General features: G+C 36.8%; 52 protein-coding genes (2 of these 52 only partly in view). 14 read left to right on the forward strand and 38 right to left on the reverse strand.

Annotation, left to right across the window (positions count from 1 at the left end; genetic code table 11):
* The 34 genes from IM793_RS03310 to IM793_RS03475 all read right to left on the reverse strand — a co-directional run.
* On the reverse strand, window positions 1–367 hold the 5' portion of the coding sequence (locus IM793_RS03310) for a hypothetical protein (protein ID WP_193419730.1). Its footprint begins 5 nt before the window's first position; 367 of the gene's 372 nt are visible here — the first part of the coding sequence; the start codon lies at window positions 365–367; the stop codon falls past the left edge of the window.
* 216 nt (window positions 368–583) lie between these two features.
* Window positions 584–1,135 (reverse strand): WcaF family extracellular polysaccharide biosynthesis acetyltransferase, encoded by a 552-nt coding sequence (locus IM793_RS03315; protein ID WP_193419731.1) that lies wholly within the window; start codon window positions 1,133–1,135, stop codon window positions 584–586.
* Between the two features lie 12 nt (window positions 1,136–1,147).
* The gene (gene xrtY / locus IM793_RS03320) at window positions 1,148–1,726 is read right to left on the reverse strand and encodes an exosortase Y (protein WP_193419732.1); all 579 of its coding nucleotides are present in this window, start codon (window positions 1,724–1,726) and stop codon (window positions 1,148–1,150) included.
* Between the two features lie 7 nt (window positions 1,727–1,733).
* Window positions 1,734–2,597, reverse strand: coding sequence for a glycosyltransferase family 2 protein (locus IM793_RS03325; RefSeq protein WP_193419733.1), 864 nt, complete (start codon window positions 2,595–2,597; stop codon window positions 1,734–1,736).
* 7 nt (window positions 2,598–2,604) lie between these two features.
* Window positions 2,605–3,825 carry an XrtY-associated glycosyltransferase XYAG1 gene (locus IM793_RS03330; protein WP_193419734.1) on the reverse strand — a complete coding sequence of 407 codons (1,221 nt, stop codon included), beginning with the start codon at window positions 3,823–3,825 and terminating at the stop codon, window positions 2,605–2,607.
* A 9-nt stretch (window positions 3,826–3,834) separates the two neighbouring features.
* A complete protein-coding gene (locus tag IM793_RS03335) occupies window positions 3,835–5,247 on the reverse strand; it encodes an exosortase Y-associated Wzy-like protein (protein WP_193419735.1) in 1,413 nt (470 codons plus the stop codon).
* 682 nt (window positions 5,248–5,929) lie between these two features.
* On the reverse strand, window positions 5,930–7,222 hold the full coding sequence (locus IM793_RS03340; protein WP_227256124.1) for a glycosyltransferase: 1,293 nt from the start codon (window positions 7,220–7,222) through the stop codon (window positions 5,930–5,932).
* Window positions 7,212–8,378: a hypothetical protein gene (locus tag IM793_RS03345; RefSeq protein ID WP_193419736.1), complete on the reverse strand. Its 1,167-nt coding sequence runs from the start codon at window positions 8,376–8,378 to the stop codon at window positions 7,212–7,214. Before IM793_RS03345 ends, IM793_RS03340 begins: the two co-directional genes overlap by 11 nt.
* Before the next feature lie 260 nt (window positions 8,379–8,638).
* The gene (locus tag IM793_RS03350) at window positions 8,639–9,154 is read right to left on the reverse strand and encodes an FkbM family methyltransferase (protein ID WP_193419737.1); all 516 of its coding nucleotides are present in this window, start codon (window positions 9,152–9,154) and stop codon (window positions 8,639–8,641) included.
* A 1-nt stretch (window position 9,155) separates the two neighbouring features.
* A complete protein-coding gene (locus IM793_RS03355) occupies window positions 9,156–10,169 on the reverse strand; it encodes a glycosyltransferase family 4 protein (protein WP_193419738.1) in 1,014 nt (337 codons plus the stop codon).
* On the reverse strand, window positions 10,166–11,146 hold the full coding sequence (locus tag IM793_RS03360; RefSeq protein ID WP_193419739.1) for a glycosyltransferase: 981 nt from the start codon (window positions 11,144–11,146) through the stop codon (window positions 10,166–10,168). The genes IM793_RS03355 and IM793_RS03360 overlap by 4 nt, the downstream gene beginning before the upstream one ends.
* Window positions 11,147–11,205: 59 nt before the next feature.
* Window positions 11,206–12,369, reverse strand: coding sequence for a glycosyltransferase (locus IM793_RS03365; protein WP_193419740.1), 1,164 nt, complete (start codon window positions 12,367–12,369; stop codon window positions 11,206–11,208).
* The gene (locus tag IM793_RS03370; protein ID WP_193419741.1) at window positions 12,366–13,313 is read right to left on the reverse strand and encodes a hypothetical protein; all 948 of its coding nucleotides are present in this window, start codon (window positions 13,311–13,313) and stop codon (window positions 12,366–12,368) included. Before IM793_RS03370 ends, IM793_RS03365 begins: the two co-directional genes overlap by 4 nt.
* Complete coding sequence (locus IM793_RS03375; RefSeq protein WP_193419742.1) at window positions 13,310–14,302, reverse strand: glycosyltransferase family 2 protein; 993 nt, start codon at window positions 14,300–14,302, stop codon at window positions 13,310–13,312. Before IM793_RS03375 ends, IM793_RS03370 begins: the two co-directional genes overlap by 4 nt.
* The gene (locus IM793_RS03380; protein WP_193419743.1) at window positions 14,299–15,234 is read right to left on the reverse strand and encodes a glycosyltransferase family 2 protein; all 936 of its coding nucleotides are present in this window, start codon (window positions 15,232–15,234) and stop codon (window positions 14,299–14,301) included. The genes IM793_RS03375 and IM793_RS03380 overlap by 4 nt, the downstream gene beginning before the upstream one ends.
* Window positions 15,235–15,270: 36 nt before the next feature.
* On the reverse strand, window positions 15,271–16,506 hold the full coding sequence (locus IM793_RS03385) for a glycosyltransferase family 4 protein (RefSeq protein ID WP_193419744.1): 1,236 nt from the start codon (window positions 16,504–16,506) through the stop codon (window positions 15,271–15,273).
* Window positions 16,507–16,595: 89 nt separating this feature from the next.
* Window positions 16,596–17,591, reverse strand: coding sequence for a class I SAM-dependent methyltransferase (locus IM793_RS03390; protein ID WP_193419745.1), 996 nt, complete (start codon window positions 17,589–17,591; stop codon window positions 16,596–16,598).
* A gap of 39 nt (window positions 17,592–17,630) precedes the next feature.
* Window positions 17,631–18,701, reverse strand: coding sequence for a hypothetical protein (locus IM793_RS03395; protein ID WP_370629759.1), 1,071 nt, complete (start codon window positions 18,699–18,701; stop codon window positions 17,631–17,633).
* A gap of 72 nt (window positions 18,702–18,773) precedes the next feature.
* Entirely contained in the window at window positions 18,774–19,976 is a 1,203-nt protein-coding gene (locus IM793_RS03400; protein WP_193419747.1) for a glycosyltransferase, read from the reverse strand.
* Window positions 19,960–21,078: a DegT/DnrJ/EryC1/StrS aminotransferase family protein gene (locus IM793_RS03405; RefSeq protein WP_193419748.1), complete on the reverse strand. Its 1,119-nt coding sequence runs from the start codon at window positions 21,076–21,078 to the stop codon at window positions 19,960–19,962. The genes IM793_RS03400 and IM793_RS03405 overlap by 17 nt, the downstream gene beginning before the upstream one ends.
* 3 nt (window positions 21,079–21,081) lie before the next feature.
* Window positions 21,082–21,834 carry a class I SAM-dependent methyltransferase gene (locus tag IM793_RS03410; RefSeq protein WP_193419749.1) on the reverse strand — a complete coding sequence of 251 codons (753 nt, stop codon included), beginning with the start codon at window positions 21,832–21,834 and terminating at the stop codon, window positions 21,082–21,084.
* Window positions 21,834–22,253: a hypothetical protein gene (locus tag IM793_RS03415; RefSeq protein ID WP_193419750.1), complete on the reverse strand. Its 420-nt coding sequence runs from the start codon at window positions 22,251–22,253 to the stop codon at window positions 21,834–21,836. The genes IM793_RS03410 and IM793_RS03415 overlap by 1 nt, the downstream gene beginning before the upstream one ends.
* Window positions 22,254–22,255: 2 nt before the next feature.
* Complete coding sequence (locus IM793_RS03420; protein WP_193419751.1) at window positions 22,256–23,212, reverse strand: hypothetical protein; 957 nt, start codon at window positions 23,210–23,212, stop codon at window positions 22,256–22,258.
* Window positions 23,213–24,184 carry a glycosyltransferase family 2 protein gene (locus tag IM793_RS03425; RefSeq protein ID WP_193419752.1) on the reverse strand — a complete coding sequence of 324 codons (972 nt, stop codon included), beginning with the start codon at window positions 24,182–24,184 and terminating at the stop codon, window positions 23,213–23,215.
* 28 nt (window positions 24,185–24,212) lie between these two features.
* Window positions 24,213–25,061, reverse strand: a complete 849-nt coding sequence (locus tag IM793_RS03430) for an alpha-1,2-fucosyltransferase (RefSeq protein ID WP_193419753.1) — start codon at window positions 25,059–25,061, stop codon at window positions 24,213–24,215.
* Window positions 25,054–25,845 (reverse strand): DUF268 domain-containing protein, encoded by a 792-nt coding sequence (locus IM793_RS03435; RefSeq protein ID WP_227256126.1) that lies wholly within the window; start codon window positions 25,843–25,845, stop codon window positions 25,054–25,056. Before IM793_RS03435 ends, IM793_RS03430 begins: the two co-directional genes overlap by 8 nt.
* A 31-nt stretch (window positions 25,846–25,876) precedes the next feature.
* Entirely contained in the window at window positions 25,877–26,563 is a 687-nt protein-coding gene (locus IM793_RS03440; protein WP_193419754.1) for a hypothetical protein, read from the reverse strand.
* A gap of 1 nt (window position 26,564) precedes the next feature.
* Window positions 26,565–27,836 (reverse strand): ABC transporter ATP-binding protein, encoded by a 1,272-nt coding sequence (locus IM793_RS03445; protein ID WP_193419755.1) that lies wholly within the window; start codon window positions 27,834–27,836, stop codon window positions 26,565–26,567.
* Window positions 27,837–27,887: 51 nt separating this feature from the next.
* Window positions 27,888–28,760 carry an ABC transporter permease gene (locus IM793_RS03450; protein WP_193419756.1) on the reverse strand — a complete coding sequence of 291 codons (873 nt, stop codon included), beginning with the start codon at window positions 28,758–28,760 and terminating at the stop codon, window positions 27,888–27,890.
* Between the two features lie 5 nt (window positions 28,761–28,765).
* Window positions 28,766–29,923: a glycosyltransferase family 4 protein gene (locus tag IM793_RS03455; RefSeq protein WP_193419757.1), complete on the reverse strand. Its 1,158-nt coding sequence runs from the start codon at window positions 29,921–29,923 to the stop codon at window positions 28,766–28,768.
* Complete coding sequence (gene asnB, locus IM793_RS03460) at window positions 29,913–31,700, reverse strand: asparagine synthase (glutamine-hydrolyzing) (RefSeq protein WP_193419758.1); 1,788 nt, start codon at window positions 31,698–31,700, stop codon at window positions 29,913–29,915. Before asnB ends, IM793_RS03455 begins: the two co-directional genes overlap by 11 nt.
* 190 nt (window positions 31,701–31,890) lie before the next feature.
* On the reverse strand, window positions 31,891–32,394 hold the full coding sequence (locus IM793_RS03465) for a UpxY family transcription antiterminator (RefSeq protein ID WP_193419759.1): 504 nt from the start codon (window positions 32,392–32,394) through the stop codon (window positions 31,891–31,893).
* Window positions 32,395–32,502: 108 nt separating this feature from the next.
* Window positions 32,503–34,917 carry a tyrosine-protein kinase family protein gene (locus IM793_RS03470; RefSeq protein WP_193419760.1) on the reverse strand — a complete coding sequence of 805 codons (2,415 nt, stop codon included), beginning with the start codon at window positions 34,915–34,917 and terminating at the stop codon, window positions 32,503–32,505.
* Window positions 34,917–35,738, reverse strand: coding sequence for a polysaccharide biosynthesis/export family protein (locus IM793_RS03475; RefSeq protein ID WP_193419761.1), 822 nt, complete (start codon window positions 35,736–35,738; stop codon window positions 34,917–34,919). Before IM793_RS03475 ends, IM793_RS03470 begins: the two co-directional genes overlap by 1 nt.
* Before the next feature lie 805 nt (window positions 35,739–36,543).
* On the opposite strand from IM793_RS03475, the gene IM793_RS03480 reads away from it, so the two are divergent.
* The 5 genes from IM793_RS03480 to gap all read left to right on the forward strand — a co-directional run bounded on the left by IM793_RS03480 (window position 36,544) and on the right by gap (window position 40,913).
* Window positions 36,544–37,050 carry a hypothetical protein gene (locus IM793_RS03480; RefSeq protein WP_193419762.1) on the forward strand — a complete coding sequence of 169 codons (507 nt, stop codon included), beginning with the start codon at window positions 36,544–36,546 and terminating at the stop codon, window positions 37,048–37,050.
* 188 nt (window positions 37,051–37,238) lie between these two features.
* Window positions 37,239–37,646 (forward strand): hypothetical protein, encoded by a 408-nt coding sequence (locus IM793_RS03485; protein ID WP_193419763.1) that lies wholly within the window; start codon window positions 37,239–37,241, stop codon window positions 37,644–37,646.
* A gap of 110 nt (window positions 37,647–37,756) precedes the next feature.
* A complete protein-coding gene (locus IM793_RS03490) occupies window positions 37,757–38,497 on the forward strand; it encodes a glycosyltransferase family 2 protein (RefSeq protein ID WP_193419764.1) in 741 nt (246 codons plus the stop codon).
* 126 nt (window positions 38,498–38,623) lie between these two features.
* On the forward strand, window positions 38,624–39,775 hold the full coding sequence (locus tag IM793_RS03495) for an MraY family glycosyltransferase (RefSeq protein WP_193419765.1): 1,152 nt from the start codon (window positions 38,624–38,626) through the stop codon (window positions 39,773–39,775).
* Window positions 39,776–39,917: 142 nt separating this feature from the next.
* Complete coding sequence (gene gap, locus IM793_RS03500; protein WP_193419766.1) at window positions 39,918–40,913, forward strand: type I glyceraldehyde-3-phosphate dehydrogenase; 996 nt, start codon at window positions 39,918–39,920, stop codon at window positions 40,911–40,913.
* Here the strand turns inward: gap and IM793_RS03505 are convergent.
* Window positions 40,903–41,304, reverse strand: coding sequence for a hypothetical protein (locus IM793_RS03505; RefSeq protein WP_132395155.1), 402 nt, complete (start codon window positions 41,302–41,304; stop codon window positions 40,903–40,905). The genes gap and IM793_RS03505 overlap by 11 nt on opposite strands.
* Before the next feature lie 240 nt (window positions 41,305–41,544).
* Between IM793_RS03505 and IM793_RS03510 the strand changes: the two genes are divergently transcribed.
* Window positions 41,545–41,982, forward strand: coding sequence for a GNAT family N-acetyltransferase (locus IM793_RS03510; RefSeq protein WP_132395154.1), 438 nt, complete (start codon window positions 41,545–41,547; stop codon window positions 41,980–41,982).
* A gap of 5 nt (window positions 41,983–41,987) precedes the next feature.
* Window positions 41,988–43,181 carry a phosphoglycerate kinase gene (gene pgk, locus IM793_RS03515; protein ID WP_193419767.1) on the forward strand — a complete coding sequence of 398 codons (1,194 nt, stop codon included), beginning with the start codon at window positions 41,988–41,990 and terminating at the stop codon, window positions 43,179–43,181.
* A gap of 73 nt (window positions 43,182–43,254) precedes the next feature.
* Here the strand turns inward: pgk and IM793_RS03520 are convergent, their stop codons facing one another.
* The 3 genes from IM793_RS03520 to IM793_RS03530 all read right to left on the reverse strand — a co-directional run bounded on the left by IM793_RS03520 (window position 43,255) and on the right by IM793_RS03530 (window position 50,337).
* Entirely contained in the window at window positions 43,255–44,832 is a 1,578-nt protein-coding gene (locus IM793_RS03520; RefSeq protein WP_193419768.1) for a SusD/RagB family nutrient-binding outer membrane lipoprotein, read from the reverse strand.
* An 11-nt stretch (window positions 44,833–44,843) separates the two neighbouring features.
* Window positions 44,844–47,990 carry a SusC/RagA family TonB-linked outer membrane protein gene (locus IM793_RS03525; RefSeq protein WP_227256127.1) on the reverse strand — a complete coding sequence of 1,049 codons (3,147 nt, stop codon included), beginning with the start codon at window positions 47,988–47,990 and terminating at the stop codon, window positions 44,844–44,846.
* Window positions 47,991–48,765: 775 nt separating this feature from the next.
* Window positions 48,766–50,337 (reverse strand): PepSY domain-containing protein, encoded by a 1,572-nt coding sequence (locus tag IM793_RS03530; protein WP_193419769.1) that lies wholly within the window; start codon window positions 50,335–50,337, stop codon window positions 48,766–48,768.
* Window positions 50,338–50,846: 509 nt separating this feature from the next.
* On the opposite strand from IM793_RS03530, the gene mraZ reads away from it, so the two are divergent.
* The 7 genes from mraZ to murD form a co-directional block, all read left to right on the forward strand.
* A complete protein-coding gene (mraZ, locus tag IM793_RS03535; RefSeq protein WP_193419770.1) occupies window positions 50,847–51,314 on the forward strand; it encodes a division/cell wall cluster transcriptional repressor MraZ in 468 nt (155 codons plus the stop codon).
* Window positions 51,304–52,209: a 16S rRNA (cytosine(1402)-N(4))-methyltransferase RsmH gene (gene rsmH / locus IM793_RS03540; protein WP_193419771.1), complete on the forward strand. Its 906-nt coding sequence runs from the start codon at window positions 51,304–51,306 to the stop codon at window positions 52,207–52,209. Before mraZ ends, rsmH begins: the two co-directional genes overlap by 11 nt.
* Window positions 52,206–52,628, forward strand: a complete 423-nt coding sequence (locus tag IM793_RS03545; RefSeq protein ID WP_121282303.1) for an FtsL-like putative cell division protein — start codon at window positions 52,206–52,208, stop codon at window positions 52,626–52,628. The genes rsmH and IM793_RS03545 overlap by 4 nt, the downstream gene beginning before the upstream one ends.
* A complete protein-coding gene (locus tag IM793_RS03550) occupies window positions 52,618–54,720 on the forward strand; it encodes a penicillin-binding protein (protein WP_193419772.1) in 2,103 nt (700 codons plus the stop codon). The genes IM793_RS03545 and IM793_RS03550 overlap by 11 nt, the downstream gene beginning before the upstream one ends.
* A gap of 78 nt (window positions 54,721–54,798) precedes the next feature.
* Entirely contained in the window at window positions 54,799–56,256 is a 1,458-nt protein-coding gene (locus tag IM793_RS03555) for a UDP-N-acetylmuramoyl-L-alanyl-D-glutamate--2,6-diaminopimelate ligase (protein WP_193419773.1), read from the forward strand.
* Window positions 56,256–57,503, forward strand: coding sequence for a phospho-N-acetylmuramoyl-pentapeptide-transferase (gene mraY / locus IM793_RS03560; RefSeq protein ID WP_193419774.1), 1,248 nt, complete (start codon window positions 56,256–56,258; stop codon window positions 57,501–57,503). The genes IM793_RS03555 and mraY overlap by 1 nt, the downstream gene beginning before the upstream one ends.
* A gap of 126 nt (window positions 57,504–57,629) precedes the next feature.
* Window positions 57,630–57,671, forward strand: the start of a protein-coding gene (murD, locus tag IM793_RS03565; protein ID WP_193419775.1) for a UDP-N-acetylmuramoyl-L-alanine--D-glutamate ligase. Its footprint extends 1,347 nt past the window's final position; only the first 42 of its 1,389 coding nucleotides appear in the window; it begins with the start codon at window positions 57,630–57,632; the stop codon falls past the right edge of the window.

Below are 57,671 nucleotides of genomic sequence, written 5' to 3' on the forward strand. Positions count from 1 at the left end.
GATTTGATACCGGGGTAGCAGAAACATATTTTCTTCTCTCATTAATCCACTCCTTTAGCTTTGGGATAATATACAGGATTGCAAAAGCCAGGATAGAAATAACAGCCTGTAATAAAAGATTTATTTTGGCCACTGGATTAACTTCTGCCTCACCCATTACCACATAAAGGCGGTGGATACTTCTTAGAATAATGATTATCAATAGATATTTGCTAAATTCAAACCTGCGTTTAATCAGGATGAAAAGAAGATAGCGCATGGACAGGATAGATAGAAATATAATAGTTTCCTGTGTACTCATGTAATCGTAAAAGAACAGGTTTACGATCCCGATCAGAAAAGTAAGTAAAATAAGCTTGGAAGACAAGGAATACTTGTTCTTGATTAGTTTAAAATTGGGCAACTGAAATAGTTTATGACGACGAATATTGCAAAGTTCAATAAAAAAATGACACATAACTAATTTACAATGTAAAGAACTTTAAAGAATTGATATTTGTCATTATATTTTTTTTGTCTTGGGAAAGTAAAGACAAAGGCAGCTCACAGCTGCCTTTGATAGGTAATCATAGAAATTTAAATCTTATTCTATTATACGTTCTTTGATCTTAACCGCCGGGTTACCCTGGTAAATGGTGTAGGGCATCAAGTTTTTAGTAGCCATACTTCCCATTGTCAATACCGAGTGGCTATACAGGATTACCCCGGGGCAAACCTTGGCCGATGCACCGATCCATACGCCGTCTTCAAGTATTATGGGGGCCGTTATCAGATCAAAACTGGTCGCTTTGTAATTATGATTACCCGTAATCAAAATTGCTTGTTGAGATATACAGCAGTTTTTGCCTATTTTAACCTGATCAAGGTTATCGATATAACAATCGGCAAGCCAACTATAATCGCCCAGCTCCAGCTTCCAGGGATATTTAATATGGATACCTGGTTTTATACGTACTTCTTTACCAATTTTGGCACCAAATAACCTTAAAAAAGAGACAAGTACTGAGCTGAATGGCACCATGCGGCTCTTAAAAAAGATAATATCGGTAAAATACCACAGAAACTGTTTGATTACGGAGGCACCAATTTTAAAGTTTCCGGTATCGAAATCTTTATGTAACTGCGTTTTTAACAAAATTTACTAATATTATTGAGCATTGATTGGTTTATTGCATTTTTTAATCCAGAGATATAATATGGTAAAAATGCATATATATATAAGGATATTGAATGCTTCATGATGATAATTAAAATTATGGCGCTGTGATTTAAAAAAACCAAGTAATACGCCCAGGCCTGCAATGCGAAGCACATTTAATACGTATATAGTGATTAATCCGATTATCAGCATTTTAAAAGTCGATTTCCATGGTGCAGGAAATGCCAGTACAAAAGCAGCTAAAAAGCTCATTACGCCTAAACCCAGGCACGAATAGTTAACCCGCAAATATGGTCCCGATATAACCATTACATCCATTTCGTTATAGATGACATAAAAGCCAAAAGCTTTAATAAGCCATACTGCAGGTATGATCAAGGCCGACTTTAAACCCTGTATATAATTTAAATGATCGGAGATAAAAGGGTTGTAAAACCTGGAACCTGGCATCATCACACTGTTCATAAACAGGTTGCCCTGACTAAAAATGATGTATAACATAAACAGGGCAACCACAAATTTGATGGCCTTTTTACTTGCTTCTTTTTTTGCTTCTTCTGGAGTCATATCGGTATTATAAATTTAATGGCCTACCTTTTAGAATTACTTTAATTTTTTTATCTACCAGTCTTCTAAACCAGAAGCCTTGAAGATAATGAAATTTAATTCCAGTAGAGCCTTCCAATATACCAAGTTTGAAAAATATCCGGTAGCCAAAGTAAAGATAGGGACGCAATCCGAGTGGAAGTTTCCACCATAATTGTTTTAACCATGCCCGTTTTTCATCAGGACTACCCAGTAAGTTGGGCTTTAAACTTTGCATCCGTAGCTTTAACATTCTTTCAACCTCTTCCTGCGCCACCAGATCACTATAGCGTTCATGTTTGGCTTTCCAAAAAGCAATATCATTCTCTTTTAGATTTTCTTCCAATATCCAGCCTTTTTTCCAGATTTTGGTTTTACCCGGCACAATAAACCGGTGATCCATGTTCTCGTTCAGATCAGAAAAACCAATCCCTGTCCTGAACATTTTTAAAAGGTAAAACGGATAGAAAGTACCAAATCTGATCCAGCTTCCCTGAAAGAAGTTTTTGCGGTTAAAGTAAATACCATTGATATCAGAATGGTCTTCATCTTTAAAGTTGATTAGCATTTCAAATAGCTCCGGTGTAACGGTTTGATCAGCATCGAGGCCAATTGTCCAGGGTGTTTCCACCTTAAAATTTTTTAAGGCGAAATCCCATTGCCTGGGATGGTTTATAAAAGGATTTTGTTTTACCTCAGCACCATAGTCTTTAGCAATTTTCCGGGTTTCATCCGTACTGCCGCTATCCAGAATAAATACCCTGGCGTTGAGTTTTTTGATGGATTCCAATAGCCTGGGTAGATGAATCTGCTCATTAAAGGTTAGAATAATGAAACTAAAATTTCGGTTCATGTAAGCGTTAAAGTGCTGATGGCAGGGCTAAAATTTTCTGGTAATACTCCATGTATTGTTCAACCAAAGTATTATCGTTAAAATCTTCATTAATTAGTAAGCGTGCAATTTCTCTGATTTTTTTTCTTTTTTCAACATCCTGATAGGCCTGAATTATCCCGGTTTTAATCTCTTCGATATCTAGCCCCGTAATCCATCCCAGGTTTTTATCTGCAACATAATCAGCCAGGCCAACAAATTTACTGATCAATACAGGGGTGCCTACACCTAAACTTTCAACAATTACGTTAGCGAAATTTTCGTTGTAAGAGGTGAGCGCAGTTAAATCATGCTCTGCCATTAAATTAAACTTGTTCTCATTACTCACCAGTCCAAGCCAAATAATCCGATCGCTAAGTTTCAGTTTTTCAGCTTTTTCTTTTAAACTTCGCGTATAATCATCATTCCCAGTACCACCAATGGTTAACTGCCATGGGAAATTAATTAGGGATAAAGCCTCAAACAATAATTCGAGGCCTTTCTTTTCTTCGATGCGTGAAAGAAAAATGATTTTAAAAAAGTTTTTTTGATTTTTATTGTCTGATATTTCGTTTTCAATAGTTAATTCTTTTGACGGTAACTTAACCAGGTTAGAGACTATCCTGATGCTTTTTGGCGTTACAATTGCTGATACGTCTCTTTTTTCCTGATTGCTCGTAGCATGGATATGGCAATATTTTAATAACTGATTGCCCATTACTTTATGAATGCATCTCTTAAAAAATGAATTCCGGTTACCAAACGTATAGGTGGTAAGCATTCCCCTGGGAGACAAAACTACAGGTATTTTATACCATTTGGCAACTAAACAGCTCAAAACCGAAACTAAATTCCACCAGGAATGGATGTGGATAATGAGTTTGGAGTTTTGACTTTGAAGGATTTCTTTCCTCAATTTAAGTAACAGTTGAGGAGAAAAGTGACTGTGATCTTTTGTCCAGCGTTTAAAATAGCTTACTGCTACGTTATCAATTAAAATAGGTGTATCAGTATTTACCTGTAATTCTTCAGTTCCATTGGCAGTTGTAGTTAATACCTTTAGGTCATGTAGGGTTGTCTTATCTTCCCCAACCGCTAACCGCCTGTCGCTAAAGACTGTTAACGCCTCACATAACTTCGCTACACTTTGTATGGGGCCACCGTATACATAAGCGGGTTTATAGGAGGCGGTAATATGGATAATTTTCATTTGTTAAAATTAGTCAAATTTAGGGTTTAACACCTTTATCGTTCTGAGTAGATAAAATAGTAACCACATTATTACATAACCCCAGAAAATATTATTGAACATGAATTCGAAGTTATTTCCCCGCCAAAGTCCCTGAAAAATACTGTTAAACATAATTACGCAACCTAGTTCGTAACCACCAAATATCTCCTCAGCTTTATCTGATAGGTGTTGTACCAGCATTCCGTATAACAACATAAAAAAGAAAACTCCAGAGATACCAAAGCTTAAATAAGCATCAACAACAGGCCGGGTTTTAGCGGAAACTGTCGACGTTTGATGTGCCACCCCCGCATCGTAAACCCGTTGCATCGAAACGGTTTCCATATTGGGTTTCTCTGACCAAAAAATTCTGGGGATGAGTCCTTCCAAAGAATGTTCTACTATTTCCCAATCATAATAAGGATGATGGCTGGGAACATAATCGACAAATTGTGTGAACATTTCTATTTCGCTTAACCTTCTGGTAAGAAAGCCCCAGTTCGTTTCTTCAATTTTTTCTTTATTTCTGGTACTCAGATTTTCGAAAGCCTCGCTCTGTGCTTCTTCTGCGCTAACCTCACCACTCCAGCTTTGCCGAACGGTATTATTATAGGTAGGCAAGAAGTAAAGCAATACATAAGCCACAGGAATAGCCAGATAAAGGATTAACTTCTTGTAATAGGGAAAGAATACACAAGCAATTACAATAATATTGATAATAATTGGTTCCTTATAGCCAGATAATGAGGCGTGTAAAAAGTTAAGAAAGAAAATTGTGGCGCCTATACCCAGGTATTTAATGTTTTTGATGTTGAAACCTTTAACAAATAAAACTGCTGCACAAGAGATTCCGACCAAAGTAAGTGGTAAAGCGATCTGGCTAAGGCCTGAAAAACTTTGTGCTAATGAACCAATTCCAAAAACAATAATGCTGAGCCAGATTAAAAAATCATCATCTTCAAAGGTTTTTATACTTTTAATCATGATATGCTGCTTTTGGACTAAAAGCATGCCCGTAACCAATGCCGCATGAGCCAATAAACTAATTCGCTGGCAACTGGCGATGATTGCTGTTTGTTCATTTTCTTTAAATTGTGCGCCATAACTAATCTCCGTTAAATACCTGTAACCCAAATGATCCATAAAATAAAATATAGATGTAGTACACATAAAACCTGCAAATACGAGCTGCGTGAGGAATAAGGGGCGCATAATTTGCTTGTGGATGGGCAAATCCTGGTTAATAATGGCTACCGGAGATAATATGGTGGTATAGAAGATAAAAAGTGAGCCAAACCAGGCCACAAAATAAGATATGATTGGACTATTGATTAATGAATATGAAACCAAAACAGGAAGGTACAATGTTAGAATAAGTCTGGTGGGATTGCTATTTTGCATTATTATTATCAAATAGTTTCTATAATTGCTCTAACTCGTTTTTCGAATGACCAATTTGAATAATATATTGGAATTGGATTCCCATTTTTGTTAATTTTTCTTTACTTTCTGTCAGTTTTCCTAATTTTTGCATGAGATCTTGCAGATCATTTGATTTAAACACTTTTCCCTTAACGGCTGATTAACAAGATCTATACCGTAGCCAACTTTTTTCGAAACCAAAGCTGCTTTATCTGCTGCAATGGCCTCATTTACGGCTAAAACCCATGTTTCTGCTGGCCTTTGCGAAGGTAACAGAATAAATCACAGGCCTGAAAATTTCCCCTTAAATAAATGGTATTTTTCCTTTGAAAAAACTCAGCGCTATTAAATAGCTTTTCGAAGACCAGCCATAAATTAAGATAGCGTCTGGTTGAAAATTTTGCACTGCATCAAGAATGCTTGGGTTGATGATATCGTTAAAATGATGGTTTTCAGGTGCTTTTGAAATATTTTCTAGAAACTGATAATCATGGCCATTTAACAAAGATATATTCCATTCAATTTGTTGACCAAAACCTTGGTTTTATTTAACCATTGTTCAGGTATTAATGCTTTTAACTGTGTGTTTTTTCCAGGAGTTTAAAAACCGGAGCGTAATATTTGGATGGGGTGGGTAGTAATGATGGCTAGTTTTATCAAGTTAGTTATTCGATATTATGCTGTTAAAAAGGTCAATTTGTTTTTTTGTCAGATAATCTGACCTATATTTCACAAACTCTTGCCAATTGGTTAATGGGAGAGCCTTCAGTTTTACATTATTAAAATACAATTTAAACACAACAAACGCCTGATCTATATCACTCTCCAAAGTGGTTAAAAAGCCAGCATTACATTCTTCAATTATTTTAGCAGCGCTGCTTTTAGGGTGTAGAATCGCCAATAAGTTTTTTTTTGCCAAAATGTAAGGGTAAAGCTTAGAAGCCGTATAAGCGGGATCATTTGATCCGGCAACAATTAAACCATCAGCGCGGAGTAAGTGATTTATACTTTGATAAAAACCAATTCGATCTGTATATTCAGAAACATAGTTTGCAAGACCCAGGCGGTTTGCAATTGGCATAAGTGTTGGAATACCACTTCCATTTGGTGCATAACTGGTTCCAATAAAATGAAAATGGACGTTTTTAAATGCATCAACATCCTGATCTATTCCTTTTTTAAAAATTTTTAATAATAGACTTACTGATTGTTGCATATCAAAGCCGCCGCGGCCAACATAAACCAGATTAATTTTTCCATTATCCGTATTGTAAACAGACTCAGATAAACATGAATTTTGTTCTGCAATGTCAAAATCTGGTTCATGCGCGCCAAATGTTATAATGCTGCAGGGTTTGTGCACTAAATTAGGATATCTGGTTTTTAATGTATTAATGTATGCTTCAGATACACCGATTAAGCCATCTACATTTCGCATGGCTATAGGTTCTAAATATTTATTTAACCGATAAGAGAACCAATGTTTTTTTGGATGTTGAGACTTTGGCTTATCCTGATAGTACTCAGAATGCCAGGGGTCTTGAATATCAATAACATAAGGAATGCCGAACTTTTTCTTCCAAAATGCGCCTAAAATGCACACGGGAAATTGAGTTGTTGAAAAGTAGATTAAATCAAAATGGTTGTCCTTTAAAAGTTTGTTGACTTTCCTTCTATAAAAATATAATGACCGTAAAGCAATGCTTCCTAATCCAAATTTGCTGGTCCATTTTTTTGAAAAGGCCTTTATTTTATGCACTTTTATTTCTTTTGGAATAGAAGTCAAAAGCAGAGAATCGTTAATCATATCATTATAGGTTTCTTCAACCACAACCACTTCTGGTTCCCAGCCATACTTCTGAAAATATGGCAAACTCATTCTTATGCGTTGCATGTCTGCAGCATTAGAAGGAGGGAAGTAAGGAGAAATAATTAAAAGCTTTTTATTTGCCAATTGTATCTATAATATTTTTAAGGAATTTTTTTTCTTCGTGTTCCCAGTTTAATTTACTCCGGGCATATTTTAAAGCTTTTGCCTGGTGCTCTTCCAGTAACTCTGGATTTGATAGATAATTCTTAATAATACTGGTTAGCTGACAAACCTTAGACTTATTATAAATGAAGCCCATTTCGGAATAGCTTTTAAGGAATTTTTTTTGTGCAGACGTATCAGATGCAATTATAGCCTGGCCCGCTTGTATATAAGTAAAGATTTTGTTTGTTAAGCAGATATCCCGATTTAACGGGAAGCCTGTTTCTGTAGCCAAACCGATATCAAATTGAGAAGCAAATTTTATAATTTCGGTTGAAGGAATGGGGGAATAGTAATAGATATTTTCAGGTCGGAAAGAACTTTGTTCTGCCAGTTTCTTGAAATACTCCCTGATTGATGCCGTGCTATAGCCAAGTAAGTGCAATTCTATATTTTCCTGATAGGCTAAAGAATTTATTACATCTTCTAACCCTCTGTTTTTTCCAATATTTTGAGAGAACCAAAATAATTTGAGTCTTTCTTTCGTCTTTTTTAAGGTTTTTCTTTCAGATGGAAAAACGTTCAGAATCGTTATTGGATTGATTGTTGGGTATAGTTTTTTATAAGTTTCACTAATTAAAGGACTGGCAGTAGTTAAGTAATCTATCTTGGGCAGGTATTTGTCCTCAATATTTTTTTTAAGCTTAAAATCTCTTGAGTTGTAATCGTTGGTAACTTCTTGCCTGTGGAAATCCTCTGCATCAAATCCACATTTAACCTGATGAGTTTTAGCGGCTAAAACAGCTGCAGGCAATGCACCTAAATTATGTGCTATATATAAATCTGCTTTCAAGCTTTTGGCTTTACGTATAAGATTTTGGCTGCCTCTTGCGATACCATGTTCAGCTACGTTAAAACGATGACCAAATTTAGAGACCAGTATATTGGCAAGTTTATGTCTTGCTCTGCTTAGCAAATATATCCATTTGTTATTTTCTGGATTGCCGCCAACCTGAATTGGCTTCCATTTTTTTTCCGCTAGCAATTGTTTATCTAAATCAGTTCCCCAATTGTTCCAATATAGATATACAACCGTAACATCGTACCCTGCTTCAAATAAGCTGTCTGCTTCTTTCACCAAACGCGGATTTAGTGAGGGCTGACCTGATGTAACAAGTACTATTTTCCCCCTTAGTCCCACCTCGTTGATGATCTCAGGTTAAAATCCTTCTGTAAAAAGAGAAAGTCTGATTGAAATAATGCACGATCATAGGGACGCCTCATCAAAGAACAAATGTCATAAACTACGAAACTGTTTTTTTCCATAAATGCAATCACTTCGGAAGCTAAAGGTGCCCCTTTATAAATATTGAGGAATGATATTTCTAACAGAACGGCCTAGGCAGATTGGAGGGTTTTTGCCGCACCTTTTAATATTTCAAGTTCAAACCCCTGAGTATCTATCTTGATGAAATCTGGTTTGCAAAAAGCAGTGGTTAATAAGATATCATCTAAGAGTTGTAGCTCCATTTCTTCAATCAAAGCTCCCGTTTCGTTATCTTCTTTATAAATCGAACTGGCCGTATCATAGATATTAAAGTCGACCGTCTTATTTTCAGCACCTAACAATGCAATTTTGACTTCTGAATTTGGTAGCAGTTTTTTCTTTTGTAATAATATTTCTTGTTTTTGTCGCTGGCCTTCAATCATCATGATTTTTGACTCGGGAAATATTTGATTAAATTCTATCGCCCGGTTACCTTCGTAGGCACCGATGTCGAGTACATAATCGGGAGAAAACCCCAGCTTTTTGAGTGCCTCTAAACTTTTCCGTTGCGACGGCACACCTAAATCATCCCTTAACTTTTGGACAAATTTAGCAGGTATCAATTTGGATATAAGTTTTTTAAACATCTTATAGATTGAGATAGTGTTTAGCAATGATTGAGACATCGAATTTGCTAAAGGCAAATGCCCTGCAGGCAGCCCGGTCAATTGTTATAATTTTTTGAAGGGCCCGGATCATAGCTTCTTTGTTTTCGACAATAAATCCATTTTTGCCTTCAGTGATTACCTCTGGTACTGAACCTCTTTTAAATCCAATTACAGGCGTGCCGCATGCCATGGCCTCGACCATCACCATGCCAAAAGGTTCATCCCACTCTATTGGGAATAGCAAAGCTTTAGCCTGGCTCAGATAATGACTTTTCTGCCTGTCGTCTAGCGGACCAAGATAAATAATCTGCTTACCATCAAATTCTGGTTCGATTTGCTCTTTAAAGTAGCTCAAATTGTCAGCGGTATCAGGAATGTTCCCGCCAATTAAAAGCCTGTTTCCCGTTTCAAGTGCGACTTCTATGGCGGTATGCAAGCCTTTTATCTGATCCATTCTTCCCAAAAACATTAATGGGGCATCGGGCTTCACCTGATCGGCCGGATCATACTTTGAAAAATCGATAGCATTATAAACAGTTTCCCAACGGCCCGATACGTTACCCGTTGAAACGCAGTAGTCGCTGCATGCGGTAAAAATTAGGTTCTTATGCGGACAGGCGGTAACGGCTTTTATTCCTTTCTGTGCCACCGGTCTTCCATAGATCATTACCTTTTTTACATGGCTGTTTAGTATCGGGATAAGATAGGCTAAACGGCCAAAATTATGGATGAGGTCGAAATCTCTTTTTTTTATTAATAAAAACTTCCAGACCAATAATAGCTCTTTTGCTTTTTGCCATTTTGACCTTTTCAGGTTGTTTTTTCCGAAAGGATACACCTGTCCGGAGATATGAGATTCAGGTCCCGCCAATAAGCTCACCTCATGACCTAAACGGGTATATTCTTCTGCAAACATATAAACCAAACGTTCATGGCCACCATATTGGGGTGGTGGAATAGGGATGCCTGGATCCATGATTAATAAAATCTTCATCCGTAAGCTTCGTTAAAAATCGCTAGTATTCTTTCAGCGCTTTTTTCCAATGATAGGTTTTTCAATATGTAATCTCTAGGTTCATATTTTCCCTTTATTGAGAATTCTATAAATTTTGGTAGTTTAGTATTGAATTCTTCTAAGTCCTTAAATTTTTCTCCACAAGTTTCATCAAAATAAGGAACAGAACTAGCGGGTACAGGTTCTTTTTCTTTCCAGGTAAAACGATTGGTATCTAACCAAAATCCTTGATCCCAGGCAAATATAGGAACATCCATAGCCATTGCTTCCTGATATGCAAGTCCCTGACTTTCATGCTCGCAAAGGAAGATCATCCCAATACTGCTCTTTAATATTTTTTTGTATTCCTTAATGGTGTAAGATCCATAAATTATCAATTTATAATTTACTTGATGGTTGTCAAGAATGTTAAGAATTGGTTTTAAAATTTCGGTTGCATTCCTTTCCTTATTCCATAAAAATTTAACATAAACTAAAATGTCTTTTCTGGCAGATGTTTTTTTGACTTGCCAATAATAAGTATTAATGCCAACTGGCCATATTGTACAGGTATTTTCTCCGTACCATTTATTATATATTCTTGCTGTCCATGTAGAATGCTGCAGATATGTAGCTATTGGATAATCCTCGAATAAAGTTGGCCACTCATTTGGATGAGTCATTAAACCTATTCCAGCTATAATCTTGTTTTTTTTATTATAACCTCTTAATACATTTTTTCCTATTCCAAGTACGACAATTTTATCTTCATCTTTAATTTTGTCAAAGGGTAGGTTTTTAACGAATGATATTTTTTTTGCTTCAAGTGCTTTGCAAAGATTTATGAAAACGCGCTCTAAACTGCTGATGTTTTTTTTTCTGAAAAAATGAACTAACGACCGCAGATAACGGTCTCCCCAAAACCATCGATCTTTTAGATGTTGTTTTTTAAAGTATATGATGAGCCTACCTTTCAATTTAAAGTGATTTATTTTCTGAAATTTTAGCAATTACTCTACTAAATGGTTAAGCCAGATCATTTGGTGTGGTATTGATTTGATCTGAAATAACTGTTTATTTTTGCTATTGAATTTGGTATGGATAAGGTATGCAAAGCCTTCTCCTGGCCGTTTACTCTTATCATTTTTCTCTTTTTTGTGTCCCGCTCTAGTTCTTTAATTTTTTCGTAAAGTTCTGTATGATTTGAAAATACTTCGATGTCTTTTCCGATTTCATAAATTTGATCTAAGCCTGGTGCTAATTCGGTTAAATAACATGCACCATACATGGGAGCTTCAATATCTCTTAACCGAGAATAAGTATTTGGATTATTGATTGGATAATCAAAGCTTTGGTAACGATTTATGCCAAGGGTGATCAGGCTTTCCCGCGTTATTTTAATGTAGTCATTAAAATCTGGCTTTGCTTTTAGCTTGCTTTTAATTGCACTCGAGGATACCTGATTAATTCTGCCATCTTTAATTTTGTTTAAATAGGACTTAATCCCGAATCTGGAAATAAAATCAATTTGATTTTTTACTTTTTTCCAGATCGGGTTATATAGTTTTTTAGCGTTGTCATTCTGCTCCAGCCAGCTTGTACCACGTATATTCAAATCAAGATTTGGATATTCCTTTAATAGTTTTTCGAACAATAAATGTCTTTGAACATCTTTTGAACCTATAAATGAAATTTCTTTTTTTTCTATAACAGGTTGCCCACGGTATTGATAATCGACCCACATTGGCATTGGGAGATTAATATATGGGTATCCTGCATTTTGATAAAGCGTTGTTGCCATGTATTCAGGTACCCAATTTAAATCAAATATTGCATACTCTTTTGGTGCCTGTTTAAACATCCTGATGTTATCGCAAAAGAAGTTAACACAAGGAATACCCATTTTTTTTATTTCGGAAATTGCCTGTATGTCTATTTGTTCGGGATATAAATAGCTTAAAAATAAGTCGGGTTTATTTTGTTTAATAAATTTTACAGTTTTCTCCCAGGTAAAACTCTTCCATTCATCCAGCTGATTTTTTGATTGCGGTATTAAACCTCTTGCCCAATCTACTTCCTTACACTCTGTCCAGTTACATTTTGCCTCTTCAATGCCATTTTTGATGTAGTGTTCCCAAAAGCTATAAGCAGCTATAGGATGTTTGGTGTTAGATTGTAAAAACGAAAGAAATATTTTCATTGGACTCTTTTATTGCTATGAACCTTTGAAGGTCCAAGAAGGAAATGATAAATAGGCCTAAATACAAATTTGAATATCGAGGTTGTCCTTTCTTTAAAGTAATACCTAAACATAATGTCAATCTCAGCTAAAGTGCTGTTCCTGCCTGCAATTTTTAATCGTGCTTCTTCCATCAAATAATTTGCACTTTCGCTATAACTATCATTAAAATGCACTATTGCGGGTTCACACACTATCGTCGATTGATCAGCCTGATTTACTCTTTTCAGTTTAGTTTTTCCTTTTAAAACATTGGTATTAGAGGTGTTGTAGAACATTCTATCAGCTTTTATAGTTTCATTATCTGGAATAGGGTGTTGATTATATAAAGCCATTGATAGTGCAAATAGAGGCTCTTCGTTCTCCTTTCCTCTAAGCCGAATAAAATCTAGTTCATCATATCTCTCCTTGAGCTCCAATGCTTTTGCAAAAACCGATTTGCTAATGTGATTGTTCTTAAAGTAGTAAACAGATCCTACAAAAACCGGCATGGCAATAACGTTGAATTTATTAATCATCTCCTTTATGTTGCAAAAAAAATCACCAGACGTTTGTTCCTCGCCAATCGCTGTAAAATCATAGGCAGACATGGTATCGAAAATAGAATCTAAAGGTTTATAGATCAGACAATCACAATCTATAAAAAGATTTTCCTCAGCAACAATATGGTCAATTAATAAGAATTTTGAAGTAAATGATTTTTGAGATTCTTCCAATGCCAGTAATTTGACAATAACCTTTGGGTTGTTACTGAACTCTTCAAAATATGTAGTATTATCCGTTAGCACTAGCAACTTGATTGCCGATTCTCCATTCCAAATAAGGAAAGATTTTATTAGGTTTTTTGCTAGCTGAAGATAATAAATTCTTCCAACCGCAATTGTTACCACTGCTTTCTTTATCATCTTATTCTATTCGCCAAGTTTTGATAACTATATTGTATTAAACGGATGGATTTCCATCCTAAAACAGAAGCCAGCTTGCTTAAAACCTTTCTGCCAAAATCTAATTTATAGGTTAAGGGAGTTATCAATGGCAATTCGTGTATTGCTTTTTTTGAAATATCTTTAAACTGGGGGTAGCTTCTGACGGCCACATCATATAGAAGGCGGTAAATCGCAAAACGGGCTGCTAATGAATCCTCTTTTGATAAAAGTTCTTTTTTTTTAGATAAGATTGATGCCAAAAGACTTGATAGATCTTTATAGGTCTTTTGACTAGACAAGTTTCCTTCTTTCTTATATTTTCGATAGTAATTGAAGACGTCGCTTACTTTTACAATTTTTGTTGAATTCAAAATAATTCTTGCAAAGAATTCGCCATCGTCATCTAAGCTTAGCTCTTCGTTCCATAGTCCTGATTTTCTGATCAGCGGCATAGGTATCAGCCATGCATTCGGTTGGATCATCGATCCTTTTCCATCAAATCCCCCCCAAAGTTTGATTAGAAACTTAACAGGCTCATCACTTGTTTTCAGAAATTCCTCTTCGTAGAGAGAAGGTGTAAATAAAGCATGTGCCTGGTGTTCATCGAAATGAATGGTGCTGCAGACAGCCAAGGTATTAGTATGGTTTGCAATGGCTAAAACCTGTTTTTCTATTTTATCTGTTGAAAGAATGTCGTCTGCATCTAAAAATTGTATAAAATCCCCATTTGCTTCTAATAGACCCTTGTTTCTAGTGGCGGCAGCACCTTTGTTGGCTTGCTGAAAAACCTTTATCACCTGGTTATCGAATGATTTTATGATGTCGAGCGTTTCATCTGTCGAGCCATCATCAATTACAATAACTTCTTTGTTAGCCCAGCTTTGGCTAATTGCCGATTGTATAGTTTCTGCGATATGTTTTGCTGCATTATAAGCAGGAATAATAATCGAAACCAATGGTTTTTTCATCTTCTCAACCTGGGTTTTAATAACCTAATCATTTTTTCCCTGATCCAAAAGGCGGCGAAAGGACTAAATTTGCTAACTACATTAAACAGAATATTGTTGTTTGCACTTATAGAATTTAAGCCTAATTTTTTTGCAAATAATAAGGAAGCCTTTGTTTTCTCCCAATTATTTATTGAAGCAAGATTGGTCGCAATCTCTCCAAATCTTACGGCAATCTCATGATTATAAATTGAAGGCGCATTCAAAGCTGTTTTTTCCATTAAATAAAACTGTGCAAGAAAACATTTTTCCTTATTGCTTTGAGACATTGAATTATTTATTCTGTAATTAATAATACTTATTTCATCTTCACTAGAAAAGCGGAGGTGATGAAGGGCGAGAGAGATATGCAACGCGCAATCTTCATTGTACAATACTTTTGGATCTAAATCATAACCGCCCGCATTTAAAAATGCTGTTTTATTATAAAGACCGCAAAAAGGATTGATCTGTTCTGCAATTGCATATTTAATTGGATCGGTTTCGAGCTTATGTTTATCGAATTTTCTTAAACTGATGAATTCATTGGTGATATGGTCCCGATATTCATAATTGAAAAGAACCACTTCCGGACATTCTTCCCTATCCATCCATTTGTGGGCCAGGCTCGTAAAATTTGGAAGTAATTCATCGTCTGCATCGTGAAAATGGATCCACTCGGATTTTACCATTTCTGCAAGCCTATTTTTTCCGAAAGAGCAACCGCGGTTCACATCACCGTCGATAACAACTGCACCATATTTTAGGGCTATCTCATGGGTATTGTCTGAACTACAGTCATTATATACCAAAATTTCATCAAACTTTATATATTGGTTTTGGGCCGATGTTAACAATCTTGGTAAACACCAGGCCGCATTGTAGGCAGGTATACAAAGCGCTAAGGATTTCATTGATACAAATGGTTGTAAACTAAGTTTTTCATCCGTCTATCCGCCCAAAATTTTATTCTTCAATCTTTTGGTAATATATTTTAAAAGCTTATTCAATGGCTGTTGGTTTAGAACGATATCAATGGCGTATTTTTTATCTGATGGAAGATACAATACCTGGTTAAATAGATTGGGAGCAATCACTTCAAATTTTTGAATAACCTGAACCATTAAGTTAATGTTGTCATTAATAATATTGGTATGCATCAGGCTTTTAACCGTTTTTAATGCTTCGCTTGTCATCTTTTCATAAGCAATTTGATCCATGTTGTTAACTGCTTCTATACATGAGGCAAGTGCAATATGATCATTGGAAGCATATTTAAAGCCATTTATTCCGTTTTTAATGAGTGATGAAACACCTGCGCCATCTGAACAAATTACTGGCGTGCCAACGCCCATATATTCTAAGCAGGTGAAATTGTACATGTCCCATGTGGATGGAATGATGGCAAATTTTGCTGTTTTTTGAATATCTTCCAATTGATGGTGAGAAACTTGCCCCTGAGGTACTATTGTTCGGTTCCACACTTCATGGAATTTTTCAAGAAGTTGATCTGATTTGGATAAATCCTCATTAAACATGGTGTTGCGTCCATACCATTTGATTAACAATGGTTTAGCTATTGTTTTAACTGCCCGGCATAAAATATCTGGTCCCTTCCATTCCTGGATTCGGCTGCATACGATAGCAAAATTTTCCTTTTGAATAAATTTAGCAGGGGTAGCGTTCGTTTTAAATAACGGTGAGATAAGATTAATCTGTTTATGAGGAAAAATATCTTGCCAAAATGTATAATTAGACTGACTATGAGTAACTAGCGCATCTGATTTTTCCAGCAAGGAAAGTTCTGTCTGTCTACACTGGTCTCCAAATAAAATTTCCTGAAGTTCCCGTTCATGTAATTCAATTTGACCCGAACTTCCATGCAAACGGGTTACAACGGGGATATTGTGGTAAATTAGCCAGGGAATGAAGCCCAGTCCAAAATCGGTACATTCTACCAGATCAAACCCTTCACCTGCGTTAACCTGTTCCCACATGGCCCACGCAGAGGCAATTGCTTTCTTATATTGTGGTATGAAATCGAATTTTTTGAACCTGTCGAGGTATTTATGGAAAAGGTCTGGTTTGAGGTATTCGACTTCTATATCATGATGCAGAAAGCGATCTAATGATTGGGTATAAGCACTACCTACCACAACTTTTATTTTTGCAACATGAGCTCTCATAAAATCAATGTGTTGCAGATAATATGTCGAAATTCCTCCTCCTGAATGAGGGTAATATTCAGGTAGGATAAAGAGAATATTTAAATTTTTTATTTCCTGATCCACATGCTGTTAAAATTTCTGCCGAATTTATCATCGGTTAAAGTCAAGTTATTTTCCTCCACCTTATACTCTTCTGGTAGGTCAGATTTTAGCGTGCCAAAAAAACAATAGGTATTAAAATATGCCAGGGAAAGGTCATTTACCGATTCCTCCAGGTTTTTTAAAGAAATGCCATTGTTGGCAGAATAGGGTAGCCCTTCTACATGGATATCTGTAATACTCCATATTTCTGCCGGAGTAAGGTGGGTATTGATAACATTTAAGTGTATCAGTTCTTGATTTACCTCTGCGATATAGGCTTCTAGTTTAATATTCCCCTTTAGTATGCGTATAATTTTTCCAGTAATCCTTTGCTTAAGCGTCCTGTTTTGAAAATTAGCCCTCTTAGTTTGAGTAAGGCGTGCTGTTCTGTTTTGGTATGTTTCGGAGTCGATTGCTTCTGCAAGAGGATCATGCAGGCTTATAAAGACACCATTTGCATTTAACCTGTTTTCTATGTACGAGATGAATTGTGGAATATCTGGAATATGATGCAAAACGGAAGAAGTAATAATGAGATCGAATTTTTCGTCTACATCTTCAATATATCCACATCTCGAATTTATAGGTATATTCCATTTCAATGAGCGTTTTTTTGCTCTCTCTAACATAGCATGTGAGGGATCTAAAAGAAACATGGAAGCTATTTTTCTTCCAACTAATGAATCTATTAAAAGCTGAGCGGCCAAACCTGTTCCGCAACCCAGATCCAAAACTTTAATTTTTTGTATTTTTTGCTTATCTAGCCAGGCATAAAGATGATTAATAATGCGGTCAATCTGTTCGGGAAGATTAATCCACATTTCAGCATGGATCTTATCATAATATTTTGCTTCAATATTATGGAAGGTAAGGTTAACCTTTTCATGAAAATCTTTTATCGAATCCAGATTGGACTTTTGCTCAAAAAGCGGGGTTAAAGATTTGAAAACATCGGTAGTCATTTTAATTGTGTATTGGCTTTAATTTACTGCTCAATGGGCTCAGTTATTTTCTATTAATAATTTTAGCCTGTTATGGATCTTTACCGGGTTAAAATCCATTTCAGCAAAATATCGACATTGTTTAACACATGCTGATCTGAAATCCGGATTTTTGAGTTTATTTATGATACTTACCAAATCTGTTTTTGTTTCATTATCAACATAGCTTAACCAAGAATTTTTAACGGCCCATTTGCCTATTGCTGCAGATTGGGGAGCTATTATAAGTACTGGTATACCTAAATGACAGAATTCGACAAATCTACTTGGAAAGCTGTATCTCGATCTGATTTCTTCATTTGTATCTGAAGAATAAAAAACAATGATTACATCCGCTTCTTCTACCATGAAGTTGAACAGATCATAGAGTTCTTCAAATTTTTTGTAGAAAGAAATTTTGCTCGCATTCTGTAAAGAATTTTTGTAATCCTGATTAAAAGATCCTATCAGAATGATGTTTGTATGGGTTTCTTCGACTGCTTCATTAATTTTTTCGACTGTTTTTTCAAAAAAATAGGGTAATAGCATGCCTGAAATGGCAAAATTGAATTTTTCGGATTTTATTCTTTTACTATGAGCTATAAAGGCACCATCAGGTATTGGATAAACAACAGATACATTTTTCCCACCATGAAGAGAGAGCATCTCTTCCATCGGTTCTGAAACCACAAAAAAATGCCTGCAATTTTCAATTATTCTGTTGATTTGTTTTCTAGTGAGAATGTTCTCTTTAAAATATCGGTTGAAAATATTATCATCGTGAAAAAAGAGATAAAATGGGATATTAGCTTGTTCCGCAAGTAAATAGACCAGGTAACTTACATAGTCTTCTAATAATCCGATTAAAATATCGCCTTTGGTAAAATGAAGCGCTTTGGACAGAGATCTTGCTTGTAACCGCGTTCTCATGCTGGTTAAAAACGGAGTCGCTTTTCTTAAGGGCGGGTACCAGAATTTCTTTTCAAGGTTAATTTGCCTGAAGCTGGTGTTTCCCTTATTAACCGGGCTACAATTAATAAAGGTAACCTGATAACCTTCCTGTTCAAATCGTTTCAAATGCCGGTATAGCACAATACTTCCGCCTGCGGCATTATTTACCGGATAAAGTGAACTTGAAATAAAAAAAATCCTTTTTTCCAAAAATTATGAAATTTCGTCTACGGCACCCCAGGTTCTTTTGATATGTTTTACCTTTATAAAAAGAGAATTTAGAGCAGCAATTGTTACTGTTTCGTTATAGGAGATTTCGACAGCCTTTTTTTGATCTCCAATTGACTCTTCGTAGAGGCTTTTCATTTGAACAAAAATTTCGTTCGGATTTAACGGATCAAAATATCGGGCTGCTTCGCCTAGTTGTTCAACATGTCCGTCTAATCGGCTACAAATTACTTTACAGCCCAGGTAGTAGGCTTCAAGTAGTGGCATATTGGTTGGCCCAAGAAAAGTTGGCATTACCAGTGAAATGGCATTTTTGTATAACCATTTCAGTTGCGGCAGGCTGACCACACCGAGTTGGATAACATTTTTTTCGAGGCCTAAGCTTTGGATGACACTATTAATGTAATCAATATTATTTTGATTTGCTCCTGTAAATACAAGTTTTACTTTTGGAAAATAAAATATAAATTGTTGGAAGGCAAGTAGCAGATTGTAATGGTTTTTATGTGGCCAATACCTGGCAGGGTAAATGAAAAACTTGTCATTCGCTAAGATATCTACCTGCTCGGTCGCAATCTGATCTTTTACAATCAGGCCTGGAATCATCGGTATCACGTGAATTCTGTTGGGATTAACTGGGCAATACCGGATCAGTTCTTTTTTTCCCGACTCAGATTCTGCACAAATAATTAGTGCTTTATTGATATCCCGGTTTAGATTTTCGATTCTGCTCTCCAGCTTTCCGTGCATACTTACTTCAGGGAAAGCAAACATAGAAATATGGCCAAGATCCCAAAGGGTTGATATGTGCGGAAAATTGTCAATCTCAATTCCCGGATTGATGTAGTAAATTACTTCAATTCCAGCATGCTTTAAATTGTCAATTAACTTGTTATTGTATTTTTTTTTGATCCTATTGCTTAATTTAATTCCGAAAAATGGTAGCCGGATACATATGGAGTTGAGTAGTTTCGGCCATCTGGTTCTGTAAATAGGGGTGAGCGACAATGCATTTGACCCGGATTTAAAGATTTGATCAATATTGTATCCAACAGGAACAATTTCTGTACCTGAAAACGAGGTTTTGGTTAGGATTTCTTGCAATGCTTCCGTATATGCAAATGCACCACCATTTGCATAGCTTCCGCCATGGTAATGCCAGATACCTATTTTAAACAATTTTTTCATGGATGCAGGTTGTTATTGCTGTAAGCTCATCAGTCGTTAAACCTAATCCGCTGGGTAGATAAAAACCATTTCTGGCCAATTTCTCCGCCACCGGATATTTTTCATTCTTAAATAAGCCCATTTTTTTAAATACAGGTTGTTCATGCATACACCAGAAAAATGGCCTGGTGCCAATTTTATGTTTTGTTAAGTAATCAATCAAATCTTCTTTTTCACTTTCAGTTGGTGCTACTATTCCGAAAACCCAATAAATATTTTCTGCATATGATGTACTGGTAAGTGGTAGCTGGTATCCTTTCTGTTTCAAATAAGAAAGGGCGCTATGATAGTTTGACCCCATATTGCGCTTGATGCTGATAAATTCTTCTAGTTGTTCCAATTGTGCTAAACCAACTGCAGCCTGCATATTGGTCATCCGGTAATTCCAACCCAATTCATTATGGACGAATCTTGGCTCATCTGGTTCAAAGCAAAGATTGCGCAATTTTTTGCATCTGGTGGCAAGATGTTCGTCATCAGTTAGCAACATACCCCCTTCACCGGTCGTAATATGTTTATTTGGATAAAAGCTAAAAATACTGATATCGCCAAAACTACCACACATTTTACTGTTATAGGTTTGCCCGTGCATTTCGGCCGCATCTTCAATTATTTTAAGTTTGTATTTTTTTGCTAAAGCTAATACTGGATCCATATCAACCGGAAGACCATAAATATGCACCACTAAAATTGCCTTAGTTCGAGCGGTAATCTTGGCTTCGATTTGCGTTACATCCATATTCCAGGTGAGTGGATCACTATCAACCAAAACTGGAATTGCACCTGCCGTAACCACAGATTGAGCTGGCGAAATAATTGTAAAAGTGGGCATAATAACCTCATCACCGGCACCAATACCCAAAGCCTTTATGGCGATATCTAATGCTGCCGAACCATTGCTTACCGCAATTCCATATTTACGATTGTTGTAGGTACTGAAATTCTTTTCAAATGCACCAACGAACGGACCTTCACTACTTATCCACCCAGTACTGATACATTCTGAAAGGTACTTTAACTCATTTCCTTTTAATAATGGAGTATTTACCGGAATTGGTTTCATGAATTAATTTTTTTTAAGGACATAGGCAACTCCCCACGTCAAATTTGAGGGTACATTCTTTGTTAAGAATTCTTCACTTTTTAAAATTTCAAAGCCTGTACTGTAAGCTAATAGGTCGATTTCATTTTTGCAAAAATGTCGCATTGGATGAATTTCCTTAAAAGAAAGTTGTGTCTGATCTTTTAATGAACTTACTTCTATATCGTAGTTTACTTCAACAATATTTTCTTCACTAAAGATAGATGGTGTTGCTCTTCGGATAATTTGAATCTGATCATTGCTTAATTTTTTAATCCGCTCTTCTGGTACCTGGGATACAACTGCTGGTGTATGCCAAACATCGAAAATAAACAGTCCGCCATCACAGAGTGACTCATGAACAAGTTGAAAAGTTCTGATCAAACTTGAATTGTCAGTTAGATAGCTAATTACATGAAAAAGCGATAGTGCAATTTCAAACTTCTGATCGACTTTAAAATTAGAGATGTTAGCTTTTTGGAACCTCAGTCTGGTATTTTCATTTTGTCTTGCAATGTTGAGCATATCTTCACTGAGTTCGATTCCCAATACTGAAAACCCATTTTCTGCAAAGACTGATGCATGTTTTCCTGTGCCACATCCTAATTCAATAATATTTTGGGCATTAGGGAAGTATTCTTGAATGAGCTCGATTATATAAGCTGCTTCCGCAGGATAATCTTTATCATAATACAGTAGGTTATAATACTGACTGTAAAGTTTAAAGTTTTCGATCATTATTTGATATTTTTAAGAATGGGGTCGAAATGCACTTTGTCTTCGTCGCCGCAGTACGGACCTTGTTTAATTTCTATGAGCTCTGATGACTCTAACATTTCAAAGCCGTGCCCACCTGCAGCAAGTAAAATTACATCTCCCGTTTCCACCGTCCTGCTCTCGACATAAACCTGGTCATCATTGTAAAAATCTACACGTACTTTACCTGCTTTAACGTATAGCACTTCCTGTGTAAGGGTTACTTTTCGTTCTACAAGCTTGTGCACATGCGGGGGTATAATATAACCTTTAGGCCGGTTCATGTACCCCAACTGTTGCGAATAGTCTTCTGGGGTGAAGAAAGTTATCCCTTCTTTATGAAAATTTGACCTTATGATTAGTGCGAGTAACAGTCCATTTATGGTAATGCTTTCTATCATAGTTAAGCTTGATTAAAAATAAATTTACTTCTTTCAGTACTTAATGAATTGATCTTTTTTTTGAAGATTTTTGAGATCAATTTTCGCGCAATTCTATTAAGTAGATTAACAACTTTTATGTTTGTCCATTTACGTATCGGACCAATTTTGCAAGTGATCATTAACTTACGGTAAAAGGAAATGTTAGACTTATTTATAGATATGTTTTTTGACCCGGCCCCGTAATGAATAAAATTTGCCTGGTATTTATTGGGGAGGTGGTAAAATTTTTTGCCTGGTATTTTTCTTAATTCATTTTGAAAATATGCGGCGGAATCAAATGCGTGTACCTCGCCATCACGGATTTCTTCGTAATAAAAGTGAGATCTTTTGGATAGCTCAAATGCTTCCTTTTTATAAATACAAAACCAGGTATGGTTTCGTTCGTACAAATGCATGTTTCTACTAGAATAACTATCGAAACAAAATGCAGTTTCATTGTAACAGGTACTGGCGAATAAACAATCCGGATTTTGCAAAGCGAGCAGCAGATGAAAGTAAAATTCTGCGTCTAATACTTCAAAATCTGCATCAACAGTTGCAATGTAATCTGTGTTAAATTTGGGAAGTTCTGAGGTCCAGAGTTCATCATAATTTTCGTTAATATCATCCCTCACACGATCAATTCCTTCAGGAGAAGAAATCGTTTCACCAGCAACAAAATTTTTAGTCCTTATTTTTTCTGTATTGTCAAAGATCTGAACATAAGGATATGCTGCCCATTTTACTGCATATTCATTAAGATTTTCTGGGGTGAGGGCATTCAAATAAATGAATAATTTAAAATGTTGTTTTTCAGAATGATTAAGCCTGTCGTATATTTTTTTAAAACTTTTAACACCATAATCTCCAAACATGCAGTCCCGGTTGGTTACCAACATAAAAAACGTAATGGACTTTCGCATTATGCTATCTTTCATTTAGTTGGTTTGTTCAATCCAGTTATCTCTCAATACAAGATCTCTCATACGATGTCTGGTCATCAACTTGATGTCGTAAGCAATGCGGTTGCTGTGATAAAAAGCCTGGGCCATTGTAATTCTCCAATTATCTTTGGCTCTTATGAAGTGCCAAGGTGTAGCTAAGGATTTATATAAAACAGCAATAAAATTATTAAGAATGTTGGCGAACAGTTTTGAATTATTCAACCCATTGGCAGCCCTGTAAATTGTAAAACTGTCGCAATTGGCCTGGTTTGCAAATCTTTTATTTAAATAACTTTGCGTCATCCTGCTTTTTGGAATAATATGGTTAATGACAGATAAACCATTGTAGGCCTGCAGATAACCCAGATCAAGAATCTTTATGGATAGCCCTGTTTCTCCATCTCCTATCCATTCGCCTTTGGTATTTTCTGGGTTAAAGCCCCCGGCCTTTATTATTGCTTCTTTTAAAATTGCTTCATGACAGCTAAAAATATTAATCATTTGATCGGAAATGATTAACGGAGTTTCATCTAGATTTAGGCTCAAGTGAGCATTTAAGCAGTATTTTAATACCCAGTCTGGAGGATGAATATCCCATTTTGGCAGTACCCGCCCACTTACTACTGCAATTTTATCGTTCAGTTCGAAAGTTTGGACCAGGTTCGTTAACAAATCAGGTTCCGCAATCATGTCGTCATCTGTATAATATAATACTTCACCTTTTGCGTATTTTATTGCAGAATTGCGTGCATAATGAACACCTTGCCTTGGTTCCTCGAAATACTTTATTATTGGGTATTTTTCAGACAATTCTTTTACTACCGCTAATGTATTGTCTGTTGAGTTATTATCAATTACAATAATTTCGAGCATATTAGGATAGTTTTGTGTTACAAAGCTTTCCAGGGTTAATTTTATGAAAAAATCTCTGTTATAGGTCGGAATAATAACTGAAACAGTTTTCATTTTTTAATTTGTGTAAATATGCAAACCATTATACTGGGATGAGATTCCAGTTATCTAATAAAATATTGCAAGGAGATTCTATTTTTCCAGAATCTGGAAACCATTTGTTTGGTGCATACACAGGTGCATTTTTAACATTTAAATAAGCCCCCCACCAACTAAAAGTACTATTGGAAATGATACAAATGTCTGCCTGCATTAAAAACTGAAAATCGATAATTTCCGTTGATCGGGAAATATATTTTTTATTCAGGTATCCAAATTCGGACTCTAAAAAATCTGTATCGTCGCTAATTAATATGTAATAATTGTTTTCGCTTTCAATGGCCGAAATTGCATTGTGATAATATTCTGCTGGTAATTGTATGTCATAGTGAAAATAGTCCGATCGTCTAACATGCATAACCACATATTTGTATCCCTGGGGCAGATTGTTAAATATATTTCTAAAATCTGTCTGATATTTTTCTTTAATAACAAATTTGGCTTTTATTTCTTCTTTACAGTCAGCGAAATAATACTCCGATTGGAAAAAGCCGGTAAATAATTTCCGATTGTTCAGTTTTAAGCGCTCCAGCTGCGGCTCCAACTGATCTGATATATATACTTCTTCATAATTTAGGATTTTTTTTAACAACGCATAAAATTTTTGTTTGAGATAAACTGAAAAAAAATCATCAAACCCTTTTAAAGAAAATATCGTTTGATCTAAGTAATAGAAGATATCTTTTGTTTGTGCAAAATATTTGGGAATAAATAAAGATTGCAGTCTCCTGTCAAAATAAAACCTCGAATTTAGTTTTTTAGCGGTAGCATAAGCAAAGGCATACTGGAATAACTGGTTTCCCAATCTACCTTGTAATTCAACACTAATCATTTAAACGTTTTTTAAACCAAAAACAGCCACAGCCCCAGCTTTGCTCATCTGCTTGTTTTTTGCTGGCATTTCTAATCATACCAATATTTTCAAACTTATCAGGGATCAGAGAAAACTCAATAAGTTCGAGTTTTGAAAAGTAAGAGATAATCTGATCATATGCGTAAATACGATGTGCGTTAAATGCTATTTTAGCTTTGCCAATCGGAGTAACTATAAGTAAATCTCCATTAACAGCCAATACCCTAACCAATTCGTTAATTGCCTTGAGGTCGCCATCATAATCAATTTCGTCTCCATATCTTCCCAGTCCAATATGCTCAAGTGTATGCATGCATGATAAAGAGTCGATCGTATTACTTCTGAATGGCAATTGTGTTAAATCGGCATGTTTGGTATCTAGTCCCTCCAGCTTAATTTCCGCAGGCCTGTAATCATAAAATTCTACGGGTATAAATGCAGATACTATGGTGCTAAAGTGTAAGATTGAAGAAATATCGACGTGTTTTTTGGGTTGGGTTTTCGCTAAAATTCTCGCTGCCCATGCAGGATGATAAGTATAGTGAGGTTCAATTTCGGTGATAGATGTTCGGTCATCTAATAATGGGTAATGATCGTAATTTTGATTGAATCTGAGATTAGTATTTCCTTCACTCAGCCGAAAATTAGCTAAGTCTGAATTAAAAGTTTCCACTTTTTTTCTAAACAATTTTCTTAAAGTGAAATAACCATACAGTTTTCCTACTGCAGTATAACGAAGTTTATTTTTAATTTTTCTTAACAATTTTTTCTTTGATAATTTTTTAAGGAAAAGTTTATTTTTTCCGGGTTATTATTGTTGATATTTTATGCCTGATTTTTCTAACAATTTGGTTTTTGATTGAAGGCATTGGCACTACATCAACTTTTAAATCTTCTGTAGCCAGGTTTTGAAGCAGAATACTAAATTCGTGCTTGTAGGATTTTGGAACGGCGAGTATAATATCGTTAAATACATAAATTTGACGTTCGGGTGTAAGTGCTTGCATGATTTCAGCAAGATCAGGATAATCTGTTAACGAATGCGGATGATGAGGTGGGGATAAAAATAAGCGAGCATCATCAATCATGATAAACAATTTGTCGAACAGATGTTTAAACCTGTTAATGATTTCCAACTCAACTAATAAGGGGCATTGATCTTTTTCTCCAAAAGAATGGTCACCACACCAATGTGCATCGAGCCATAAAATGGCGTTATTTACTTTTGGAAGGAGATCTGGAAGTATACTTTTTGTATCGCCAAATAAAAGATTTACATTTTCCCTTGATTTTAGTCTTTCTTTAGTATAGTTATACCAATGTTCAGAAAATTCAATTGAATATACATTTTTGAAAACATCAGCTGACCATTCTGTAGTACCGCCTTGGTAGGTGCCGGTTTCTATAAAGTTGGTAATTTGATATTTTTCTTTTATAAATTTAACAAGCCTTTTATCAGGCCCCATTGTTATCGATCCCATTTCATTTTTCTAATTTCCAGTTAAATTTTTTTGCGAGAATCCCTGGCCTCTTTTCCGTCCAAAAGTTTGAAAAATCAAAACCGCCATTAATTTCAAAATATATTCTATCATTGTTATTATCAGGATCTATAATCCAAAACTGGTTGAATATTGCAACACCTAAGGAAATGTAGTATTTCCCCTCGTTCAATAAGTAAGGAGTAATGGAAGTTGTGAGTTTGATTTTGCCTTTTGGAAAGCTATTTTGAGTAATTGTGTCTGTGTGAAATGACCATAATAGATTATTGCCATCAGCATCAAATAAGGAAAATCCTATTTGCAACGAGCTATTAGGTTCCAAAATTTCCCCCAAAATAGAAATTTCAACTTCTTCATTCAGGCTATATGAAGTTTTTTTAGTATTTATCATCAAGGGTATGAAATATTGATTTTTGTATTTTTCGCTATCAATATTAAGGCTGTTTGACAATTCTCTATCTTCTGTAGTCAGGTATTTATTAATAACTTCAGACATATCATCCGACTTGTAACTCACAAGACCGTTTTTAAGTACTATTCCACTGTTGCAAAGTTGCTTTACCGCACCCATATTATGACTCACAAAAAGTACCGTCCTGCCTTCTCCTTTACTCACCTCACCCATTTTGCCTAAACATTTCTTTTGAAACTCAGCATCGCCTACTGCTAATACTTCATCTACAATTAATATTTCGCTTTCTAAATGTGCTGCAACAGCAAAAGCCAGGCGAACATACATACCGGAGCTATACCTTTTTACCGGTGTATCTAAATAACGCTCTATCCCTGCAAAATCTACAATTTCATCTAGTTTACGCTGTATTTCCTTTTTACGCATACCCAAAATAGCACCGTTGAGAAATATGTTTTCACGGCCGCTGAGTTCGGGATGAAAACCTGTTCCAACTTCAAGTAAACTTGCTATCCGTCCTTTACCCGAAATTTTGCCGGCAGTAGGAGCGGTTACTTTACTTAATATTTTGAGCAGTGTACTTTTTCCGGCTCCATTTCGGCCAATAATGCCAACAGCATCGCCTTGCTCAATTTCAAAATTAATATCCTTTAAACTCCACACTATATCACTCGCACTTTTTGTATTTTGATCGTTGCTTTCACCGATACGTAGAAAAGGATCTTCTTTGCCCCGAATACGGGCGTACCAACGCTCCAAATCTCGGCTGATCGTTCCGGTTCCGATCTGACCTAACTGATAGGCTTTGCTTAAATTTTCTACTTTTATAGCGATGTTAGACATTTAAAGTATGCTTAAAGTTACGCTTTCCATTATTCGTATAATACCTTCCATCTAAACCGTATCAACGAAATTCCGTTCAACTTTGTTAAAAATTATAGTGCCAACAATCAGCAGGATTAATGTAACAATCATTGAGTAAGCTAAACTAAACCAGCTAAAACTCCCTTCACCCAAAAAGCCATACCTAAAAGTTTCAATAATTGGGGTCATGGGATTATATTTAATGATCCAGGCATAGGTTGGGTATTTCTTGATGGCTTCTGATAGGGGGTAGATTACTGTGGTAGCATACATCAGTAACTGCACTCCAAAACCAATAAGGAAGGCCAGATCCCTGTACTTTGTAGTCATAGCGGAAATGATCATGCCTGCCCCCAAACCCAATAAAGCCATTAATAATACAATAACCGGAAACAGAGAAATTGCCCAACTGATGTTGAAATTGGCGCCGGTGAAATAATAATAAGCCATTAAGATGAGGAACAGAAGCATCTGTACTCCAAAACGAACCAGGTTACTCACTACTATGCTCAAAGGCATAATTAGCCTGGGGAAGTAGACTTTGCCAAAAATACCTGCATTATCTCTGAAAACAGAAGATGTTTTGGTCAAACAATCTGCAAAATAGTTCCAGGCAGTAATGCCTGCCATATAAAAAAGCGGTTTAGGTAATCCATCTGTTGATATGCCGGCTAAATTGCCAAATATAAAGGTAAAGATGATAGTGGTAAATAATGGTTGAATAAAAAACCAGAGTGGGCCTAAAATAGTCTGTTTATAAAAAGAAACGAAATCCCTTCTCACCAATAGTACCAACAAATCGCGGTATGCCCAAACCTCATTTAGCTTTAGATCGAGCAAAGATGATTTTGCCTCAATGGTCCACTTTTGTTCCTCTTTACCATAAATATTGGGGCTATCCATTAATTTTATTGTTGCTGATTTATTTTCAATGCAGGACTGATTGTCCCATTTAAAAGCAAGTTTTTTATCGATTGAAGATAAGGTTCATATCCAAATGCCGCAATGCATTTTTTTTGAAGGTTTTTTTTCTCGTTGTCGGTTTGAGTATGACTTAATAAATTGCAGATACTGGTTAAAATATCTTCCTGATTATCAGGATCAACTAAAATACCAAGCTTTCCGCCTTTAAGTGCATCTACACTGCCATCTTTATTACCTGCAATAACCCTCAGGCCGCTGGCTAATGCTTCTATAAATACAATGCCGAAGCCTTCTTTTTTACTGGGTAAGATAAACATGTCAGATAGTAAAAAGTGTTCAGTAAGTTCGGTTTCATCAATAAAACCTACCATCCTGATATATTCTTGAAGCTGGTTCTTTGCAATTAAATCTTCTAATCGTTTCTTTTCCTCGGCATCCCATTTTCCACCCAGCAGGTAAACCAGGTTTGGGTATTTTTCCAATAGTTGTGGAAATAGCTTAATAGTGTGGTCGTATCCTTTATACTTTTCTGAAGAGGATAACCTGGATAATGAGAACAGAATTAAGTTTTTATCGTCTAAATGATATCGATCCAATAAACGCTGTGGTTTTTCGAACCCGGTAGAAAGGTGATAAAAAGGATCCAGACAATTGTTTAATATTTCAATGCGATCTTCGGGAATATGATGCATTTCCATAATTTTACCTGCTGTAAAATGACTGACACATATAATTTTATCCAATTGGTTTAATATTTTGAGCTTGGAGTTGGGTAACTTTCTCCAAATTTCTACGCCATGCGCCAATAAATATATCTTTTTATGGGGATGTATTTTCCTGATGAAATAAACGATGCTGATTAAGTGGATATGGCTCAATAAAATCACATTGGCTTTTAATCCACTTAAAAAAGATTGCAGCACGAATCGCTCCCTGTTTCCGTTAAAACCATAGAACTGGTGTTTGCTTAGGTATCTCGAATCGCGGTCAGTATTTTTATCGTACATCGAGTATACGGTAGACTGAACAATTTCCTCCTCGCTCAGGTCGTATAAAACACGTGATAAACTTCGGCATACTTTTTCAATGCCGCCAGTTAAACTAAAAGTTCTAAGTGTTAAAAATAAAACTTTAACTGACATGGTAAGTTCGGTATAAAGCCAGGGCTGAGCTCCAGTGTAGTTTGTTTTCTCCAAAACTTTTTATGAGCGATTTTGCCCGTTTATTTTGGTATCTTGATGGATCGGCAATATCGCGATTTTTTCTCATCCACTCCTGAAAAGGGAAAGTAAAACCCATTTTCGATCTTTTCCATGTTTCTGTCGGCAAATCCTCCTTGTATGCTTCTACCAAAAGTTTCTTTTTTTGTTTGTAACTGAACTTGATATCTGTTGAAATAGAAAGAACCAAATTTACAAAATTACGGTCGAGAAACGGAACCCTCACCTCAACACCATGGCTCATGCTCATAAAGTCGGTATCCTTTAATAACTGGTTTTGCATGTACATGTTAAATTCAAACCAACTTGCCCGGGTTTCGTTACTGGTTCTCTTTATTGCAGGATGAAGAGGGATATTTTCCAGGCAATTGATGACCTTTGCCATATCAATGTCTAATAATTCAGCAATTACATCGGGTGAATAAACGCCTCTCAAACATAGATATTCGCCAATAGGAGAATTTAAACTAAGGTAGTATAGTCGTTTAAACCTGGTATTATTGGAGAAACGCATGTTTCGTAAAACACTTTTACTTAACCAATTTAAGTCTTGTATCTTATAAATCCGGTCAAAAGAAGGGTATCCGCCAAAAAGCTCGTCGGCACCTAACCCTGACAGCACTACTTTTATCCCTTGTTCTTTAGCTGTTTTACATACAAACCAGGTATTGATCCCGTCATTTGTGGGCTGATCCATATCGGCTAGAATGGTTTCGAAATGCTGTAAGAAGTCGCGATAGGTAATAAGCTGTTCGATCTTTTTAACGTTTATTTTTTGAAGCAAACTATTCCTTTGTTTTTTTTCGGAAAAGTCTATTTCGTTAAAATTTGCCGAAATACTGTGTAACTGTTTGTTTTTGAATTGATTGGCCAATATAGTAATAATACTCGAATCCAGACCACCACTAAACAGTACACCAATATCAACATCAGAAATCATCTGCTGTTTAATCGAAAGGCTAAGCTGTTCACGGATTCTTTCTATGGCATGGGGTTCGTTTTTAATATTAGAAGAACTTTCGAATTCATGATAAGATTGAATGAAGTGTTCAGCACTTTGCATGTTGTATTTCAGAAAACAACCTTTAGCCAGGCTACACACATCTTTTAGTGTGGTATAAGGTTCGGGGATGTGACCAAAAGCAAGATAGTAAATTCGCCAGTTATCATTTTCCTGGTAGATATCGGCGTGTTTGAAAGCCTTTACTTCTGAAGCAAAGGTTAGAGTTTCCTTATCAAAATGATAATACAAGGGTTTGATTCCGTTTTGATCGCGGACCAGATAGATACATTGTTTCCGTTTGTCAAAAATGCAGAAGGCAAAAAGTCCGTCTAGTTTTTCAAATGCGGCTTCTCCCCAGTGTTGATAGGCATATAGGATTACCTCAGTGTCTGTTTGGCTTTTAAATACATAACCCAAATTAATTAATTCAGTTCTGATTTGGCGATAATTATAAATTTCACCATTATACGTAATGACCAGGTCTCCGTTGTGACTTATCATTGGCTGGTGCCCACTTGAGCTCAAATCTAAAATAGCTAGCCTACGGTTACCTAAACATAATGGCGTTTTGTCAATAGCATAAATACCTTGATCATCAGGCCCTCCATGTTGCATACTATCGCACATGGCCTTTACCTGTTGATTGACTTGTTCGAACGATTTTTTGCTATTGATGATGCCTGCTATTCGACACATTGGCTTTTTATTTTAAAAAAACAGGTTATTTATTGTGCACCGGATACAGCTTCGCCACCTCAGTCACATTTTATTTTCAAAAAATGAACTGATTATTTGTTTTTTATATTGTGCTGCGCTTAAAGCATCAGTCTTTTAATTTATTATTAAATAGTTCCCTCTCACATTTTCCACCTCCCATTGTCTTTCCTTATAGTGGTTCAACAAAAGCTATCGATGTATTGATATTTATCGAATAGCCCATATTCTGTAAACGTAAAATAATACGCTGCTTATTATGTGCCGATACCAATTCGGCAATTACACCTTTGAAAGGCCCTGCTTTAATCAATACCTTTTCACCTGGTTTAATATCATAATCAATGAGTTCCAAATCCGCATCTGTAGCGAGTAAAAGTTTAAGATCATGAATTTGCTGGTCAGGGATATGAGCGATTTGGTGAGAGAAATAAATAAATCTGGCAATACCATTGGTCATCAAAACTTCTGCATATTCTTTTGCCGAAATATACGTAAATAGATAAGATTTAATCAAGGGCTCTTCTACGATTTTTTTACGGTCGCTCCATTGTTTAACTGTCTTTTTAAGAGGTAAATAAGTTTGGATTCCTTTTCTGTTCAACTCTTCACACGCTTTTTTTTCTGCTCTCGAACGCGTATAAACCGGATACCACCTATAATTTTGATCTATCATTAGCTATATCATACATTGATTACACTCTGTTTGCATTTTGTCAATTAACCAATTAGAGCGTAAGCCGATTATTCCTGCTATCGTCTGTTATTTCTTATATTACAAACATTAGCTTCCTTTCTTCCAAAATTCCCACCAGTTCTTCTCCTCATCATAATAGCCACTTTTTCCGTAGCCGGTATAGTTCGAATAATAGTATGTTCCGGTATTGCCATGAGCATAGTTAGTGGTATAAATGTTTCCATGTAACTTCTCATCACCAAATGAATTCAGGATAATCGCAATGTTGTTAAGTCCATACTCTTTTGATAAACGATCAGGAATAGTTGCAGCCCTGAATTTGGAAACACCTGAACGGATTATAAAGAGGTTGATATCAGCTTTTCTAATGAGCGGTATTGAATCTGAAACCAGGCCTACAGGAGCAGTATCAATGATAATATACTCATAACTTTCCCTAAGTTTTTCGATCAATATTTCCATCGATTTGTGATGAAGTAATTCTGAAGGATTTGGAGGCACCGGACCAGAAGTAATATAGTCAATATTATGCTTTTCATCTGTAAAGATAATATCAGTTAAAGCAGCCTGTTTTGACAAGTAATTACTTAAACCAATACGGTTGTCAGAGCCAAAAGCATGATGGAGTTTGGATTTTCGCAAATCTGCTGCAATCAAAATCACCTTTTTGTCTATAATGGATAAGGTTCCTGCGAGATTTAAACTTACGAACGATTTTCCTTCTCCGGAAACTTCAGAAGTGATACAGATTACCTTGGTATCCTGGTCGCTGGCCATAAAACTCAGGTTAGTTCGCACAGATCTGACCGATTCGGCGAATATAGATTTTGGGCGCTCTATTGATAAAACACTTTCACCAGGTCTAACTTTTTTGGGATATTTTAAAATTACGCCAATAATTGGGGTTGTCGTCAATCCTTCAATTGTTTCAATATCGTACAAATAGGGATTTAATATTCTAACCAATAGAATTAAACCAATGCCCGAAAACAAACCCATAAATAAATAAGAAGAATAAATTTTCTTAGGCACTGGCGAAATCGGGAAAAAAGAAGGCTGTGCTACACTGATAATTGTTGCGCCTGAAATTACGGCTGCTGAACTGATCTGTGCAGAGAGTTTTCGCTCAAACAACATTGAAAACATACGCTGATTAATATCAAAATTGCTCTGCAATTTCGCAAAGTCATTTTGTTTAGCGGGGATACTGCCCAGTGCCTGGTTAGCCTGGCCAATTTGCCCATTAATGTAACTAATGGTTTTTTGATTACGTTCGTGTAATAAGCGAATATTGGTTACAATGGCTTGTTTTACTTCGTTAATCTGCTTGTTAATATCCAGGATGGGCTGAGCATCGGCGTTAAAGCTCTGTAACTTATTTTCTCTGTTAATGATAAGTCCGTTAAGTTGCGCAATCAAACCAGTTAAGAGCGTATTATTGGTGCCTTCCAAATTAAGGTTAAGCTGTATCCGATCCTTGTTGTTTTTTACCTGGTGTTCTAATTGTTGGATAGCAAGCTCTTGCAGTTGTAATTCGGCAATCTGGTTTTCCAGGTTGCTTAGTTTCGAATTTCCCTGTTGCCTTTCGCTACTGGGGTCGATGAGTTTATTGCTACTTTGAAAACTAGAAAGTTTATTGCCCGATTTACTCACTTGTGCATCTAAAAATGCAATCTGGCTATCCAGATAATCTATAGTTTGTTTGGCTGATCTTTTTTTAAGTGTTGCATCATTTTTTACATATTGTTTGATGATCTCATTCAATACATTGGCTGAAAATACAGGATTACTATCGGTATGGGTAACCCCCATGATATTGGTGTTTTTTTCCTGTTCGAATACATTTAATCCTCCTGCAGCCCTACCGTACAAATCTCTGATTCCGTTGAATTTAAAACTGTACTTGCCTGTTGATGGTATTTCTGTTTTAATCGTGAATACCATATTGCCCATGCTAATTGCTTGACCATAACGATATTTTTTCAAATTTTTATTATTATCATCGCTGCTTGATAGTTCGAAGGTCCGGTTGTCAATGGGTTTAACGTTATAGGTAGCCCTGCTGAAGTTTACAGAATCCTGTGTTAAAATATCAACCTGAAAAGGTTGTTTCGGATAAAGTTCAGTAAATCGTACCCTTCCTTCTAAATAATAGCTTATTTTATAATCCAGGTTCTTTAAAGCGTTTAAAATCACATCTTCCGAGCGCATAATGATGCCTTCAGTTTGAATCTGATTCTGAGCCTGATTAAAAGTCCGGTAGTTTAACGGAGAGCCAGGTAGCGAAGCCATTTGTTCCTGTTGATCACTATCTAATTTTAGGGAAGCCGAAGTAATATAAATGGGGGTAATGCTGCGCACATAAAGCCAGGCCAGTACAAAACTGATTAATACGGTTCCGGCAACCCAATACCACCTGCTTAAAAAAATCAACAGAATTTTCCAATAGTTGATGGTTTGGCTGGCTAACTTTCTAGCTTCTTTTGGTGTAGTGTTATCCATTATCGGGTTAGGGTAAAGATTAATACAGCCAGGTTGACTACAACCAGAAACGGCTGTACAATATTATTTACACTAGTCAGCTTTTCGCTTAATGCCGAACTTTTGGTTTGTTGGAGTACAATAATATCATTATTCTGAAGAATTAGTTTTTTGCTGGCCAAGCTGTTAATATCATTTAAGTTTACATAGATAATTTCGGGGTGGCTTCTGTCGCCACGAATAATTTTAAGCGTTTTAGGATCAGCCGTTTTATTAATGCCCCCTGCTTCACCAATAATGTCAATGAGTGTCGTGTTTTCCCGCTCCAGTAAAAAATTACCTTGTTTGCTGAATTCGCCCAATAAGGTTACCTTTAAGTTTACTATACTTAATTCGATAATGGGGTCACGAAGAAGTTGTTTTGCATATAAACCCTGAATTTTGATGGCAGCATCTCTTCTGCTTAGGCCTAATACGTCTACTTTTCCAATCGCCGGCAAGTTAACTTTACCATCAATATCTACCGGATAGGAAAGTATATTATTTATTGAGCCGCCAGCTATATTCTGATTACCGTTTAAACCATTGTTTGAAGATTGAGATGCCCCAAATTCTTTATTCTGTACATTTCTGATGGCCAATTGATCATTTACTTTTATTTTATAGTACGCATCGCTAATGCCCGGGTCGTTTACCACGTAAACTTGTTTAATGGTATCCGTAACGATATCACTTGGGGCATTGAATAGACTATGCTCTTTTCTGGATGCACAACTGGCAAGCGTAATGCAGAAAAATAAAACGTAAAGAAATTTCAAAATTGCTTTTGTCTGGATCATCATCTTAAATCGGATATTGGATGGAAGCTCAAGGCTAACATGCGAAAATATGGTTAAAAATCATTAAAAAAAAGTTAACATAGAAGCGGAGCACTTTTAAAATAGTTGTCTTTAAGATTTGAAAGTGGCGGAGAAATAACCGTTTATCTTTTTAATCTGTTAAGTTCTACATCAAAAAAACATCTTTAGGTCGTTTGATTTCTTGACTTTAATCAATTTTAAAATATTATTGGTGGAATAGATATTGATTCATCATTGTCCTGGTGTTCAGAAATTTGGTGTCAGGATCTATTGAAATTTAGTTTTTAAATACATTTATTGGAAGAGAATACATCGGGGCTAACCCCGGATTACTCAGAAAAGGGCGGGTATACTCCATTGATCCCGTTGTGTTTTCAATCCTTGCCTGCACAACAAAAGCATTCCTCAAGTGGGGTAATCTATCTTTATAATGATAAAAAATATCCAATTTACACTGTCCAATCTTGTTGATGTAGTGGCCTGGTTTATCCAATTTATAGAGGTAAAAAGTTGTTGAATAATATTTTGTTATTGATAAAAATCAAGGTTCTTTTTAGCCTGAAATTAATCTTTTAAAGCCATTTTATCGCTCTATGTAGAATAGGGCTATCTTTTTTAATTTTTCAGTTTTTTTAAAAGGAATACAATTGTCATATCAATCTGTTTAGTGCTGTTATTCATTTTGTTCAATACTCGATTAAGCTTATTTTTGTCGTTTTAATAATACGAATTGTTTGTTTTATGAAAAACATTTACACCCTTATTTTTTTAGTTAATCCCTTATAAGTTGAAACATAATTTTTACATCCCGTTCTTACTTTTTTTAATCATTTCATTAAAAACTTTTGCATCAGATCCAGGTCGCAACTATGGTTGTGTAATTCAAGGCTCACCAGCCAGATTGTATTTCTCTTATAGTAAAGATGGTAATCCGTATAATTGGGGACCAAACAATAAAACCAGTGATGGGTTGTATCATATTTATAATAACAATTCCAGTAATTATGAAATATACAATGATACCGAGGCTAATGGATATCATTGTGGCGTTATTAATAGCAAATTTGGTGAATATAATCAGGTTGGAGAAGTTTGTTTTGTTTCCAGTGGTGGAAGTTATCTACAAGGTGACTTAGCAACTTACAGTGTGAACAATTCTGCATATTGCGGCACCAATTCATTGCCTATCGATAATTATGCTGTTATCCTATTGCTATTAATGGGGGTTGGGGGCTTCTTTTACATCAGGGAGTATGGAGTTGGTTTTTTTGATCTTACTTCTGAAGTAAAGTAATACGTTAAAGCATTATTGGGTAGCTGCAATATTAAATTATCTTAGAAATTAAAATATTTATAATGTAGTAAAGCACAGTGCTTTACTACATCTCCTTAGCGATAATAGCCTTCGGGTTATTGAACAAAACGAACGGCGTTTTTAGTTTAGAACCATAGTAACTTCGTGTATCACCATTAAAATGATGCATGAGAGGCTTTTGTTTTTTCGTAATATTTTTCGTAATTTCTTTTGATATTTATGCCCAGGGTTCAGCAACAGGTTGCTTAGTGCCTTATTATAACAGGGTTTATACTTCTAATTCGCTTGAAGTATTAGGCTCTTCTCAATTATATAATAATTCTCCTTCAACACCTTTATCTGCTAACTATTGTAGTTGGACTCCAAGCAGTACAGGATCTTCTTGTGTTATTTGCGACGGAACTTTAGGCGTGGATGCATTAGGTGTCAAGATATGTTTGTTAGGTTCATTCAGGTATGGTTCACAAGGTACATTTACAATGGTACAATGCGATCTGGACAGCCACTTCTGGATTGTAAGCGCAATGGCAGGCCTATTTGGTATGGTATTCATCAAAAGAAGAAATAGACTATAAATCATCTTTGCTCCGGGTAGATAGGAAACCATTCGGCAGATGTAAAGCTATTTTTTATCTTTACTCAGTTTTTACTTTTAAGAAAGCCGAAGAATCCTGATTTGGTCACAATGAAAATATCGCTCATCACAGTTGTTTATAATGGAGAAACCTTTTTGCAGGAGTGTTTTAATTCAGTAATGGCACAAACCTATTCTGATATAGAATATATAGTGATTGATGGCGGATCGACAGACAGTACACTGGATATTATTCAGGAAAACCATTCTGCCATTGACTATTTTATTTCAGAAAAAGATAATGGCTTATATGATGCAATCAATAAAGGGATTCAGCGCGCAACCGGAGAGGTAATCGGGATTTTAAATGCCGATGACCTGTTTGCCAGTCCTGATGTACTGGCATCAGTAGCCAAAACCTTTACCAGCCTGCCGAAAATAGATGGACTTTATGGTGACCTTAATTACATCCATTCTGTAACGCATAAAGTGATCAGGACCTGGAAATCATACCAAAATACATTTGAAGATATTAAAAAAGGATGGATGCCCGCACACCCCACGCTATATTTGAAAAGGTCGTTGTTTGAAAAAAATGGATATTATGCTTTGAATTTAGGCACTGCTGCCGATTACGAATTAATATTACGTTACTTTTATACTCATAAAATTGAGGCAGCTTATTTGCCAGTTTTAATGGTTAATATGCGCACAGGTGGCGTAAGCAATCAATCTTTAATGAGCAGGATCTCTGCCTTTGCGAATGATTATAAAGCCCTGAAAAGAAATCGCGTACCATATCCGCATTTTGTAGTGATCAGGAAAAAACTGAGTAAACTCAATCAATTTTAATCTTTTATATAGCTGGATTGTAAACGTTGAATAGTTATTCTAAAACTTAATTTATTTCATAAAAATCAATATAAATGACGAGAGAACTTAATCGTAATAAATCCTACATCTCATTTGATTTATATCATGTTAAACAATTGTAAAAGCCAGTTTTTTAAGCGTACATTGCTTATATTTGTATTACCAAGTTATCCCGCTTTGTTTGAAGATATACTGAATAGCAACACAAATTATTTCTACATAGCCATATTTATTCTGGCCTTTTCCATCGTAATCATTAGTATTCCGAGTGTGATTTATACCTCTTTAAAGTATGGCCTTTTTGATAAGAACGACCTTTACCGTAAAAATCATAAACGTAATATTTCACGTTTAGGTGGCTTGGCTATTATAGGGAGCTTTACAGTGAGTATTTTGCTTTTTTCTGCCATTATTAATTTTAAAGAGGCCAATTTTTTAATTGCATCGTGTATTGTGCTATCGGCACTGGGCTTAAAAGACGATGTTCATGGCACCAATACCAGTACAAAATTTATTTTGCAGATTGTGGTCGCCTTTATCCTTGTGTTTTTTGGAGCTTTACGTCTAACAAGTTTGTACGGTGTGCTGGGGATAGGCGATATGGCACCTCTATGGGGAAGCCTTTTTTCCATCGCGCTCATTATTTTCCTGAACAATGCATTCAACTTAATAGATGGCATAGATGGACTGGCAGGTGGAATAGGCATTTTAACAAGCGTGGTTTTTGGTATTTTGTTTTCTTCAATGGAACAGGTACCTTATGCATTTATCGCCTTTGCGTTGGCGGGTGCCATAGCAGGCTTTTTAAAGTACAACTGGTTTCCTGCAAAAATATTTATGGGCGATACAGGGGCCTTGATTATTGGACTCATTTCTGCAGCATTGGCCATTAAGTTTATCGAACTAAATAAGTTTACAGGGGATAATAAACCGGCTTTTTATTCAGCCCCGGCAATAGCTGTTGCCATCCTGATTGTGCCAATATTTGATTCTTTAAGGGTATTTACAGTACGGATATTAAAAGGTCATTCTCCCTTTAAGGGCGATCGTAACCACATCCACCACCGTTTGGAAAATATGGGGATAAGAACAAACTGGATTGTAATTTCTGCACTTGGCCTTAACATATTTGTACTTGCTGCTACCCTTGTACTGCAGAACCTTGGAAATTTTGTTTTAATCCTGATCATTATTGGTATCTGTATTGTATTTAATAGTATGCTAACATTAAGTCTCTTCCTTAAGAAGAATAAATAAATGCTATTTTAACCATTTTGAATTCTTAATTTTTGCCTCTCAATAGGTAATTTAAACAGCTATACTGCATTTTCACCATCTTATATAATCAGGTCTTTGCTTTGATAAATAAACACTAATTTTGCGCTCTAATTTTTATATCATGAGGCTGGCAATAAATGGTTTTGGTAGAATAGGAAGAACATTTTTACGCCTGGCACTGGCTGAAGGCTTTGAAGTGGTGGCCATTAACGATCTTGCAGATGCAAAAACAATGGCGCATTTGTTTAAGTATGATAGTGTTCATGGTGTTTTTGCAGGCAACGTTTCGGCAAAGCCTGATGCACTTGTAATTGATAACCTTTTGATTCCGGTTTTTACCATTGCATCAGCTGATAAGCTGCCATGGTCTGCATTGCGCGTTGATCTGGTTATTGATTGTACAGGCAGAAACCTCACTAAATCATCAGCCGAAAAACATATTGCATCAGGTGCAAAACAAGTATTAATTTCCGCTCCGGCAGCCGATGATATTCCAATGGTGGTATTGGGGGTAAACGATGATCATATTGATTTAACAAGTACTGTACTATCAAATGCGAGTTGTACAACCAATAATATTGCTCCCATGATTAAAATTTTAAACGATAACTGGGGCGTTGAAGAAGGTTATATTACTACTATCCATTCCATGACGGGCGATCAGAATTTGCATGATGCAAACCATAAGGATCTGCGTAGGGCAAGGGCAGCCTCATCTTCCATCATCCCAACTACAACTGGTGCAGCAAAAGCCATTACACATATTTTTCCCGAATTGGATGGGCGTTTGGGTGGTGCAGGAATCAGGGTTCCGGTTTTAAACGGATCTTTAACCGATTTTACCTGTCTGTTAAAAAAGAAAACAACCATCGAAGAAATTAATTCAGCTTTCAAATACGCTGCCGAAAATGAATTGAAAGGTATTATTGAGTACACTGAAGATCCGATTGTGTCGATCGATATTATTGATAATCCACATTCGTGTATATTCGATTCGCTGTTAACCTCAATTGTTGGCGATCTCGTTAAGGTTGTTGGCTGGTACGATAATGAATACGGTTACAGCAGCCGTTTAATCGATGTGGTCAGAAAAATCGATGCCTTATCTACGAAATAAGCTTTCGTTTCTGCGTTGATTTTAATGCCCAATAAACCAATACAGGTTGAAAAAACAGACGTAAAAAACGTTTACTATCCGTATTAAGTCCAAAGGCGCTGCGTTTATGGGTGTACTGTGAAATATTCCCGGGGAATACGCCAACAAATAATCCTGCGGCAATTTTGCCTATTAAAGCTTCGTGTTTTTTCGGAGCAAGCACTAATGCGGTACCCAATGCAATTTCAACAAAACCAGAATAAACAACAGTATCGTCTTTTTTCAAAGGCACCCAATCGGGCACTTGTGCCTGGAAAGGTTTGCGCGCAAACGTCAAATGACCGATTCCGGCAGTAATTAAACCTGCGCCAAGTAATATTCTGGCTGCTGTCTTGATGTTTTCTTCTTTCACTTTTTCTGCTTTAAATTCACTATCCTATATCATCAACAAGTAAATGGAAGGTCTGTTTGATAATATGTACATTTTACCCTTGTTTTAAATGATAACCGTTTGATCAGATCGGTTCTATATCCAAAATGTTAGCACTTTATGGCTATTATTATTATCGGGTTTCAATTGCTTTATTAACTTTGCAAACGTTTGCGGTACATCCTATAGCAACGTCTTTAGGTATAAGCTGATGATAATAATATGGTCAAATTTATTCTTCCGGAAGAAGTTCTACCTTTAAGAAGCCTGGTTTTACGCAATAGCAAGCCATTCGAAGCATGTGTTTTTGAAGGTGACCTGGCTTACGATACCTTTCACCTGGGTTTTTTAAAAGATGGTGAAATAAAATCTATTGCCACATTTATGCGTAACGATTTTTTCCCGGAAGAAGGGGAGGGTTACCAGCTCCGTGGTATGGCTACACATCCCGATGCCAGCGGGCAAGGTTATGGTGCTGCACTCGTTACTTTTGCCATCGATTACCTGAAAGAATACAATACCGATTATTTATGGTGCAACGCCCGCTCAACAGCAGCAGCTTTTTATAAAAAAATCGGTTTCACTACTGAGTCGCCGGAATTTGATATCCCAGGCATCGGTTTCCATTACGAAATGAAATTAAACTTAAATCAAAAATAATTAACATGAACACCATTGACCAGTTTGACTTTAAAGATAAAAAAGCATTAATCAGGGTAGATTTTAACGTGCCTTTAGATGATGAATTTAAAATTACAGACGATAAAAGAATCAGGGCTGCATTACCAACCATCAGCAAAATTTTAAAAGATGGCGGTGCAGTTATTTTAATGTCGCACTTAGGTCGCCCAAAAGACGGCCCTACGGATAAATACTCTTTAAAACACATCTTATCTGATTTATCTGCTCTTGTTGGTGTAGAAGTTAAGTTTGCTGACGATTGTATTGGCGAAAGTGCAGTTAAACAGGCTGCTGATTTAAAATCAGGAGAAGTTTTATTATTAGAAAACCTTCGTTTTTACAAAGAAGAAGAAAAAGGTGATGTAGCCTTTGCAGAGAAATTATCAAAATTAGGCGACGTTTATGTAAATGATGCCTTTGGTACTGCTCACCGTGCGCATGCCTCAACTTCAATTATTGCCCAGTTTTTCCCGGATGCAAAATACTTCGGTTATTTAATGGCATCGGAAGTGGAAAATGCAGAGAAAATTCTGAACCACGCAGAAAGACCTTTTACAGCAATTATGGGCGGCGCTAAAGTATCAGATAAAATTCTTTTGATTGAGAAATTATTAGATAAGGTAGATAACCTGATTATTGGTGGCGGTATGGCTTACACTTTTGCCAAAGCACAAGGTGGAGAAATTGGTACCTCCTTATTGGAAGCTGATAAACAAGAACTTTCTTTAGAACTGATTGAAAAAGCGAAAGCAAAAGGTGTAAACCTGATTTTACCTGTGGATACGGTAATTGCAGATAAATTTGCAAATGATGCTGATAAAAAAGATGTAACCTCGGGGCAAATTCCTGCAGACTGGATGGGATTAGATATCGGCCCGAAATCAGTTGAATTATTCCAGGAAGTAATCAAAAACTCTAAAACTTTATTATGGAATGGTCCGATGGGTGTTTTCGAAATGGAAAGCTTTCAGGTAGGCACTAAAGCTGTAGCAGAAGCAGTTGTGGCGGCTACTAAAAATAATGGCGCATTCTCATTAATTGGTGGTGGCGATTCGGCTGCAGCGATTGCCAAATTCGGTATGGAAGATGAAGTAAGTTATGTTTCTACCGGTGGTGGTGCTTTACTAGAATATATGGAAGGTAAAGAATTGCCGGGGGTTAAAGCCATTAATGGATAAACGATAAATTTTCATATTGAAAAGGCCTTGCAGGATTAATTCTGCAAGGCCTTTTGTTAATTATTACAAAAGTTTAGAAATTACTTGCAGTGCCTGTATCCCACCATAAGCGTGAGGCGATGTCGTCTTTACCCGAGCTTAAAAATGTTGAAGCCTCTGCAACAGCTGAAGCATTTCCAGTTCTTTCTGCAGGTACAAATACCAGTCGCTTTATCCATTGATCGGCTGTTATAATTCCCCAATCTGGGTTACTGTCATTTTTTGCAACATGTGGAATTTTAGGATAACCTGTTCTTCTAAAATCAACCCAGGCCTCTAATGTATTGGTAAAAGTGGCCAGGTATTTTTGTGTAATAATTTTTTCCAGTTTCAATTCATTCGAATCGCCTTCATTCCAGGCTACAGTAATGGTAGAAAGTGCGGTGAAATTATTTCTGCTATCTTTTGGGTCGATATAGTTTATTGGTTTGCTTGTAGCATCAATCAGGTAGGCATCTACACCTGCTGCTCCCCAATCGGCAAAGGAGAGGCGTACTCCATTTTCATAGTTGGTTTTGGCATCGCCAGAACCTGCCCAACCCCTTAATGCTGCTTCGGCTTTTAAAAAGGCAATTTCCGATGCGGTGAAGCCTCTCCGTTTTTGGACTGATTTGAAATCCGTACTCACGGTAGAATAAGGAACTCTATCATCTTTGGCATTTATAAATGCTCCGCTGCGGATACCTTTATACTTATATGAAGGGTGATCAGTAACCAATGATGCATCGCTCACTTCATTAAAATATTTAGCCACGCGGCCATCTTTTAAACCAACCATAAATGATTCCATTGTTGCACCCATGCGCGTATCGTTCCAATCAAAACTAATCATAGAAACCGGCATAACATTGCCATTTAAAGGCAAAAGAAAATTTTCGGCATTGGTGCTAATCAATCCAGCTGCATCGGCTAAAGCTTTCTCACCCTGTGTTTTGGCAATTGTAGGACTAACCTTAACCAAACGCATGGCCAATCGCAAACGTACTGAATTAAGCAATTTTAACCATAAAGTGATGTCGCCTTTATAACTAGGGTCAAATTTGGTAAAGCCAGTGTAAGTGGTGTTTGCTTTCAAGTTGGTTTCAATCTGATCTAACTGGGTAAACATATTATTATATAAATCAGACTCTTTGTCGTATTTAATTGCACCCAAACCTGAAGTTCCATAGTTAGCATAAATTACCGGGCCATGTATAGCTGTTAGTTTAGATATCGCCAATATCCTAACCAGTTTAGCCCAATCGCCAAATAAGGGTAATTTTTTTTCAACAGCAAGCTCAATAACCTGTTTTGATGGAGACATTACGCTACCATATATCCGGTTCCAATAGGCATCAATCCAGCGCAGGTAATAGGTTGTATTATTTACATTCCCAACATAAGGAGTTGGTGTACCCATATAACCCATCCAGTTATCATAGCATAAATCTTCTTCAATTTGATGACCCATCAGGTTAAATAACATTACTGAAAAAGAAGAACCCACTAAATTGAAATCCTGCTCTAATAACTTATCTGTGATCTGATTGGGATTTGTATTGATCTCTTCGAAATTCTTAGTGCAGGAGTTGAATAAAATCAAGGCAAGCACCATTAAACATAATTTTTTCATTACTTTATATATTAAAAGTTCAACTTCAGATTAAAACCATAAGAACGTGTAGCAGGAACTGCAAACACGTCATTTGCCTGATTACTATTGTTCGTACTCATTGCTTGCTCAGGATCAAATGGAGCTTTTTTGTAGAAGAAGAACAAGTTACGGCCAATTAACGAAACAGATGCAGATTTAATAGCCGAACCTTTTATTGGTATATTGTAGGCTAATGATATTTGTGCTAAACGAACATTAGTACGTGAGAACACATAGGGTTCCATAATTCCATTTCGGTCACCTATCACGTTGTAGTAATCTACCGGATCGATTGATGTAACTGGTGTATTACCTTTAATGGCATTAATGGGCATGGTTGTACCAGCATCGCGAATATCGCCTGTTCTTTTACTTACACCGTATGCGTCTAAGAAAGCTTCGGTTTTAGAAAAGGCAACACCACCAAACTTAGCCGATACCAATGCACTTAAACTTAGGTTTTTGTATGTAAAGGTGTTATTCCAACCCGTTATCAAATCAGGATTTAAATTTCCTACATATTCTTGTATTGCTGTTCTGGTTGGCTTTCCATCGGCATCCAATATGATTTGGCCAGCTGCATTACGCGCAAGCTTAAAAATATACAAATCGTTAAAAGAGCCTCCGGATTTAATGATTGAATTAAATCCTTCATCGTTACTACCTACCTGGTATTCAGGATTTTCGGCGATAAGTTCTACGATCTTATTTCTATTGCGCGATAAATTAAGTGTTGAGTTCCATTTAAAGTCATCATTTTTTACAGGATCTCCACCAAATGTTAACTCAAAACCCTGGTTCGTTACCTTACCGGCATTTACATAATAAAAAGTATAACCAGAACCAGAAGGCGCTGTTAAAGATAAAAATTGATTCGTACTGGTATTTTTATAGTAAGTAAAATCAAAACTTAACCTATCATTTAGAAAACGACCTTCTAAACCAATCTCATTACTGATTATTTTTTCAGGCACCAATGTTGCAAATGGGGTTTGTGTATTTCTGTTAATCCCACCTATGCCATCCGGACCACCTGCACCACCTATAGTATTGCCAGGGTTTACAATGTTATAGGGTACCTCGTTACCTACCTGCGATGTAGATGCCCTTAACTTTAAGAAATTGATTTCTTTAGGCATGGTTATCATTTGGCTAATGATTGCCGATAAACCAGCTGAATAGTAAAAATAGGAGTCATTTCCGGTGGTAGCTAGTGTAGAGGCATAGTCGTTTCGGCCAGCCAAATCAACATAGATCATATCTTTAAAGCCCAATGAAGCATTGGCGAATAAGCCTTGTTTCTGAACTCTGCTGTAAGTTTGGTTAATAACCAGATTATATGGCAGGTTTGCAAAACTAAAAAAGTTTGGGTACTGAAGCGGCACTGTACCGTTTCCAAAAGTCATCCCATCGTTAAAGGTATAATCTTGGATGCTTGCGCCTAGTACACTGCTCAAGCTTAATTTACCAAAAGTATTATCATAGCTTAAAATAGCATCGCCATATAAGGCTTTGTCATTATATTTAGTGTAATTCCAGGTGCCGTTAGAACTTACACTTACCGAGTTTCCGCCAGCAGCGTAACGGTAGTCTAATAGTCTGTCGTTATAATCAATGTTCCCGCGTACATCAAACTTAAAATGTGGTAAAAATGCATACGATGCTTTTGCAGTAGCAATTACTCTGTTGCTGGTAGAAAGTTTTGGGTCGTTATACAACTCCCAATAAGGGTTATTTTGTTTTTCCTCGCTGGAGTACCAGTTTTGTTTAAACAGATTTCGGGTAGCATCAAAAATTTGATAATTGTTTTTGTAATCATCAAAATTTCTTTCCCGTGCAAACAGATATAACCCTGTTATTGGGTTGTTGTAATAACCCGCACCAGGGCGGTTCTTAGACTTTTCGTAAGAAAATCTCACATTACCGCTTAAAGTAAGTTTGTCATCAAATAATTTTGTTTCCTGACTTAACGTAACATTATGCTTGTTGTAAGTGCTGGTTGGTACAATACCTGTTGCATAATTGTTACCGTACGAAAAATAAGTGGTTGTTCTTTCATTCCCTCCAGATACTGATACCGAATTAATCGTATTCACGCCGGTCTGAAAAAAATCATCGATATAATTACTCTGGTAATTTCCTTTGGTTTTAGACCAACTCCTATCATTTCCGGCATCAGCTCCATAACTGAACTGAAATTCTGGTAATGTAGCAGCACTGCTGAAATTGGTTATAGAATTTAAAGCAATCGCGATTTTGCCGTTTTGACCTTTTTTTGTATTAATTAAAATCACACCATTTGCACCCTGACTTCCATATAAAATGGCACCGTTTGCGCCCCTTAAAATAGTAACTGATTCAAAATCATCCTGATTTAGCGCTGATAAACCATCACCTGCATCAGTGCCTCCGTAAGATCCCGGCTGCCCGCCTTTGTTATTTACAACCGGTACACCATCAATTACAAAAAGAGCTTCGCTGTTTCCCGCAATTGATTTAGAACCCCTTAATACTGTTTTTGTTGATCCTCCTACACCAGAGTTACTTATCCCCACATCAACACCTGCAGCCTTGCCACTTAGAGCTTCCATGAAATTGGGACTACCAGCTTTTGTTAATTCTGGACCAGCGAGTTGCTGAGCAGCAAAGGTAAGTGCTCTTTTTTCGCGTTTTACACCTAAAGCAGTAACTACCACCTCTGTTAAGTTTGCATTACCGGAAGGTTTTAGCTTTACTGTTACATTGGTTAAATTACTAATGTTTACCTCTTGCGAATCCATGCCGACATACGAAATCACCAAAATTGTGGCCTCATCAGGAATGTTTAGCACGAACTTACCGTCGCTTCCTGTAAGTGTTTTAGCGCTAGTTCCCTTAGCCACCACAGTTGCACCAGGGAGTGGAAGCCCGGTCTCATCAGTTACCAATCCATTGATCGTTTTAGCTAGTTTGTAGCTAACACTTTTTGGAGTGTTTACCATTGGAATGATGTTTTTGTTTCTTACAGTACCTTCACCCCTGGCTGCATTTTGTAAGCAAAGACCAGCTACAGCTACGAGTGCTAGGTTCCGCAGACCTTTGGTTGCGCTAGGAATTTTGATTTCTAGCGCATTGATAGCAGAATAAATGTTACTCATTTTCATACAATTTGTTAGTTTAGTTTTAGTTTACTCTATTAAATGTCGAGCCTTAGGCATTGAAACCGCAACAAATGATTTTTAGCACTGTTGAATAAAAAACATAAAACGTTTTATGAACTCTTAACAATGATTAGTTAGGAGGTGCAAATTTGAATAGTTTAGTTTTAGTTCTGTATTGTTAAGTGTTTAAATATTCAAGTTTTAGGTTGTTTACTTTTAGGTTGATATGGCGATATTTAATTTTGTTGCTGTAATTTATAAAAATATTGTTACAATTCAATTTTTTGTTAAAATTCAATTAATCAAAGAGAATTTTTAGCTATCCAAATGTGTTTAACTGCTTAATAAGTTAATTACATCCTCAAGAAAAAAGTTGGTTGGTTTAGGTTGCCTGCACACGGCAGGTATACCTGCCGTGTGCAGGCAACTACAGAATCTGATTGCATTCATTTACTTGCTGAGCCCAAAGAATTTTATCGGCCGATAGAACATTACTGTTGAAGTGAACGGAAAACGGGCAGCCAGTAAAACTATCAGGCTTAAACTGTAGCGAAAATAACCGCTACCAGAACCAAGGTTTCCTGTACTTTGGTTAATGTATGTCAGATAAAAGCAGTGCCAAATTATCAATAGTGATGAAGCTTACTCCATTGGCAAGTTCGAAAAGCAACTAAAAGACTTTATACATAAGAAATAGCCACGATGTGTTTTCAGACGTGGGGTGTTGTCAGCTGTTACCAACTGACTGCAAGAGAATGCCTAAACGTTCATACTAAAAAACTTCTAAGCCCGTATTAAGCAGCACCATATAAACAGCTAAATAGCATACCAAAAATGCCGTTGATAGCGCAAAATATCGTGTTACCTTATGGCTGCCTTTTCTAAATGGAAGTAAAAACAGGATATTGAATATTTCAGATAACAAGGCGCAGATGAAATTTAAACAGACCATTACACAGCTAAACGCCACAATGAAAATGGCCGGCTGGATAATGATTCCCGAAGGAAGGCCATAGAGTGCCCCCATAATAAAACTGATCAGTAGGATAATCATGACATATTTTAATCCTGATTTAAACTGGATCAGGAAATAGCTGCCCAATTTAGGGAGGGGCATTTTAACTTTCACTGGTTTTAATTCTTTTTCAGTTACCGGAGTTTCTGATGCCTCATCTAAAGCTGCTTCATTTGTTTTACGCTTTTTGCCTCTCTTTTGTTTCCTGTAACGTGGCCACCAGATTATAAAACCTGTAATAAAAAGCGCAAGCGGCATTAGGCCGGCAATAAGGGCGATAATTTGTGTAGGCCTGCCACCGAAGCTTCCGTAGTGGATAGGTGTTAACCAGCTGAGGTAAGCATTACCGACATTGGGGAAATCCTTGCGGCTGTTTAATAATGTTTTGCCTGTGTATTGATCTACAATCAACATTTCCCGTTTTCCAACCTTCGGAAGATTTCCACTCAGCATGTCGAGACGATATGCCCCCATTTTATCTGCCGGAAAGGCAATACCGCCAATGTAAGCATTGGGCATTTTTTCCTTGGCTGCATGAACAATAGCTGTAAGTGGCAATGAGGTAGCTTCCGCATGCCATGCTGATTTAGCACCCAGGAGTTGGGCAACACCCTGCGGCGATTTTCCGCTAAGCAAAAATAATAGCGGAATAACAAGCGTAGAAAAAGTGATTGAGAAACCGGTAAGGCTTAATATTGCTACAATAGGCGAGGAGTAAAAACCCAGTGAATTGTGCCAATCGTAGTTTTGGCGTTTAAATGATCCGCTAAACCTTACGCTAAGTGCCGATTTTAATTGTTTCCATTTCTTTGGAATCCATAAACGCAGACCAGAGATCGTCAGGATTAAAAGGCAGAGAGAAGCCAGTCCGCAGATATATCGTCCGGCAACCGGAATCAGCAGTGTCCGGTGCAGTTCAGTAACCACATGGATGAAAGAACTGGTATGTATTCTTTTACCACCTATTTTTCCGGTATAGGGATTAATGAAAGTTTCTTCATTACTTTTTAAATTGATTATGCTATAAGCTTCATTGGGGTTCTTGAAGTTATTTAGCATCAGGTAATCGATTTTTAGCTTAGGATAGTTCTTTTTTATGAGTGGCACAATCTCTTCCACCGGCAGTTTTTGCTTTTGCGCAATCACCTCAAACAGATCTGGATTCAAAGCCCGGTCAATCTCGTCCTGAAAAACAAGTATGCTTCCTGTAATGCCTATAAAAGCAACAATTGCCCCGGCAATAATGCCAATATAAAGATGCCATTTACCAAACCACCTTTTTTGGTGTTTTGCCCAGTTTAGTTTTTTAGAATTCTGTTCTGATTTCATTTTGGAGCGTTTTACAGCTTTGCAAAAGTTACGTTGGTTTATACCCACAAAGAAATCGTTTTAATTGGTATTGTGCAAATTATATTTAATAAGTCTAAATAAGGTGCTTTAGATTGACATGAAGACATTGGCAGGCCAACAACTGTCCAATTTTAGTTTGCTTATTTTCCAGGACAGACATTCTTTAATTTGGCCTGAGTTGTGATCTTTGAGACGCGATAATTGAGGAATATTACACCAGAATATCAGGTATTAAGCCGCTCAATTTTAAAGCTATTTAAGTTTTATGGTGAAAATTGGGCGGACCTGACACTTTTAAATAATGTATTTTTAACCTGCTTATTATCAGTTGTTAATGGCTTTTTGATTGTGCTGGTAAGCTTATTCTAACTATATTGGCTGACCATTATTGTAACAAAAAAGATGTGGAAAACTTTTTTGTGGTAAAAAGTGGTAAAAAGTGGTAGAACTATTTACTTTTACACTTGATAAAAAGTGTAGATACCACTATGACCCAACTTTTAGGAGAATTCGATTGTAAACTTGACGCAAAGGGCCGCCTTATGGTACCTGCTGCGCTTAAGAAACAATTGCCTGATTCTGAGAAAGAAGGGTTGATCATTAACCGAGGTTTTGAGAAAAACCTGGTGATCTATCCAAAGAAAGTTTGGGATGCCATCGTTACCGATTTAAGCAAGCTGAACATCTACGAAAAAAACAACAGAGAATTTATTCGTTCGTTTACCAGGGGTGCAACCGAGCTTTCGCTCGATGCAGCTGGTCGTGTGCTTTTGCCAAAATCGCTGGTTGATTATGCAGGTATAGGGAGTGATCTTGTATTGGCTTGTCAGTTAGATCGTATCGAGGTTTGGGACAAAAAATCTTACGAAGATATTTTTGATGATGTACCTGAGAATTTTGCAAACCTTGCTGAGCAGGTAATGGGTAGAAAGAAAGGAGGGGCTGATGGCGAATAATTATCATGTACCCGTAATGTTGCAGCCGTGTATTGATGGCTTGAATATTAAGCCTGATGGGGTTTATGTTGATGTAACCTTTGGTGGTGGTGGTCATTCGAAAGAGATTTTGAAACATCTCGGTCCAAAAGGAAGATTGATAGCCTTTGATCAGGATCCTGATGCTCAGGCAAATGTTCCTGCTGATGATCGTTTTATTTTTATCGACCAGAACTTCGGTTTTCTGAAAAATAATCTCCGTTTAAAAGGTTTTAAGCAGGTTGATGGTATTCTGGCTGATCTTGGTGTTTCCTCTCATCAGTTTGATGTGCCGCAACGTGGTTTTTCCATCCGTCATAATGCAGGTCTGGATATGCGCATGGATCAGCACCGCGATTTAACAGCCGCTGAAATATTGAATACCTATACCGAAGATAAGCTGCATAAGATATTTGGGATTTACGGGGAAGTTAAAAATGCGAAATCTCTGGCGCGAGCTATTGTGACTTCGCGTTTAGAACAGTCTTTTACTGATATCGACAGTTTGAAATCAGCTATTGCCGGTTATATTCCAAAGGGAAAAGAAAACAAGTATTTAGCACAAGTTTTTCAGGCGCTGCGTATAGAGGTGAATGCAGAAATTCAGGTGCTTGAAGATTTTTTGATGCAGGCTGCTGATGTGCTGAAACCGGGTGGTCATTTGGTGGTGATGTCATATCATTCTTTAGAAGACAGGCCGGTTAAAAACTTTATGGCGAAAGGGAAATTTCAGGGAGAGGTAGAAAAAGATTTCTTCGGGAATCAGCAAAAGCCATTTAATGTAATTACACGCAAAGCGATAATTGCCACTGATGAGGAGATTGCGCAAAACAATAGGGCCCGCAGTGCGAAACTTAGAATTGCAGAAAAGATATGAACAGGTTTAGGGAAGAGATAGAAGAGGAAGAGGTTGGGCCTGAACCAGAATTAAAAGCCGTGCCCAAAAGGCCAAAAACTGCTGAAGAAAAAATGGATAGCAATTCATTTATCAGCAAGCTGTTTAATGATGGATTAGTAAGTAAGGAGGCGGCAACTGATGCTTTGCCTTATTTGTGTTTTCTGGCCCTTTTGGGAATGATTTATATCGCCAATAGCCATTTTGCGGTGAACAATGTACGCCGTATTGATAAATTAAATAAAGAAGTAAAAGAATTAAGATGGGAGTATAAATCCCTTAAAGCCGACCTGATGTTCAAGAGTAAATTGACGGAGGTTGCTAAAAAGGTAGATACCCTTGGTATAAAAGAACTGATTGAACCACCAAAAAAAATAATTGTTAAAAGCGATGAATATTAGAGCAAACATCTTGCTTCGTGTATATCTGGCATTTGGCTTAATTGTGCTTTTTGCTTTCGCGGTGTTTTTACGCCTCGGTCAGGTGCAGTATGTGCAAGGGAAAAAATGGAAAGCTATGGCGGATAGTCTTTCTACACGATATGTAAATGTGGAAGCTACACGTGGGAATATTTATTCTAACGACGGGAGTTTGCTGGCTACTTCGATACCGGAATACGAACTGCGTATGGATATGTTTGCCGGCGGTATTGCTGATAGTAAAGTGTTCGATGAAAAAGTAGATTCGCTGGGATATAAATTATCGCAGATTTTTCAGGATAAAACCGCAAAAGAATATGCCCGTTACCTGCGCAAGGGTCGCCAGGATAGTGCGCGTTATTTGTTGATCCACCGTAAAGTAGGTTATGCCGATCTTAAAACCATCAGAACTTTTCCTTTATATAATATTGGTAAGTTCAGTGGCGGTTTAATCGCCGTTCAGCAGAACAAGCGGATTCTTCCTTTTCAGGCTCTGGCTGCCCGTACCATTGGTTATAAAAACGACAATGTTAAAAACGGAGTGGGTTTAGAGGGTGCATATAAAGAATACATCAATGGTGAAACCGGAAAAAGATTAATGCAGCGTATCGCAGGCGGTGTTTATATTCCGGTAAACGAAGAGGCTGAGGTAGCGCCCAAAGATGGTGCTGATATTATCTCTACCATTGATGTAAACATGCAGGATCTGGCACAAAGTGCTTTGGAAAAACAACTGATCAAATCGCAGGCCGATCATGGTACCGTGATATTGATGGAGGTGGCAACAGGTGAAATCCGTGCGGTAGCCAATTTCTCTAAAGTGGAAGAAGGGGTTTATAAAGAAAAATTCAATTATGCCATTGCAGGTAATCAGGATCCGGGCTCAACTTTTAAACTCGCCTCTTACATGGCGCTTTTGGAAGATAAGCTAATCGATACCAATACGATGATTGGAACCGGGTACTATCAGATCCCTGGAAAGCTGATTACGGATTCACACCCGAAAATTGAAACAGTTACCGCAAAAAAAGCCTTTGAAACGTCTTCTAATGCAGCAATTGCAAAGCTGATCAACATGCATTATGGCAACGATCCGATAAAATTTACCGATCACTTATATGATTGGCATCTGAACCAAAAAATGGATTTACAGATTCCTGGCGAGGCAATGCCGGTAGTTAAAAATCCTAAAACGAACAAAAGCTGGAACAAAAACATGACCCTTCCGCAAATGGCTTATGGTTATGAAATGCAGTTGACGCCGCTAAAAATGCTTACGATGTATAATGCGGTAGCAAATAATGGGAAAATGGTGGCGCCAATTTTTGTAAAAGAAATCAGAAGATTGGGCAATCCGATTGAACAGTTTAAAGCTAGGGTGATTAATGATAAAATCTGTTCGGATGTTACCCTGAGCAAAATCAAGAAAATGCTTGAAGGGGTAGTGACTGAGGGCAGTGGAAAGCAGGTTGTTTATAATCCATTATATCCGATTGCGGGTAAAACGGGCACCGCCCAGGTAGCTGATGCGAATAAGGGATATAAAGCCAATAAGCAATATCAGGCGTCTTTTGTGGGATATTTTCCGGCAGATAAACCTAAGTATTCTTTGATCGTCGTAATCAATGATCCTAAAGGTGCCTATTATGGTGCTACAGTTTCAGGCCCGGTGTTCAGGGAAATTGCCGACCGTATTTATGCCAGCGATATGCAGATGTACAATGATGTACCTACTCGCCTGGTTGGTAATACCGGAACACCACCAACAAAAGCCGGACAGAGTAAAGCAACTCAGAAAGTATATAAAGCATTCGGATTTAAGCCGCTTTTTGCTTCAAAATCTGAGTATTACAATATTATAGATACCAGTGCAGGAACAATTTTTCAGGAAAATAGCGAGCGTAAAGGTGTAATGCCAAACGTTGCAGGAATGGGACTGAAAGATGCATTGTACCTTTTAGGTAACGCTGGTTTAAAAACAAAAGTTTTTGGATCAGGAAAAGTAATCAGCCAATCTATTGCTGCCGGAACGAAGGTGGGTAAGGGATTAGGTGTACAAATAGAGTTGAATTAAGGTGTAAGGTAAACGGTATAGGGTTTAAGGTCCTGCTACTCGATACTCACCACTTAATACTAAAAAAAAAATAAAAAAATGCAATTACAAGATTTACTTTACGGCGTAACGATTAAAGAATTGGTTGGTAAAACCGATAGGGAAATCAGTGCGCTGAATTTCGATTCGCGTAAAGTAGGTAAAGATGATATCTTTTTTGCAATAGTAGGGACTTTGGCTGACGGGCACCAATTTATTGAGCAAACCATTCAGCAAGGCGCAGGTGTAATCATCTGCGAAAATTTACCAGAAATCCAGGACTTTACGGTTACTTATATTAAAGTAGAAAATACATCGGTTGCTTTAGGGATTATTGCCGGTAATTATTTTGGAAATCCTTCAGCAGACTTAAAACTGATTGGTATTACCGGTACAAACGGAAAAACCACCATTGCTACCATTCTTTTTAAATTATTTAAAGATTTAGGTTATAAAACCGGGCTTTTATCAACAGTAGAGAATTATATTAACGATACTGTAGTGCCTGCCACGCACACCACACCGAATCCTATTGCCTTAAACCAGCTTTTAAGGGATATGGTAAATGCAGGTTGCGATTTTTGCTTTATGGAAGTGAGTTCGCATGCCGTGTCACAACACCGGATCGAAGGATTAACTTTTTCTGGTGGGGTATTTTCAAATTTAACACATGATCATTTAGATTTTCATAAAACTTTTGATGCTTATCTGAAAGCAAAAAAGGCATTTTTTGATATGCTGCCTAAATCGGCATTTGCATTGACCAATATCGACGATAAAAACGGTATGGTGATGCTGCAGAATACTAAAGCACATAAAAAAACCTATGCCCTTAAACAACTGGCTGATTTCAAATCTAAAATAATTGAAAACCAGTTCAGTGGCTTACACCTGGATATCGATAATGAAGATGTTTACTTCAAACTGGTAGGCTCTTTTAATGCGTATAACTTACTCGCTGTTTACGGAACCGCAATTTTGCTGGAACAGGATAAACTAAAAGTATTGACCTTGTTGAGCCGTTTATCAGGTGCTGAAGGAAGGTTTGATTATATCACTTCTGCCAATAAGATTATTGGTATTGTAGATTATGCCCATACGCCAGATGCCGTTCAGAATGTGTTGAGTACAATTGCCAATATCCGCAAAGGAACCGAACAGGTAATTACCGTAATCGGTTGCGGTGGAGATCGTGATAGAACAAAACGCCCGATTATGGCCCAGGTGGCCTGCGATTGGAGTGATAAGGTGATTCTAACTTCAGATAATCCACGAACAGAAGATGCCCAGACTATAATTAACGATATGGAAGTTGGGGTTTCACCAAGCAATCAGCGTAAAACCTTATCCATTTTAGATAGAAGAGAAGCGATAAAGACAGCCTGTCATTTAGCGCAACCGGGAGATATTATTCTTGTTGCGGGTAAAGGACATGAGAAATACCAGGAAATTAATGGCGTAAGGAACCATTTTGATGATAAAGAAATTTTACTTGAACAATTAAAACCAATCAGCTAATGTTATATTTATTATTCGAATACCTGCATAAGCATTATGATATACCCGGTTTAAGGTTGTTTCAATACATCACTTTTCGTGCATCTATCTCTATTATTTTATCGTTGATCATTACTACCGTTTATGGCCGCAGGTTGATAGATTACCTGCATAAAAAACAAGTTGGAGAAACGGTAAGAAATTTAGGATTAGAAGGACAAATGCAAAAACAAGGTACGCCAACTATGGGTGGTATCATTATTTTGCTGGGTATTCTTATTCCGACCTTGTTATTTGCCAATATTTCCAATATCTACGTCATCCTGATGATTATTACCACCATTTGGATGGGTGCAATCGGGTTTTTGGATGATTATATCAAAGTATTCAAAAAAAACAAGGAAGGTTTAGCTGGTCGCTTTAAAGTAGTTGGCCAGGTAGGTTTGGGCTTAATTGTAGGTACAACCATGTATTTTCACCCTAATATTGTGGTAAGAGAAACCGTGCAGGATAATGTTAAAAGCACTTCTACGGTTCCGATGGTATTGCGCCAGAAAGGAGAAACCTTTTATTATACCCAGGATGTAAAATCTTCAAAAACCAATATGCCTTTTTATAAGAACAATGAGTTCGATTATGCCAAGGTATTGAAGTTTTTAGGTGGCGATTACCAGAAATATGCGTTTATCATATTCCTGATCTTTACCGTATTTATTATTACAGCGGTTTCAAATGGGGCTAATATTACTGATGGTATTGATGGTCTTGCTACAGGTACTTCTGCTGTAATAGGCATTACACTTGGGATTCTGGCTTATGTTTCAGGTAATACGATCATGGCCGATTACCTCAACATCATGTACATTCCCAATTCGGCAGAGCTGATGATTTTTGCCGGAGCCTTTGTTGGTGCGTGTGTAGGTTTTCTTTGGTACAATTCTTACCCTGCCCAGATTTTTATGGGTGATACCGGAAGTTTGGCCATTGGTGGTATTATTGCCGCATTTGCACTCATGATCCGTAAAGAACTTTTGATTCCGATTTTATGTGGAATATTTCTGGTAGAACTGGTGTCGGTAATTATGCAGGTTTCCTACTTCAAATATACCAAGAAGAAATTTGGAGAAGGACGCAGGATTTTCCTGATGTCGCCTTTGCATCACCATTACCAGAAAAAAGGATACCACGAAGCCAAAATTGTAACCCGCTTCTGGATTATAGGAATCATGCTTGCAATTATGACGATTGTAACATTGAAACTGAGGTAGGTAGAGGGTTTGAAGGTTGAGGGGAAAAGCTGAAAGATAAAAGAGAGAAAAATAAAAAAGTTAAAGTGTGGAGGTATTCCCGTCTCGATACTTGATACCAGTTACTTGATACTAAAAAAATAAAAAATGAGCACGAATAACATCACAGCAAGCAATACTAAGTCAGCA

This window comes from Pedobacter sp. MR2016-19, assembly GCF_014947265.1.
In the GTDB taxonomy this organism is placed as follows: domain Bacteria; phylum Bacteroidota; class Bacteroidia; order Sphingobacteriales; family Sphingobacteriaceae; genus Pedobacter.

Excerpts from the sequence above, each read along its gene's own strand:
- IM793_RS03425 (WP_193419752.1), bottom strand. The coding sequence starts at position 24,184 with ATGAAAACTGTTTCAGTTATTATTCCGACCTATAACAGAGATTTTTTC.
- xrtY (WP_193419732.1), bottom strand. The coding sequence starts at position 1,726 with ATGACTCCAGAAGAAGCAAAAAAAGAAGCAAGTAAAAAGGCCATCAAA.
- IM793_RS03350 (WP_193419737.1), bottom strand. The coding sequence starts at position 9,154 with ATGTTTAAAAAACTTATATCCAAATTGATACCTGCTAAATTTGTCCAA.
- IM793_RS03455 (WP_193419757.1), bottom strand. The coding sequence starts at position 29,923 with ATGTCAGTTAAAGTTTTATTTTTAACACTTAGAACTTTTAGTTTAACT.
- IM793_RS03375 (WP_193419742.1), bottom strand. The coding sequence starts at position 14,302 with ATGAAAAAACCATTGGTTTCGATTATTATTCCTGCTTATAATGCAGCA.
- IM793_RS03520 (WP_193419768.1), bottom strand. The coding sequence starts at position 44,832 with ATGAAAAAATTATGTTTAATGGTGCTTGCCTTGATTTTATTCAACTCC.
- IM793_RS03450 (WP_193419756.1), bottom strand. The coding sequence starts at position 28,760 with ATGGATAGCCCCAATATTTATGGTAAAGAGGAACAAAAGTGGACCATT.
- IM793_RS03390 (WP_193419745.1), bottom strand. The coding sequence starts at position 17,591 with ATGACTACCGATGTTTTCAAATCTTTAACCCCGCTTTTTGAGCAAAAG.
- IM793_RS03440 (WP_193419754.1), bottom strand. The coding sequence starts at position 26,563 with ATGGGATCGATAACAATGGGGCCTGATAAAAGGCTTGTTAAATTTATA.
- IM793_RS03400 (WP_193419747.1), bottom strand. The coding sequence starts at position 19,976 with ATGAAAAAATTGTTTAAAATAGGTATCTGGCATTACCATGGCGGAAGC.
- gap (WP_193419766.1), top strand. The coding sequence starts at position 39,918 with ATGAGGCTGGCAATAAATGGTTTTGGTAGAATAGGAAGAACATTTTTA.
- rsmH (WP_193419771.1), top strand. The coding sequence starts at position 51,304 with ATGGCGAATAATTATCATGTACCCGTAATGTTGCAGCCGTGTATTGAT.
- IM793_RS03475 (WP_193419761.1), bottom strand. The coding sequence starts at position 35,738 with ATGATGATCCAGACAAAAGCAATTTTGAAATTTCTTTACGTTTTATTT.
- mraY (WP_193419774.1), top strand. The coding sequence starts at position 56,256 with ATGTTATATTTATTATTCGAATACCTGCATAAGCATTATGATATACCC.
- IM793_RS03405 (WP_193419748.1), bottom strand. The coding sequence starts at position 21,078 with ATGAAACCAATTCCGGTAAATACTCCATTATTAAAAGGAAATGAGTTA.
- IM793_RS03445 (WP_193419755.1), bottom strand. The coding sequence starts at position 27,836 with ATGTCTAACATCGCTATAAAAGTAGAAAATTTAAGCAAAGCCTATCAG.
- asnB (WP_193419758.1), bottom strand. The coding sequence starts at position 31,700 with ATGTGTCGAATAGCAGGCATCATCAATAGCAAAAAATCGTTCGAACAA.
- IM793_RS03485 (WP_193419763.1), top strand. The coding sequence starts at position 37,239 with ATGAGAGGCTTTTGTTTTTTCGTAATATTTTTCGTAATTTCTTTTGAT.
- IM793_RS03365 (WP_193419740.1), bottom strand. The coding sequence starts at position 12,369 with ATGAAAATATTTCTTTCGTTTTTACAATCTAACACCAAACATCCTATA.
- IM793_RS03465 (WP_193419759.1), bottom strand. The coding sequence starts at position 32,394 with ATGATAGATCAAAATTATAGGTGGTATCCGGTTTATACGCGTTCGAGA.
- IM793_RS03525 (WP_227256127.1), bottom strand. The coding sequence starts at position 47,990 with ATGAGTAACATTTATTCTGCTATCAATGCGCTAGAAATCAAAATTCCT.
- IM793_RS03330 (WP_193419734.1), bottom strand. The coding sequence starts at position 3,825 with ATGAAAATTATCCATATTACCGCCTCCTATAAACCCGCTTATGTATAC.
- IM793_RS03355 (WP_193419738.1), bottom strand. The coding sequence starts at position 10,169 with ATGAAGATTTTATTAATCATGGATCCAGGCATCCCTATTCCACCACCC.
- IM793_RS03545 (WP_121282303.1), top strand. The coding sequence starts at position 52,206 with ATGAACAGGTTTAGGGAAGAGATAGAAGAGGAAGAGGTTGGGCCTGAA.
- IM793_RS03530 (WP_193419769.1), bottom strand. The coding sequence starts at position 50,337 with ATGAAATCAGAACAGAATTCTAAAAAACTAAACTGGGCAAAACACCAA.
- IM793_RS03420 (WP_193419751.1), bottom strand. The coding sequence starts at position 23,212 with ATGAAAGATAGCATAATGCGAAAGTCCATTACGTTTTTTATGTTGGTA.
- IM793_RS03385 (WP_193419744.1), bottom strand. The coding sequence starts at position 16,506 with ATGAGAGCTCATGTTGCAAAAATAAAAGTTGTGGTAGGTAGTGCTTAT.
- IM793_RS03510 (WP_132395154.1), top strand. The coding sequence starts at position 41,545 with ATGGTCAAATTTATTCTTCCGGAAGAAGTTCTACCTTTAAGAAGCCTG.
- IM793_RS03470 (WP_193419760.1), bottom strand. The coding sequence starts at position 34,917 with ATGGATAACACTACACCAAAAGAAGCTAGAAAGTTAGCCAGCCAAACC.
- IM793_RS03325 (WP_193419733.1), bottom strand. The coding sequence starts at position 2,597 with ATGAACCGAAATTTTAGTTTCATTATTCTAACCTTTAATGAGCAGATT.
- IM793_RS03380 (WP_193419743.1), bottom strand. The coding sequence starts at position 15,234 with ATGAAATCCTTAGCGCTTTGTATACCTGCCTACAATGCGGCCTGGTGT.
- IM793_RS03410 (WP_193419749.1), bottom strand. The coding sequence starts at position 21,834 with ATGATCGAAAACTTTAAACTTTACAGTCAGTATTATAACCTACTGTAT.
- IM793_RS03550 (WP_193419772.1), top strand. The coding sequence starts at position 52,618 with ATGAATATTAGAGCAAACATCTTGCTTCGTGTATATCTGGCATTTGGC.
- IM793_RS03495 (WP_193419765.1), top strand. The coding sequence starts at position 38,624 with ATGTTAAACAATTGTAAAAGCCAGTTTTTTAAGCGTACATTGCTTATA.
- IM793_RS03415 (WP_193419750.1), bottom strand. The coding sequence starts at position 22,253 with ATGATAGAAAGCATTACCATAAATGGACTGTTACTCGCACTAATCATA.
- mraZ (WP_193419770.1), top strand. The coding sequence starts at position 50,847 with ATGACCCAACTTTTAGGAGAATTCGATTGTAAACTTGACGCAAAGGGC.
- IM793_RS03490 (WP_193419764.1), top strand. The coding sequence starts at position 37,757 with ATGAAAATATCGCTCATCACAGTTGTTTATAATGGAGAAACCTTTTTG.
- IM793_RS03555 (WP_193419773.1), top strand. The coding sequence starts at position 54,799 with ATGCAATTACAAGATTTACTTTACGGCGTAACGATTAAAGAATTGGTT.
- IM793_RS03335 (WP_193419735.1), bottom strand. The coding sequence starts at position 5,247 with ATGCAAAATAGCAATCCCACCAGACTTATTCTAACATTGTACCTTCCT.
- IM793_RS03370 (WP_193419741.1), bottom strand. The coding sequence starts at position 13,313 with ATGATAAAGAAAGCAGTGGTAACAATTGCGGTTGGAAGAATTTATTAT.
- IM793_RS03430 (WP_193419753.1), bottom strand. The coding sequence starts at position 25,061 with ATGATTAGTGTTGAATTACAAGGTAGATTGGGAAACCAGTTATTCCAG.
- pgk (WP_193419767.1), top strand. The coding sequence starts at position 41,988 with ATGAACACCATTGACCAGTTTGACTTTAAAGATAAAAAAGCATTAATC.